Source organism: Cryobacterium shii (assembly GCF_004402595.1).
GTDB classification, from domain to species: domain Bacteria; phylum Actinomycetota; class Actinomycetes; order Actinomycetales; family Microbacteriaceae; genus Cryobacterium; species Cryobacterium shii.
The window spans coordinates 1-54,583 of record NZ_SOFY01000056.1; the positions used below are offsets into that span (position 1 = coordinate 1).

General features: G+C 66.4%; 61 protein-coding genes and 2 pseudogenes (1 of these 63 cut by a window edge). 41 read left to right on the forward strand and 22 right to left on the reverse strand.

Annotated elements, in window-relative coordinates; translation table 11 throughout:
• Together E3O49_RS16570 and E3O49_RS10090 are read left to right on the forward strand one after the other, a co-directional pair.
• Positions 1-187, forward strand: a pseudogene (locus tag E3O49_RS16570) (hypothetical protein); the annotation flags it as partial.
• 9 nt (positions 188-196) lie between these two features.
• Positions 197-1,006: a lysophospholipid acyltransferase family protein gene (locus E3O49_RS10090; protein WP_134365868.1), complete on the forward strand. Its 810-nt coding sequence runs from the start codon at positions 197-199 to the stop codon at positions 1,004-1,006.
• Here the strand turns inward: E3O49_RS10090 and E3O49_RS10095 are convergent.
• Complete coding sequence (locus tag E3O49_RS10095; protein ID WP_134365867.1) at positions 1,003-1,584, reverse strand: flavin reductase family protein; 582 nt, start codon at positions 1,582-1,584, stop codon at positions 1,003-1,005. The two genes, E3O49_RS10090 and E3O49_RS10095, sit on opposite strands and share 4 nt — an antisense overlap.
• Before the next feature lie 72 nt (positions 1,585-1,656).
• Between E3O49_RS10095 and hisD the strand changes: the two genes are divergently transcribed.
• From hisD to E3O49_RS10110, 3 genes are read left to right on the forward strand one after another with little or no spacing between them, the layout of a single operon-like run.
• The gene (gene hisD / locus E3O49_RS10100; RefSeq protein ID WP_134402644.1) at positions 1,657-2,982 is read left to right on the forward strand and encodes a histidinol dehydrogenase; all 1,326 of its coding nucleotides are present in this window, start codon (positions 1,657-1,659) and stop codon (positions 2,980-2,982) included.
• A 12-nt stretch (positions 2,983-2,994) separates the two neighbouring features.
• Positions 2,995-3,489: a transcriptional regulator NrdR gene (nrdR, locus tag E3O49_RS10105; RefSeq protein WP_134365865.1), complete on the forward strand. Its 495-nt coding sequence runs from the start codon at positions 2,995-2,997 to the stop codon at positions 3,487-3,489.
• Positions 3,490-3,522: 33 nt separating this feature from the next.
• On the forward strand, positions 3,523-4,554 hold the full coding sequence (locus tag E3O49_RS10110; protein ID WP_134365864.1) for a quinone-dependent dihydroorotate dehydrogenase: 1,032 nt from the start codon (positions 3,523-3,525) through the stop codon (positions 4,552-4,554).
• A 41-nt stretch (positions 4,555-4,595) separates the two neighbouring features.
• Here the strand turns inward: E3O49_RS10110 and E3O49_RS10115 are convergent, their stop codons facing one another.
• A complete protein-coding gene (locus E3O49_RS10115; RefSeq protein WP_134451541.1) occupies positions 4,596-5,648 on the reverse strand; it encodes an App1 family protein in 1,053 nt (350 codons plus the stop codon).
• 233 nt (positions 5,649-5,881) lie between these two features.
• Between E3O49_RS10115 and E3O49_RS10120 the strand changes: the two genes are divergently transcribed.
• The 5 genes from E3O49_RS10120 to E3O49_RS10140 are packed head-to-tail and all read left to right on the forward strand — an operon-like array spanning position 5,882 to position 9,781.
• Positions 5,882-6,535, forward strand: coding sequence for a TetR/AcrR family transcriptional regulator (locus tag E3O49_RS10120; RefSeq protein WP_134365863.1), 654 nt, complete (start codon positions 5,882-5,884; stop codon positions 6,533-6,535).
• Between the two features lie 12 nt (positions 6,536-6,547).
• Entirely contained in the window at positions 6,548-7,435 is an 888-nt protein-coding gene (locus E3O49_RS10125) for an ABC transporter ATP-binding protein (RefSeq protein ID WP_134365862.1), read from the forward strand.
• Complete coding sequence (locus tag E3O49_RS10130; RefSeq protein WP_134365861.1) at positions 7,432-8,118, forward strand: ABC transporter permease; 687 nt, start codon at positions 7,432-7,434, stop codon at positions 8,116-8,118. The genes E3O49_RS10125 and E3O49_RS10130 overlap by 4 nt, the downstream gene beginning before the upstream one ends.
• Positions 8,115-8,855 carry an ABC transporter permease gene (locus tag E3O49_RS10135; RefSeq protein WP_134365860.1) on the forward strand — a complete coding sequence of 247 codons (741 nt, stop codon included), beginning with the start codon at positions 8,115-8,117 and terminating at the stop codon, positions 8,853-8,855. Before E3O49_RS10130 ends, E3O49_RS10135 begins: the two co-directional genes overlap by 4 nt.
• A complete protein-coding gene (locus E3O49_RS10140; protein ID WP_134402643.1) occupies positions 8,855-9,781 on the forward strand; it encodes an ABC transporter substrate-binding protein in 927 nt (308 codons plus the stop codon). The genes E3O49_RS10135 and E3O49_RS10140 overlap by 1 nt, the downstream gene beginning before the upstream one ends.
• A 145-nt stretch (positions 9,782-9,926) precedes the next feature.
• On the opposite strand, the gene E3O49_RS10145 is transcribed toward E3O49_RS10140, so the two are convergent.
• Entirely contained in the window at positions 9,927-10,865 is a 939-nt protein-coding gene (locus E3O49_RS10145; protein WP_134451447.1) for a M56 family metallopeptidase, read from the reverse strand.
• Between the two features lie 100 nt (positions 10,866-10,965).
• Positions 10,966-11,328: pseudogene (locus E3O49_RS10150) on the reverse strand (BlaI/MecI/CopY family transcriptional regulator); the annotation flags it as partial.
• Positions 11,329-11,425: 97 nt separating this feature from the next.
• Here E3O49_RS10150 and E3O49_RS10155 point away from each other — a divergent pair.
• The 4 genes from E3O49_RS10155 (at position 11,426) to cydC (ending at position 17,473) form a co-directional block, all read left to right on the forward strand.
• Positions 11,426-12,838 carry a cytochrome ubiquinol oxidase subunit I gene (locus tag E3O49_RS10155; protein ID WP_134365856.1) on the forward strand — a complete coding sequence of 471 codons (1,413 nt, stop codon included), beginning with the start codon at positions 11,426-11,428 and terminating at the stop codon, positions 12,836-12,838.
• A 9-nt stretch (positions 12,839-12,847) separates the two neighbouring features.
• Positions 12,848-13,864, forward strand: a complete 1,017-nt coding sequence (gene cydB, locus E3O49_RS10160) for a cytochrome d ubiquinol oxidase subunit II (protein ID WP_134365855.1) — start codon at positions 12,848-12,850, stop codon at positions 13,862-13,864.
• Between the two features lie 53 nt (positions 13,865-13,917).
• Positions 13,918-15,585, forward strand: a complete 1,668-nt coding sequence (gene cydD / locus E3O49_RS10165; protein WP_134411229.1) for a thiol reductant ABC exporter subunit CydD — start codon at positions 13,918-13,920, stop codon at positions 15,583-15,585.
• A 97-nt stretch (positions 15,586-15,682) separates the two neighbouring features.
• The gene (gene cydC, locus E3O49_RS10170; protein ID WP_134451451.1) at positions 15,683-17,473 is read left to right on the forward strand and encodes a thiol reductant ABC exporter subunit CydC; all 1,791 of its coding nucleotides are present in this window, start codon (positions 15,683-15,685) and stop codon (positions 17,471-17,473) included.
• Positions 17,474-17,513: 40 nt separating this feature from the next.
• Here cydC and E3O49_RS10175 read toward each other — a convergent pair whose 3' ends face one another.
• A complete protein-coding gene (locus E3O49_RS10175; RefSeq protein WP_134365852.1) occupies positions 17,514-18,182 on the reverse strand; it encodes a DedA family protein in 669 nt (222 codons plus the stop codon).
• Between the two features lie 91 nt (positions 18,183-18,273).
• On the opposite strand from E3O49_RS10175, the gene E3O49_RS10180 reads away from it, so the two are divergent.
• The 7 genes from E3O49_RS10180 (at position 18,274) to E3O49_RS10215 (ending at position 28,048) form a co-directional block, all read left to right on the forward strand.
• Positions 18,274-19,737: an anthranilate synthase component I family protein gene (locus tag E3O49_RS10180; RefSeq protein ID WP_134365851.1), complete on the forward strand. Its 1,464-nt coding sequence runs from the start codon at positions 18,274-18,276 to the stop codon at positions 19,735-19,737.
• A gap of 77 nt (positions 19,738-19,814) precedes the next feature.
• On the forward strand, positions 19,815-22,397 hold the full coding sequence (gene leuS, locus E3O49_RS10185) for a leucine--tRNA ligase (protein ID WP_134365850.1): 2,583 nt from the start codon (positions 19,815-19,817) through the stop codon (positions 22,395-22,397).
• Positions 22,398-22,489: 92 nt separating this feature from the next.
• Positions 22,490-23,260 carry a helix-hairpin-helix domain-containing protein gene (locus E3O49_RS10190; protein ID WP_134365849.1) on the forward strand — a complete coding sequence of 257 codons (771 nt, stop codon included), beginning with the start codon at positions 22,490-22,492 and terminating at the stop codon, positions 23,258-23,260.
• 342 nt (positions 23,261-23,602) lie between these two features.
• Entirely contained in the window at positions 23,603-23,959 is a 357-nt protein-coding gene (locus tag E3O49_RS10200) for a VOC family protein (RefSeq protein WP_134451453.1), read from the forward strand.
• Between the two features lie 183 nt (positions 23,960-24,142).
• Positions 24,143-26,509 (forward strand): ATP-binding cassette domain-containing protein, encoded by a 2,367-nt coding sequence (locus E3O49_RS10205; protein ID WP_134365847.1) that lies wholly within the window; start codon positions 24,143-24,145, stop codon positions 26,507-26,509.
• 58 nt (positions 26,510-26,567) lie between these two features.
• Positions 26,568-27,446 carry an endonuclease/exonuclease/phosphatase family protein gene (locus tag E3O49_RS10210; RefSeq protein WP_134365846.1) on the forward strand — a complete coding sequence of 293 codons (879 nt, stop codon included), beginning with the start codon at positions 26,568-26,570 and terminating at the stop codon, positions 27,444-27,446.
• Entirely contained in the window at positions 27,443-28,048 is a 606-nt protein-coding gene (locus E3O49_RS10215) for a DUF2238 domain-containing protein (RefSeq protein ID WP_134365845.1), read from the forward strand. Before E3O49_RS10210 ends, E3O49_RS10215 begins: the two co-directional genes overlap by 4 nt.
• A 10-nt stretch (positions 28,049-28,058) precedes the next feature.
• Here the strand turns inward: E3O49_RS10215 and E3O49_RS10220 are convergent, their stop codons facing one another.
• A complete protein-coding gene (locus tag E3O49_RS10220; protein WP_134365844.1) occupies positions 28,059-28,628 on the reverse strand; it encodes a hypothetical protein in 570 nt (189 codons plus the stop codon).
• Between the two features lie 249 nt (positions 28,629-28,877).
• Between E3O49_RS10220 and E3O49_RS10225 the strand changes: the two genes are divergently transcribed.
• Together E3O49_RS10225 and E3O49_RS10230 are read left to right on the forward strand one after the other, a co-directional pair.
• A complete protein-coding gene (locus E3O49_RS10225) occupies positions 28,878-29,684 on the forward strand; it encodes a hypothetical protein (protein ID WP_134451455.1) in 807 nt (268 codons plus the stop codon).
• A gap of 83 nt (positions 29,685-29,767) precedes the next feature.
• A complete protein-coding gene (locus tag E3O49_RS10230; RefSeq protein ID WP_134451457.1) occupies positions 29,768-31,198 on the forward strand; it encodes a hypothetical protein in 1,431 nt (476 codons plus the stop codon).
• A gap of 10 nt (positions 31,199-31,208) precedes the next feature.
• On the opposite strand, the gene E3O49_RS16575 is transcribed toward E3O49_RS10230, so the two are convergent.
• The 5 genes from E3O49_RS16575 to E3O49_RS10240 all read right to left on the reverse strand — a co-directional run bounded on the left by E3O49_RS16575 (position 31,209) and on the right by E3O49_RS10240 (position 33,576).
• Positions 31,209-31,373, reverse strand: a complete 165-nt coding sequence (locus E3O49_RS16575; protein WP_160141079.1) for a hypothetical protein — start codon at positions 31,371-31,373, stop codon at positions 31,209-31,211.
• A gap of 25 nt (positions 31,374-31,398) precedes the next feature.
• On the reverse strand, positions 31,399-31,935 hold the full coding sequence (locus E3O49_RS10235; RefSeq protein ID WP_160141080.1) for a DUF1643 domain-containing protein: 537 nt from the start codon (positions 31,933-31,935) through the stop codon (positions 31,399-31,401).
• Entirely contained in the window at positions 31,932-32,060 is a 129-nt protein-coding gene (locus tag E3O49_RS17130; protein WP_244285286.1) for a helix-turn-helix domain-containing protein, read from the reverse strand. The genes E3O49_RS10235 and E3O49_RS17130 overlap by 4 nt, the downstream gene beginning before the upstream one ends.
• A gap of 50 nt (positions 32,061-32,110) precedes the next feature.
• A complete protein-coding gene (locus tag E3O49_RS16695; RefSeq protein WP_174235699.1) occupies positions 32,111-32,287 on the reverse strand; it encodes a hypothetical protein in 177 nt (58 codons plus the stop codon).
• Positions 32,288-33,276: 989 nt separating this feature from the next.
• Complete coding sequence (locus tag E3O49_RS10240) at positions 33,277-33,576, reverse strand: hypothetical protein (RefSeq protein ID WP_134451461.1); 300 nt, start codon at positions 33,574-33,576, stop codon at positions 33,277-33,279.
• 300 nt (positions 33,577-33,876) lie between these two features.
• Here E3O49_RS10240 and E3O49_RS10245 point away from each other — a divergent pair, with 300 nt between their 5' ends.
• Positions 33,877-34,695, forward strand: a complete 819-nt coding sequence (locus E3O49_RS10245) for a hypothetical protein (RefSeq protein WP_134451463.1) — start codon at positions 33,877-33,879, stop codon at positions 34,693-34,695.
• Positions 34,696-34,856: 161 nt separating this feature from the next.
• On the opposite strand, the gene E3O49_RS10250 is transcribed toward E3O49_RS10245, so the two are convergent.
• Positions 34,857-35,861, reverse strand: coding sequence for a coiled-coil domain-containing protein (locus tag E3O49_RS10250; protein WP_134451465.1), 1,005 nt, complete (start codon positions 35,859-35,861; stop codon positions 34,857-34,859).
• A gap of 361 nt (positions 35,862-36,222) precedes the next feature.
• Here E3O49_RS10250 and E3O49_RS10255 point away from each other — a divergent pair, with 361 nt between their 5' ends.
• Complete coding sequence (locus tag E3O49_RS10255; RefSeq protein ID WP_134451467.1) at positions 36,223-36,918, forward strand: SOS response-associated peptidase; 696 nt, start codon at positions 36,223-36,225, stop codon at positions 36,916-36,918.
• A 53-nt stretch (positions 36,919-36,971) separates the two neighbouring features.
• On the opposite strand, the gene E3O49_RS10260 is transcribed toward E3O49_RS10255, so the two are convergent.
• Positions 36,972-37,760: a hypothetical protein gene (locus E3O49_RS10260; RefSeq protein ID WP_134451469.1), complete on the reverse strand. Its 789-nt coding sequence runs from the start codon at positions 37,758-37,760 to the stop codon at positions 36,972-36,974.
• Positions 37,761-38,117: 357 nt separating this feature from the next.
• Between E3O49_RS10260 and E3O49_RS10265 the strand changes: the two genes are divergently transcribed.
• On the forward strand, positions 38,118-38,411 hold the full coding sequence (locus tag E3O49_RS10265) for a DUF4177 domain-containing protein (protein ID WP_244285290.1): 294 nt from the start codon (positions 38,118-38,120) through the stop codon (positions 38,409-38,411).
• On the opposite strand, the gene E3O49_RS19030 is transcribed toward E3O49_RS10265, so the two are convergent.
• Both E3O49_RS19030 and E3O49_RS10275 read right to left on the reverse strand, forming a co-directional pair.
• On the reverse strand, positions 38,306-38,914 hold the full coding sequence (locus E3O49_RS19030) for a GNAT family N-acetyltransferase (RefSeq protein ID WP_134451471.1): 609 nt from the start codon (positions 38,912-38,914) through the stop codon (positions 38,306-38,308). The two genes, E3O49_RS10265 and E3O49_RS19030, sit on opposite strands and share 106 nt — an antisense overlap.
• Positions 38,915-39,033: 119 nt before the next feature.
• Positions 39,034-40,443: a CoA transferase gene (locus E3O49_RS10275; RefSeq protein WP_134451473.1), complete on the reverse strand. Its 1,410-nt coding sequence runs from the start codon at positions 40,441-40,443 to the stop codon at positions 39,034-39,036.
• A gap of 257 nt (positions 40,444-40,700) precedes the next feature.
• Between E3O49_RS10275 and E3O49_RS10280 the strand changes: the two genes are divergently transcribed.
• Positions 40,701-41,243, forward strand: a complete 543-nt coding sequence (locus E3O49_RS10280; protein WP_134451475.1) for a GNAT family N-acetyltransferase — start codon at positions 40,701-40,703, stop codon at positions 41,241-41,243.
• 52 nt (positions 41,244-41,295) lie between these two features.
• Here E3O49_RS10280 and E3O49_RS10285 read toward each other — a convergent pair whose 3' ends face one another.
• Positions 41,296-41,700 carry a hypothetical protein gene (locus tag E3O49_RS10285; RefSeq protein ID WP_134451477.1) on the reverse strand — a complete coding sequence of 135 codons (405 nt, stop codon included), beginning with the start codon at positions 41,698-41,700 and terminating at the stop codon, positions 41,296-41,298.
• A 531-nt stretch (positions 41,701-42,231) separates the two neighbouring features.
• On the opposite strand from E3O49_RS10285, the gene E3O49_RS10290 reads away from it, so the two are divergent.
• Together E3O49_RS10290 and E3O49_RS10295 are read left to right on the forward strand one after the other, a co-directional pair.
• The gene (locus E3O49_RS10290) at positions 42,232-42,762 is read left to right on the forward strand and encodes a hypothetical protein (protein ID WP_134451479.1); all 531 of its coding nucleotides are present in this window, start codon (positions 42,232-42,234) and stop codon (positions 42,760-42,762) included.
• Positions 42,763-42,919: 157 nt separating this feature from the next.
• The gene (locus E3O49_RS10295; protein ID WP_134451481.1) at positions 42,920-43,357 is read left to right on the forward strand and encodes an ASCH domain-containing protein; all 438 of its coding nucleotides are present in this window, start codon (positions 42,920-42,922) and stop codon (positions 43,355-43,357) included.
• Positions 43,358-43,391: 34 nt separating this feature from the next.
• Here E3O49_RS10295 and E3O49_RS10300 read toward each other — a convergent pair whose 3' ends face one another.
• Positions 43,392-43,928: a GNAT family N-acetyltransferase gene (locus E3O49_RS10300; protein ID WP_134343391.1), complete on the reverse strand. Its 537-nt coding sequence runs from the start codon at positions 43,926-43,928 to the stop codon at positions 43,392-43,394.
• A 96-nt stretch (positions 43,929-44,024) separates the two neighbouring features.
• Between E3O49_RS10300 and E3O49_RS10305 the strand changes: the two genes are divergently transcribed.
• The 7 genes from E3O49_RS10305 (at position 44,025) to E3O49_RS10335 (ending at position 47,927) form a co-directional block, all read left to right on the forward strand.
• Entirely contained in the window at positions 44,025-44,681 is a 657-nt protein-coding gene (locus E3O49_RS10305; protein ID WP_134343392.1) for a CatA-like O-acetyltransferase, read from the forward strand.
• A gap of 512 nt (positions 44,682-45,193) precedes the next feature.
• Positions 45,194-45,346, forward strand: coding sequence for a hypothetical protein (locus tag E3O49_RS10310; protein WP_160141081.1), 153 nt, complete (start codon positions 45,194-45,196; stop codon positions 45,344-45,346).
• Positions 45,318-45,677 carry a transcriptional regulator gene (locus E3O49_RS10315; protein ID WP_134451485.1) on the forward strand — a complete coding sequence of 120 codons (360 nt, stop codon included), beginning with the start codon at positions 45,318-45,320 and terminating at the stop codon, positions 45,675-45,677. The genes E3O49_RS10310 and E3O49_RS10315 overlap by 29 nt, the downstream gene beginning before the upstream one ends.
• Before the next feature lie 80 nt (positions 45,678-45,757).
• The gene (locus E3O49_RS10320) at positions 45,758-46,228 is read left to right on the forward strand and encodes a hypothetical protein (RefSeq protein WP_134451486.1); all 471 of its coding nucleotides are present in this window, start codon (positions 45,758-45,760) and stop codon (positions 46,226-46,228) included.
• Positions 46,218-46,547, forward strand: coding sequence for a transcriptional regulator (locus tag E3O49_RS10325; protein ID WP_134451488.1), 330 nt, complete (start codon positions 46,218-46,220; stop codon positions 46,545-46,547). The genes E3O49_RS10320 and E3O49_RS10325 overlap by 11 nt, the downstream gene beginning before the upstream one ends.
• Positions 46,548-46,844: 297 nt before the next feature.
• A complete protein-coding gene (locus E3O49_RS10330) occupies positions 46,845-47,399 on the forward strand; it encodes a phosphotransferase (protein ID WP_198417481.1) in 555 nt (184 codons plus the stop codon).
• 66 nt (positions 47,400-47,465) lie between these two features.
• Entirely contained in the window at positions 47,466-47,927 is a 462-nt protein-coding gene (locus E3O49_RS10335) for a P-loop nucleotide/nucleoside kinase family protein (protein WP_198417482.1), read from the forward strand.
• Between the two features lie 36 nt (positions 47,928-47,963).
• On the opposite strand, the gene E3O49_RS10340 is transcribed toward E3O49_RS10335, so the two are convergent.
• A complete protein-coding gene (locus E3O49_RS10340) occupies positions 47,964-48,725 on the reverse strand; it encodes a tyrosine-protein phosphatase (protein WP_134451492.1) in 762 nt (253 codons plus the stop codon).
• 85 nt (positions 48,726-48,810) lie between these two features.
• Between E3O49_RS10340 and E3O49_RS10345 the strand changes: the two genes are divergently transcribed.
• From E3O49_RS10345 to E3O49_RS10355, 3 genes are all read left to right on the forward strand, one after another.
• Entirely contained in the window at positions 48,811-49,398 is a 588-nt protein-coding gene (locus E3O49_RS10345) for a helix-turn-helix domain-containing protein (RefSeq protein ID WP_134451493.1), read from the forward strand.
• 12 nt (positions 49,399-49,410) lie between these two features.
• Positions 49,411-50,694 (forward strand): MFS transporter, encoded by a 1,284-nt coding sequence (locus E3O49_RS10350; protein WP_198417483.1) that lies wholly within the window; start codon positions 49,411-49,413, stop codon positions 50,692-50,694.
• A 198-nt stretch (positions 50,695-50,892) separates the two neighbouring features.
• On the forward strand, positions 50,893-51,363 hold the full coding sequence (locus E3O49_RS10355) for a GNAT family N-acetyltransferase (RefSeq protein WP_134451495.1): 471 nt from the start codon (positions 50,893-50,895) through the stop codon (positions 51,361-51,363).
• Between the two features lie 89 nt (positions 51,364-51,452).
• Here the strand turns inward: E3O49_RS10355 and E3O49_RS10360 are convergent, their stop codons facing one another.
• Positions 51,453-51,689, reverse strand: coding sequence for a helix-turn-helix domain-containing protein (locus E3O49_RS10360; RefSeq protein WP_134451497.1), 237 nt, complete (start codon positions 51,687-51,689; stop codon positions 51,453-51,455).
• 5 nt (positions 51,690-51,694) lie between these two features.
• A complete protein-coding gene (locus E3O49_RS10365) occupies positions 51,695-52,327 on the reverse strand; it encodes a hypothetical protein (protein WP_134451499.1) in 633 nt (210 codons plus the stop codon).
• A gap of 206 nt (positions 52,328-52,533) precedes the next feature.
• Between E3O49_RS10365 and E3O49_RS10370 the strand changes: the two genes are divergently transcribed.
• The gene (locus E3O49_RS10370; protein ID WP_244285288.1) at positions 52,534-53,538 is read left to right on the forward strand and encodes a hypothetical protein; all 1,005 of its coding nucleotides are present in this window, start codon (positions 52,534-52,536) and stop codon (positions 53,536-53,538) included.
• Entirely contained in the window at positions 53,535-53,855 is a 321-nt protein-coding gene (locus E3O49_RS10375) for a PadR family transcriptional regulator (protein ID WP_134451500.1), read from the forward strand. Before E3O49_RS10370 ends, E3O49_RS10375 begins: the two co-directional genes overlap by 4 nt.
• A gap of 30 nt (positions 53,856-53,885) precedes the next feature.
• On the opposite strand, the gene E3O49_RS10380 is transcribed toward E3O49_RS10375, so the two are convergent.
• Positions 53,886-54,488: a class I SAM-dependent methyltransferase gene (locus tag E3O49_RS10380; RefSeq protein ID WP_134451502.1), complete on the reverse strand. Its 603-nt coding sequence runs from the start codon at positions 54,486-54,488 to the stop codon at positions 53,886-53,888.
• 85 nt (positions 54,489-54,573) lie between these two features.
• Positions 54,574-54,583 carry the final stretch of a GNAT family N-acetyltransferase gene (locus E3O49_RS10385; protein WP_134451504.1) on the reverse strand. Its footprint extends 512 nt past the window's final position, so 10 of the gene's 522 nt are visible here — the last part of the coding sequence; its start codon lies off the right edge, out of view; its stop codon occupies positions 54,574-54,576.

The window sequence follows — 54,583 nt, forward strand, 5'->3', positions numbered from 1 at the left end:
GGGCTGGTTCGATCACCGGATGCTCGACAGCACCGGGTGGCAGATCCGGATGGTCCGGGGCTCGCCCGAGGTGATGGCACCACCCTGGCTGGAGAGCGGACCGCGGAAGTGGCGCAAGACCACGAAATCGCGAATCCAGATGGCCGACGCCATCGAACATAAGAACATCACCCGCGACGACCAGTAGCCTTGGATCATGACACGGCGCGAGAGTGAACCCCTGTACACGACGGCGATCACGGCCGGCCGGGCCGTTTTCGGCCTGCTGCGCCTGAAGCCGTCCGTCACGGGCCTGAAGAACCTGCCGGACACCGGGGGAGCCGTGCTGGCGATCACCCACTTCGGCTACATGGACTTCGCCCTGGTCGAGTGGATGCTGTGGCACAAGAACCGGCGTCACATCCGTTTCATGGCCAAAAAGGGCGCGTTCGACCAGAAGCTCGTCGGGGTGCTGCTACGCGGAATGCGGCACATCTCGGTCGATATGAAGGCGGGCGCGGAAGCCTACGGCCAGGCCGTGAAGGCGCTGAAGGAGGGAGAACTGCTCGGAGTGTTTCCGGAGGGCGGCGTGAACGCGTCCTTCACCGTGCGGGAACTCAAGAGCGGCGCCGTCCGGATGGCCGCCGAGGCCGGAGTCCCGATCATCCCGATCGCCGTCTGGGGCGGCCACCGCCTGCTCACCAAGAATCACAAGCCATCGCTGCGCGAGGCATCCGGCGTTCCGGTCAGCTTCGCCGTCGGTGAGGCGTTCACGGTCGCCGAATTATCGGCGGCTGCGGGGGAGGACGCCCAATCGTTGACGCAGGCGCTCCACGGCACCCTCCAGGGTCTCGTCGACGGACTGCAGGCCGCCTACCCGGTCGACGGTGCGGGGCAATGGTGGCAGCCGCGGCACCTCGGGGGCACCGCGCCCACGCCCGAGGTGGCCGCCGTGGCCGAGGCCGAACGCCGCCGCCTGAGGGACGCGAAGGCCCAGGCCGGGTCGAGTAAGACCAGTCGGGGCTAGACCCGTCGGGGCTGGACATCGGCCCCCGGCACGCGGTAGGTGCGCTCGTGATAGAGCAGGGCCTGGTCGTTCTCGCCCATGCCGCCGGACTCGATCTTCACGACCACCACGGCGCTGTTGTGCACCAGGACGCGCTCGATGATCCGGCCCACCATCCATGAGGTGACGTCCTTCAGCACGGGCAGGCCGTGCGGTCCGGGTTGCCAGTGGTCGCCGTCGAAGCGTTTGTCGGCCGGACCGGACATCACCTCGGCGACGCCGCGGTTGCGCGCCCCGAGAATGTGGATGACGACCCGGTCGCTCTCGGCGATCGCAGGCCAGGTGCTGGCCGACCGGGCCATGTTGAAGGTGGCCAGGGGCGGGACCGACGAGAGGGAGGCCAGTGATGTGGCCGTGAACCCCACCGGGGTGCCGTCGGGCCGCAACGCGGTGACCACGGCGACGCCGGCGGCGTGACGCCGGAAGGCGTGCTTGAACGCGGCCAGGTCCAGCGGCGCATTGGGGTCCTCGGCCAGGGGAACGGCGGCTGGCACGGCGGCTGGTGCGGCGGCGTTCTGGGGCGTTTTGGTGTCGTTCATCTCAGTGACTCAATCTCCTCGGCGTTCAGACTATTCCCGGTGGGCGGGAGTTGATCGCTAGGCTGGAAGGCGATGATCCAGACTATTGACCTCAGAGGGACCCGGCCCACTCCGGCGGAATTGCTTGCGGCCGTCCCGCGCGCGCTCACCGACGTGACCGCGGCAAGCGATATCGCAGCCGAACTGATCGACGATGTACGGGCCAGGGGCGAGGATGCCCTCCTCGGCCAGGCGGAACGTCTCGACCGGGTGCGACCGGCCCACGTGCGGGTCCCCGCCTCCCACGTCGCCGAGGCGCTGGCCGGGCTGGAGCCCGCCGTGCGCACGGCCATCGAGGAGACCATCCGCCGGGTGCGCATCGCCAGCGCGGCCCAGGTCCCGCCGACCGTGACCACCACCATTGCCGACGGCGCCACCATCGTGCAGCGCTGGCAGCCGGTCAACCGGGTCGGCCTGTATGTGCCGGGCGGCAAGGCCGTCTACCCGTCCAGCGTCGTGATGAACGTGGTGCCCGCCCAGATCGCCGGCGTGTCCTCGATCGCGCTGGCCTCACCGCCGCAGAGCCACTTCGACGGCCGCGTGCACCCCACCATCCTCGCGGTCGCCGGTTTGCTCGGCATCGACGAGATCTACGCCATGGGCGGAGCCGGCGCCATCGGCGCATTCGCCTACGGCGTTCCCGGCCTCGGGCTCGACCCGGTGCAGCTCGTCACCGGACCCGGCAACGTGTACGTGGCCGCCGCGAAGCGCCTCGTCCGCGGGGTGACCGGCATCGATTCCGAGGCCGGCCCCACCGACATCCTCGTCATTGCGGATGCCTCCGCCGACCCGCGACTCGTCGCGGCAGACCTGGTCAGCCAGGCCGAGCACGACGAACTGGCCGCAGCCATGCTCGTCACCGACTCGGCCGTGCTCGCGGACGCCGTCGCCGAGCACCTCGTCGGGCTGATGGAGACCACCACCCACAGTGCCCGCGTCACCGCGTCGCTGAACGGGCGGCAGTCCGGGATCGTGCTCGTGGACGACGTGGCCGCGGCGGCCGCGTTCAGCAACGCCTTCGGACCGGAACACCTCGAGATCCAGACCCGGGACCCGGAAGCCGTCCTCGCCCTGATCGAGAACGCCGGCGCCATCTTCCTCGGCCCGCACTCCCCGGTCAGCCTCGGCGACTACGCGGCCGGCTCGAACCACGTGCTGCCCACGGGCGGGCAGGCCCGGTTCTCCTCCGGGCTCGGCGCCTACACCTTCCTCCGCCCGCAGCAGGTGGTCACGTACACCCGGGAGGCCCTGCGTGAGGTCGCCGGGCACATCGCGGCCCTGTCCGCCGCCGAGGCACTGCCGGCCCACGGGGACGCCGTCACCGCGCGTTTCGCCACCGCGCAATTCGGCACCGAGTAGGCTGGCAGCACAATGTTCTGCCCGTTCTGTCGCCACCCCGACTCCCGAGTCATCGACTCGCGCACGAGCGACGACGGACTCTCGATCCGCAGGCGCCGGCAGTGCCCGGAGTGCGGCCGCCGGTTCAGCACCACCGAGACGGCCAGCCTGAACATCGTCAAGCGCAGCGGGGTGGTCGAACCGTTCAGCCGGGACAAGATCGTCGCCGGCGTGCGCAAGGCCTGCCAGGGCCGCCCGGTGACCGATTCCGACCTGGCCATGCTGGCCCAGCGGGTCGAGGAGACCATCCGTCAGACGGGCTCGTCGCAGGTCGACGCGAACGACGTCGGCCTGGCGATCCTGCTCCCGCTGCGCGAACTCGACGAGGTGGCCTACCTGCGCTTCGCCAGCGTCTACCAGGCCTTCGACTCGCTCGAGGATTTCGAGGCCGCCATCTCCCAGCTCCGCATCGAGCACGGCGTCACCGCCGCAGCCCCGGCGGCCGCTGCCGGCCCGACCGAGCCCTAGAACCGAACCGCAGAACCGAACCTTAGAGGTCCCGTGTACCCGCTCGTCTTCTCGCTCTTCTTTGCCCGGCTCGACCCCGAACGCGCGCACCACCTGGCCTTCTCGGTGATCCGGGCCGTGCCCGCGCTGGGCTTCGGCCGCCTCGTGCACCGCTTCACCCGGCCCCGGACGGACCTCGGCGTCGACACCCTCGGGCTGCATTTCGCGTCGCCGTTCGGCCTCGCCGCCGGATTCGACAAAGACGGAAAGGCCGTCATCGGGCTCGGTCAGCTCGGCTTCGGCCATGTGGAGGTCGGCACGATCACGGCCGTCCCGCAGCCCGGAAACCCGACGCCGCGACTGTTCCGCCTGATCCCCGACCGTGCGGTGATCAACCGGATGGGGTTCAACAACGACGGCGCCCGCGCGGCCCGCGTACGCCTGTCCCGGGTGCGCGCCGTGCGTGGACGCCCGGTCCTCGGCATCAACATCGGCAAGAGCCGGGTCACGCCGGTGGAGGACGCCACGGCCGACTACCTGGCCAGTGCCGCCCTGCTGGCGCCCCTGGCCGACTACCTCGTGGTCAACGTCAGTTCGCCCAACACTCCCGGCCTGCGCGGTCTGCAGGAACTCGACCAGCTCGCCCCGCTGCTGCGCGCGGTCAAAGCCGAGGCCGGTGCCACCCCGCTGCTGGTCAAGATCGCCCCCGACCTCAGCGACGACGAGGTCACCCGCATCGCCGAACTGTCCGTGTCGCTCGGCCTCGACGGCATCATCGCCACCAACACCACGCTGTCCCGGGACGGGCTGAAAACGGATGCGGCCGTCGTCCTGGCCGCCGGCGCCGGCGGCCTCTCCGGCGCGCCGCTGCACGCCCGGTCCCTGGCCGTGCTCCGCCTGATCCGGGCGTCGGTGCCGGCCAGCCTCTGCGTGATCTCCGTCGGGGGCGTGGAAACGGCCGAACAGGTCGCCGAACGGCTCGCTGCCGGGGCCACCCTCGTGCAGGGGTACACCGGTTTCCTCTACCGCGGGCCGCTCTGGGCGCGCCAGATCAACCGGGGGCTGGATCGTATCCTGGCGGCCTGACGTCCGTTCCGAGGCCATCCAGGGTCCACGGGCGGGACCGGCTAGAGCAGGCCGCGCTCCGCGAGCTGGCGAGCCAGGCTCGCGCCGTCCGGGCCGTAGACCCAGCGCGGGTCGTGCGGCTCCTCCACGGTGTCTGTGACGACTTTGGCAGCCTTGGCCGGGCGTCCGGCCAGTACGGCCTCACCCGGCGACAGCTGGCGGATCGCGACCGTCTCCACGCTGCCGGGGAAGTCCCGCTGGAACTCGCCGTAGATGGCCTCATCGTGCTGGCCGTCGTCGCCGATCAGAATCCAGCGGATCTCCGGGAACTCCTGGGCCAGGCGCCGCAGATTCGCCCGCTTGTGATCCTGACCGCTGCGGAACCAGCGGTCGTGGGTCGGGCCCCAGTCGGTGAGGAGGAGCGCCCCGGAGGGGTACAGGTTGCGAGACAGGAATCGGGTCAGCGTCGGAGCGACGTTCCAGGCGCCGGTCGAGAGGTAGATCATCGGGGCGCCCTCCGCGGTGGCGGCCAGCCGGTCCAGCAGAACCGCCATGCCCGGGGTCGGAACGCGGGCATGCTCGTCGAGCACGAAGGTGTTCCAGGCGGCGAGCATCGGCCGGGGGAGGGTGGTGACCATGACCGTGTCGTCGATATCGGAGATGATGCCGTGGCTCACGGAGGGCGCAACGATGAAGATGGGGGCGTCGACCGGCTGGAACGCGTCATCCGTGTGCAGCTGGGCCACGTGCCAGCCGGGCGTGAGCTTCACCTGGACGACCGTGTCGACCACGCCGCCGCGGTCGGCGCGCACGCGATGGGTGCTGCCGTTGATCTCGATGGTCACGGTCACGTCGTTGACCGGCACGCTGGTGAAACTGCGCCAGCCACGAATGCCCGCGTCCCGCCGCTCGGCCCGCCAACGATGGTGAACCGTTCTGGCCGGCTTCTCCGGCTTTTCCGGCTTGGCCAGGAGCACGCGGCAGAGGATGCGCACCCACTCGGTCGAGCCGTAGCCGGCATAGGGGATGACGGTCGGCAGGTAGCCGCGTTTGCGGGCCGAGCGTTCCCGCTTGAAATGCAGCCAATCCTCGACGCGGGCCGCGCGATGCATCATCTTCGCGGGTGCGCCCGTGGGCAGGATTCGAGGAGACGTCGACACAGTCCCTAGTCTCGCACGCGCCGGCCGCGGTCAAACCCGCGCCCGCGGCGGAAACCGCATCGGCAGCGCGCGGCGGCATCCGTGGAAAAAACGCGGGTTTCTCACATTCACCGGCGGGGCGCGCCGTTCCTGGCATCCGGAGCGTGTTTTGCACCGTAGGCTGATGACTTATCTTTCAAGGAGGACAAGTGTCACTCAGTGACCTTTTCGGTGGGGATCCTTTCGTACCGGGCCAGACGGTTCGGACCGAGCCAATTCAGCAGCGCAGCACGGCACGCCTGTCCGGCCTGCTCGACGCCGCTGCCGTCGTCGTCGACGAGGTGGGCTTCGACCGCATCACCACGGCGATGGTGGCCGAGCGCGCCGGGGCGTCGATCGGTACCGTGTACCGCTACTACCCCGACCGGGTGGCCGTGCTGCAGGCGCTGCGGGAGCGAGCGGTGCAGCGGTACCGGCAGCGGGTGGCGGATGAGCTCAAGCAGAGCTCCCCGCAGACCTGGTGGGACGCCGTCGACTGCTCCATCACGGCCTTCGTCGACCTGTATCGTTCCGAGCCGGGTTTTCGCATCATGCACTTCTCGGACCGTGAACTGTCCCCGATCACCGCCGATCTCGACTCCGGATTCTTCGCCCGGCAGCTGGCCGTGGTCCTCGCGGAGGAGTTCGGCCTCGCTGGCGGCGCCGAGCTGACTTTCCGCCTCGAAGTTGCGGTCGAGATGGCCGATTCGATCCTGTCCCGCGCGTTCCGGGCGAACCCCCAGGGCGACGAGCGTTTCATCGCGGAATGCCGACGTGTCATGCAGGATTACCTCCTCGGCTACTACGGGCCGGGCACCGCCTAGAAAGCGACTTCCATGATCGAGTTCCGCTCGGTGAGCAAACAGTTCCCGGACGGCACCCTGGCCGTTGAGGACTTCAGCCTGACCCTCCCGTCACACCAGACGACGGTGCTGGTCGGGTCGTCGGGTTCCGGCAAGACCACCCTGTTGCGCATGATCAACCGGATGGTCGACCCGTCGTCCGGCGCGATCGAGATCGACGGCGTCGGCATCCACACCCTCGAGCCCGTGCAGCTCCGCCGCCGCATCGGCTATGTGATGCAGAATTCCGGCCTGCTGCCGCACCGCACCGTGATCGACAATGTGGCCACCGTGCCCCTCCTGCGCGGGACGCCGAAGAAGAATGCCAGGCAGGACGCCCTGGCCCTGCTCGACACCGTCGGCCTGGACCGCTCCCTCGCGGACCGGTACCCGAGCCAGCTGTCCGGCGGACAGCAGCAGAGGGTGGGCGTCGCCCGTGGACTCGCGGTCAACCCCAACATCCTGCTGATGGACGAGCCTTTCGGGGCCGTCGACCCGATCGTTCGGGCGGAGCTGCAGCAGGAACTGATCCGGCTGCAGAGCGAGCTCGGAAAGACCGTCGTTTTCGTCACGCACGACATCGAGGAGGCGTTTCTCCTGGGCGACCAGGTCGTGATCCTGCGCGAGGGCGGCCGGATCGCGCAGATTGGCTCGCCGGCCGAGATCCTGGCCAACCCGGCCGACGATTTCGTGGCCAGCTTCGTCGGAGCCGACCGCGGCAAGCGCGCCCTGCATCTGGAGCGCCGGGGCGACGGTGACGTCCTCGTTGACAGCGAGGGGCGTCTGGCCGGAGTACTAGTGCCCGGCGGCCGGCCCCACGAGACAAAGGCCGGCCCGTTCCCGGGGCCGGGTGCTCCGGCGCAGGGTGGGGAGCCGCAGTGACCTGGATCTGGTCGAATCTGGACCTCATCTGGGATCGCACCCTCGATCACCTCGTCCTCAGCGTGCCGCCGATCGTCTTCAGCTTCCTGATCGCGCTGCCGCTCGGCTGGCTCGCGAACCGGTACCGGCTCAGCCGGGGCGTCATCCTGACCGTCAGCGGGCTACTCTACGCCATCCCGTCCCTGCCGCTCTTCTTCGTGCTCCCGGCCATCGTGGGCACCAGCCTCCGATCGCCCCTGAACCTGGTCATCGCCCTGACCCTCTACGGCGTGGCGCTGATGGTGCGCGTGGTGGCCGACGGCCTGGCATCCGTGGACGCGGACGTGCGCCAGTCGGCCGTCGCGCTCGGCTACTCCGGCTGGAGCATCTTCTGGCAGGTGGAACTGCCGCTCTCCGGCCCCGTTCTCCTCGCCGGCCTCCGGGTCGTGGCGGTCAGCACGGTCAGCCTCGCCACGGTGGGGGCTGTGATCGGCGCCCAGAGCCTCGGCAGTCTCTTCACGGATGGCTTCCAGCGCGGCATCGAGGCCGAAATCATCGCCGGCATTGTGGCGACCGTGCTGGTCGCGCTCCTGCTCGACGGGGCGCTCGTCGTTCTCGGCCGGGTCGCCCTGCCGTGGACGCGCCCGGCCGGCTCGAACGGGGCCGCCGCGCGCGAGGCCCGGATCGTCGAGGTCACCACATGAACCTCTTTGTCGACGCACTGAACTGGATCCTCGACCCGGCCAACTACACCGGGCCGGGCGGCATCTCCGTGCGCCTGGTCGAGCACCTCGGCTTCACCGTCGTGGCGCTGCTGATGGCCTCCGCCATCGCCATCCCGTGCGGGTTCGTCATCGGCCACACCGGCCGTGGCCGCGGCCTGGCCGTGGCCACGTCCGGCGGGCTCAGGGCCATCCCGACCCTCGGGCTGCTCACCCTGGTGGCGCTCTGGATCGGGATCGGGCTCGGCGCCCCGTACGTGGCGCTCACCGTGCTGGCGATCCCGCCGATCCTCGCGGGCGCCTACACGGGCTTCGAAGCGATCGACCGGGCCGTCATCGACTCCGCGCGGTCCGTGGGCATGTCCGAGGCCCAGATCGTGCGCACGGTCGAGATCCCGCTGGGCCTGCCGCTGCTGATCGCCGGGTTGCGGTCCGCCACCCTCCAGGTCGTCGCCACAGCGACCCTGGCCGCGTATGTGGCGGATTTCGGACTCGGCCGGTTCCTGTTCGCCGGCCTCAAGACGAGAGACTATGGGGAGATGCTCGGCGGATCCATCCTCGTCATCCTGCTCGCTTTCGCGCTCGAGGGAATATTCACCGTTGTGCAGAGACTTGTCGTCCCTAGAGGTGTTGCGTCCGGACGCCTCCCAGTCGACCGGGCCAGGTCAGCCAGACCCAGCCCGGGGATGGAACCCGCCATCACGGAAGGAAACCACTAATGTTCACAGTGAATAAAGGCCGGCTCGCGGCAGTCGCCGCGGTCGCGGTTGGGGCCGTCGTAGCCCTTGCAGGGTGTGCGTCCGGTGACCCGCTGGACTCCGGAAGTTCCGGCTCCGGTGATTCCGGGACCCTGGTCGTCGGTTCCCAGGACTACTACTCCAACGAAATCGTCGCCGAAATCTATGCCCAGGCGCTCGAGGCGAACGGCGTGACGGTCGACCGCCAGTTCAAAATCGGCCAGCGCGAGGTCTACCTGCCCGAGATCAAGGGCGGGGCCATCGACGTCTTCCCCGAATACACCGGAAGCCTGCTGCAGGCTCTCGACTCGAAGGCCGCCGGCGGCACCGCCGCCGAGACCTACGCCGAACTGCAGGATGCGCTACCGAAGGGCCTGAGCGTGCTGGACATGGCGGCCGCGACGGACCAGAACTCCTGGACCGTGACGCAGGCCTTCGCCGACAAGTACAAGCTGACGGACATCGCGTCGCTCAAGAACGTGACCGAGCCGATCACGGTGGGCGGCAACTCCGAGCTGGAGACCCGGCCCTACGGGCCGACGGCGCTCAAGGAGAAGTACGGCATCGAGACCGCCGGGTTCAAGCCGGTCGAGGATGGCGGCGGCCCGCTCACCGTCAAGGCCCTGGTCGACAACGACATCCAGCTGGCTAACATCTACACGGCCAGCCCCAACATCAAGTCGGACAACCTCGTGGCCCTGCAAGACCCCGACGGGCTGTTCTTCCCGGACAACGTCGTGCCCGTCGTGTCCAAGAAGGTCGACGACAGGGCCGCCGCGGTGCTGAACAAGGTCAGTGCCGCCCTGAGCGCCGAAGACCTGGTCAGCCTCAACTCCGAGAGCGTGAACGACCAGCTCTCGGCCGAGAAGATCGCGGCCGCCTGGCTCAAGCAGGCGAACCTCTTCTAGGCATCCCTCACCAATTCGACGGAGATTCTGCGCCCACGGGCCGGTTTTCGGCCCAAAACGGTCCGGAAGCCGAGAATCTCCGTCGAATTGGTTCGCGCGGCGGTCAGGCAGCGACGCTCAGGCAGCGACGCTCAGGCAGCGACGCTCAGGCAGCGAAGAGGAGGAGCGTCGGCAGCACCAGGAGCGACGCCGAACACGTCACTGCGGCCACGACGACGGGGAGCGGCAGGGCCGGCGGAGGCGTGAGCAGCCGGCGCACCCGCGGGGTGACGAGGTCGAACGGATGGTCGGGGCCGCCGCCCGGGACGACGTCCCCGCCCAGCGGGTCCACCTGGTGCGCCGACCCGACCAGCGCGATGGCGGTCGCCAGCGTGCGGTCGGGCACCACGCGCCTGGCCCGGTCGTCGGCGAGCATCTCCACCAGCAGGGCGACCGCGTTCTCGGCGCGATTGGCGATGGGAAACCACGGCAGGGAGCTGTGCCAGGACTTGAACGCGAGCAGCACGAGATGGTGCTGCTGCAACAGGTGGGCGCGCTCATGCTCGATCACCCCGCGCAACTGGTCCTCGTCGAGCAGCCGGAGCAGGCCCATCGACAGGACGGTCGCCGACCGGGCCGCGCCGGGCAGGCAGTAGGCCACGGGCGCGTCATGGTCGATGACGTGCATCCCCGGTCTGTCCGGCACCGGATGGCTGAGCAGACCGATCAGATGATGGTGCCGCCGGTGCTGCCGTTCCGCGCGAAAGAAGGTCGCCGCGAGGTTCAGCAGCAGGTGACCGCCGAGGATCAGGGCCCCGCACAGCATCAGCACCGACGTGAGCGTCGTGCCGGCCGGAAGGGTACCGGCCCCGAGATGCCCGGCCAGCGAACGGATGCCGCCCGGCAGGTCGCTGCCGAAGGGGAGGAGCCCGAAGGCGAGGAGCGAGCCGATCATGGACAGGCCGCCGGCCAGGGCGATGGACTGCCACAGCGTCAGGGCGAGAACGGGGGAGCGCGCCGGCCAGCGCGCACCGGCCAGGAGGATCGGGATCGGGCCGGCGAGGGCGACGGCCACGACCATCAGTCCTATCGCGGTGACGAGCATGCGGCTCCCGGCTGCACGCGACTCACTCGCGGCTGAGGGTGGTGCTGGTGCTGGTGCTCGTGCTGCTGGTGTTCGTCGCCGGGGTGTTCGTCCTGATGGTGCCGAGGAGGTGCCGCAGCGCCTCGGCCTCCGCGGGGCTGACGTTGCCGATGAACCGGGCCAGGGCCGCCTGGCGGTCGGGAGCCGACCCGAGCACCTCGTGCATCAACTCGGCGGTGTGTTCGGCCCGGGTCGTGACCGCCCGGTACCGGTGCGGGCGCGCGTCCCGGTCGCGGGTCACGAAGCCCTTCGTTTCCAGCCGGGACAGCACGGTCAGCACCGTCGTGGTGGCCAGGGGCTTCTTGCTGGCCGCCACGGCCGCCGGGGTGAGCAGCCGGTCGCGCAGGTCCGTGGCGGGCAGGGACTCCCCGGAGTCCCAGAGCACATCCATCAGCAGTCTCTCGAGCACGCCCAAATTCCCCATAAGGGGGAGTGTAACAAGGATGAATACCGCAGTTCTACGGCGGGTAGAAGGGTAATGTCTTCTACGTATTGTAGAAACCGAAGTCGCTGGAGGGCGCATGAACGAGTGGCTGGATCCCTTACTCCTGTCGAGATGGCAGTTCGGTCTGACCACCGTCTACCATTTCCTGTTCGTCCCGCTGACGATCGGCCTCGCGCTGACCGTGGCGATCTTCCAGTCCGCCTGGGTGCGCACGGACAAGGCCAAGTACCTGCAGCTCACCCACTTCTTCGGCAAGATCTTCCTGATCAACTTCGCCATGGGCGTCGTCACCGGAATCGTGCAGGAATTCCAGTTCGGGATGAACTGGTCCGATTACTCCCGCTTCGTCGGTGACGTCTTCGGCGCCCCGCTCGCGTTCGAGGGGATCACCGCGTTCTTCCTTGAAGCCACCTTCATCGGGCTGTGGATCTTCGGCTGGGACAAGCTGCCGCGCGGCCTTCACCTGGCGACGATCTGGCTGACCGTCGCCGGCAGCATCGCCTCCGCCTACTTCATCCTGGCCGCGAACGCGTTCATGCAGAACCCGATCGCCTTCCGCATCAACGAGACGCGCGGGCGAGCGGAGCTGACGGATATCGGCGAGTTGCTGACGAATCCGATCGCCCTGGCCTCGTTCCCGCACACGATCTTCGCCTGCTTCATGGTGTCATCCGGCCTCGTCATCTCGGTGGCCGCCTGGCACCTGGCCCGCAAGCAGAACGAGGACACCATGCGTCCCGCTCTCAAATTCGGGATGTGGATGATGGTCATCTCCGGCGCGCTGACGACCTTCTTCGGCGACTCGCTGAGCCTGGCGATGACCGCGGCGCAGCCCATGAAGATGGCGGCCGCCGAGGCCATGTACAAGACGGCGACCGGGGCCAACGCCTCCTTCTCCATCTTCACCCTCGGCACCCCGGACGGTGTCAGCGAGCTGTTCTCCGTGCGCATCCCCTACCTCCTGTCATTCCTGTCGACGCACACCCTGGACGGCACCGTCGAGGGCATCGACAACCTGCAGGCGCAGTACGTGACCCTGTACGGCCCGGGCGATTACACGCCCACGATCTGGATCACCTACTGGGCGTTCCGCTGGATGATCGGTCTCGGCATCGCGCACATCCTGGTCGCCGTCGTCGGGCTCTGGCTGACCCGCAACGGGCGCACCCCGAAGGCCGCGTGGATCTGGAAGGTCGCCATCTGGAGCTTCCCGTTCTCGCTGCTCGCCATGAGCGTCGGCTGGGTCTTCACCGAGATGGGCCGCCAGCCCTGGCTCGTGTTCGGGCTGCTGCGCACCCAGGACGGGGTGTCGCCCAATGTCAGCGGTCTCGAGATCCTGATCTCGCTGGTCGCGTTCACACTGATCTACGGCATCCTCGCCGTCGTCGAATTCAAACTGATCCTCCAGGCTGTGAAGAAGGGACCCGCCCCCGCGCCGGTTCCCGACCCGGTTTCGGGCCAGGTCAAGCCACAGGTCACGGTGTACTAGGAGCTCATGATGGAACTCAACATTCTCTGGTTCTGGATCATCGCCGCGATGTTCATCGGCTACTTCGTGCTCGACGGCTTCGACTTCGGCGTCGGGATGTCCCTGCCCTTCCTCGGCAAGGACGACCTCGACCGTCGCGTCATCATCAACACCATCGGCCCGGTCTGGGACCTGAACGAAACCTGGGTCATCGTCGCCGGGGCCTCGCTCTTCGCGGCATTCCCGGAATGGTACGCGACGATGTTCAGCGGGTTCTACCTGGCCCTGCTCGTGATCCTGCTCGCGCTGATCGTGCGCGGCGTGTCGTTCGAATACCGCCACCAGCGGCCCGAATCCGTATGGAAGGCGCGCTTCGACCTCATGATCGTCGTGGGGTCCGCGGTCCCCGCCCTGCTCTGGGGCGTGGCCTTCGCCAACGTCGTCCAGGGCGTGCAGCTGGATGCCGGGCACAACTACATCGGCACCTTCTTCGACCTGCTGAACCCGTACGCCCTGCTCGGCGGGCTGACCACGCTCCTGCTCTTCTTCACCCACGGCGTGGTGTTCATCTCCCTGAAGACGGAGGGCGACATCCGTCAGCGGGCCCAGAAGCTGGCCGTGAAGGCCGGCCTCGTGACGATCCTGGTCGCCGCGTCCTTCCTGCTCTGGACCACGCTGGTCTTCGGCAGCGTCGCGACGGCCGTCTTCGCGGGCGTCGCGGCGGCCGCGCTGATCGCGTCGTTCCTCGCAAATCTGCGCGGGTCGGAGGGCTGGGCGTTCACGCTGATGGCGGCGACGATCGCCTTCGCCGTGCTGACGCTCTTCGCCTCCCTGTTCCCCGACGTGATGCCGGCGAGCAACGACGCGGCCAACAGCCTGACCATCGACAACGCCTCGTCGACGCCGTACACACTCCAGGTGATGAGCTGGACGGCCCTGTTCGCGATGCCGGTCATCCTGCTCTACCAGGGCTGGACCTACTGGGTGCTGCGCAAGCGGGTCAGCCGGAAGACCGTGACGGCGGCGGTAGACTCCGCCGTCCACTGAGTCCGCCCTTCGCTGAGTCCGCCGCACATTGAATCCGCCGTAAACTGAAACGGATGCGCCCTCTCGATCCCCGGCTTCTCCGCTACGCGACCGCCGCCCGGTGGTTCCTGGCAGCCGGAGCCGTGCTCGGGCTGGCGCAGACCGTCACGGTGATCGCGTTCTCCTGGCTGCTCAGCCAGAGCATCACGCTCGCGGTGGCCGGCGCGCAGAGGAGCGAACTGGCCGGCACGATCGGCGCCCTCGCCGGCGTCGTCGTCGTGCGCGCGGTGCTGGTCTGGCTGCTCGAGGTCGCCGCCACCCGCGGGGCGGCCTCGGTCAAGAGCCAGCTGCGGCGCCAGGTGCTCGACCGGCTCGCCGAACGGGGCCCCGACTGGCTGGCCGGCCGGCAGAGCGCGAGCGTGGCCACCCTGGTGACGCAGGGCCTTGACGCGCTGGACAACTACTTCGCCCGTTACCTGCCCCAGCTGCTGCTCGCCGGCATCGCCACGCCCCTGCTGATCCTGGTCATGCTCTGGCAGGACCTGCCCAGCGGGATCACCGTGATCGTGGTGCTGCCGTTCATCCCGGTCTTCATGATTCTGATCGGCCAGGCCACCCTGGCCGTACAGCGTCAGCAATGGGACTCCCTGCACCGACTGTCCACCGGGTTCCTCGACCTGGTCGGGGGCCTCGGCACACTGAAGATCTACGGCCGGCAGGCCCGCCAGTTCGAGCGGGTGCGCACCATCACCGACGACTACCGCACGCGCACCATGAAGGTGCTGCGGGTCTCCTTCCTCAGCGGCTTCGTGCTGGAACTGGCGGCCAGCCTGTCGGTGGCCCTCGTCGCCGTGTCGATCGGCCTGCGTCTGGTGGATGGCAGCCTCTCCCTCGGGGTCGGGCTCTTCGTGCTGCTGCTGGCCCCGGAGGCGTTCCTGCCCGTGCGCCAGGTCGGCGCCCAGTTCCACGCCGCGGCCGACGGGCTCGCGGCCTCCGAAGAGGTCTTCGCCCTCCTCGACGAGGGCCGGCCGGACTCCGCGCCGGTCCCGGCCCCGGTCTCCGCGTCCGTCCCGGTCCCGTCGCCGAGCCCGGTGCTGCCGAAGCCGGGCGGCCCGCTCCGGTTCGAACAGGTCACGATCCGGCGGGGCACGGATGCCACGGTGTCCGATTTCAGCGCCGTCTTCCGCCCGGGGCAGCTGGCCGTGGTCGTCGGCCCGAGCGGAGCCGGAAAATCCACCCTGGTGGCGGCCCTGCAGGGTTTCGTCCCGTTCGAGGGCCGCATCAGCCTCGGCGACCGCGCCCTGACTCCGGGCACCGGCCGGCCCCAGCTGGCCTGGGCCGGGCAGCGACCCGGACTCTTCCAGGGAACGATCGCCGACAATCTTGCCCTCGGCGACGCATCCGTCGACCCGGCCGCGGTGACGACCGCACTGGCCTGGGCCGGGGCGGCCGACCTGGCCCCGGACACGCTGCTCGGCGTCGCCGGGGCGGGGCTGTCCGGCGGGCAGTCCCAGCGGGTCGCCGCGGCGCGGGCGATCTACCGTGCCCGCACCCACGGCTGCTCCATCGTGGTGCTCGACGAACCCAGTTCGGCCCTCGACGCCGCGGCGGAGACGCTACTCGCCGCAGGGCTGCGCCGACTGGCCGACGAGGGGCGGATCGTGATCGTGGTCAGCCACCGCCCCGCCCTGCGCGCCGCCGCCGACCAGATCGTGCAGCTGAGTGAGGTGGCCCATTTCTGAGCAAACCGTGCCCGAAGACACCGTGCCGGAAGACACCGTGCCGGAAAACACCGTGCCGGAAAACACAGTGCCGGAAAACACCGTGCCGGAAAACACCGTGCCTGAAAAACCCGCGCCGGAGACCTGTGGGTCTGGGAACGCGGACCCGTCGGCGGTGCGGACGGTGCTCCGGCTCGCCCAGCCGCGCGCGCGCCGGTTCGCCCCCGGCCTGGCCGCCGGCGTGGCGAGCGCGATCTTCGCGGTGGCCCTGCTGGCCTCCTCAGCCTGGCTGATCACCCGCGCCGCCGAACAGCCGCCGATCATGTTCCTCTCGATGGCCGTCGTCGGCGTGCGGGCCTTCGCCCTGGGCCGGTCCGCCTTCCGGTACCTGCAACGGCTGGCCAGCCACGACGCCGCCTTCCGCCAGCTCGCCGACCTGCGCCTGGGCGTGTTCGCCCGGCTCGTGCCCCTCGCCCCGGCCGGGCTCTCGAACACCGGCCGCGGGGACCTGCTCACCCGCCTCGTCCGCGACGTCGACGACCTGCAGGACCTGCCGTTGCGGGTCGTGCAGCCGCTCGCGACCGCCGGCATCCTCGCGGCCCTGAGCGTGTTCGGGGTCTGGCTGGTGCTCCCGGCGGCCGCCCTGACGCTGGCCCTGGCCCTCCTCCTCGCCGGCGTCGTCGCGACGCTTGCCTCCAGCGCCCTGTCCGCCCGGTCGGAGCGGGAACTCGCCCCCCTGCGTGGAGCCCTCGCGGGCGAGGTGCTCGAGGTCGTCGAGAACCTCGACGTGCTCACCGCCTTCGGCGCCCTCCCCGGGCGGCTGGACACCCTGGCGGCGGCCGACGACCGGTTGCGCCGGGCCTCCCTGCGTTGCTCACTGGGCGTGGGCGTGCAGGGCGCCGTGCTGTCCCTGTTCGCGGGCGCCGCGACCGTCGGGGCCCTGTGGGTCGGCATCCCGGAGCTCCTCAACTCCGGGCCCGACGGTGCGGGCCTGGTCACCGGGGCCGGCGCACTGACCGGGCCGGGCTTCGCCGTCGTCGTCCTCGTGCCGATGGCGGTCTTCGAGGTGTTCGGCCTGATCCCCCTGGCGCTCGGCGTGTGGCGGCAGGTGCGCTCCAGCGCCCGCCGGGTGACCTCGGCCGTCCCGGCGGAGGTCCCGCCGGAGATCCCGCTCGATGCCTCGCTCGATGCGCTGCTGGACACCCCGCTCGACACCCCACCCGGCGTCGGCGTCACCGTGGGCGCGCGGCCGGTCCTCGAACTGGCCGGCCTGGGCGCGAGCTGGCCCGGCACGGATGCCCCGGCGCTCACCGACGTCACCCTGCGCCTGGCGCCCGGCGACCGGGTGCACCTCTTCGGCCCGAGCGGCGCCGGAAAGAGCACCCTCACCCTGGTCCTGGTGCGCTTCCTCGACTACACGGGCTCCTACCGGCTCGACGGCGTCGAGGCGCGCACGCTGCCCCAGGACGCGGTGCGGGCGCGCGTCGGACTGTGCGAGCAGCGCCCCTGGCTCTTCGACGACAGCATCCGTCAGAACCTGCTCTTCGCCCGCGACACCGCCACCGACGACGACCTTCTGGCCGTTCTCGGCCGGGTGGGCCTGGGCGCCTGGACCCGTCAGCGCGGCGGCCTCGACGCTCGGGTGGGGGAGCAGGGCGCCCTGGTCTCGGGCGGCCAGGCCCAGCGGATCGCGCTGGCCCGCGCACTGCTCGCGGATTTCCCGGTGCTCATCGTCGACGAACCGACCGCGAACGTCGACGAAGCCCAGGGCGAGCAGCTGGTCCGCGACATCCTGGAGACGGCCGCCGAAGACGGACGCGCCGTGCTGCTGATCTCGCACACCCCGGTGCCCGACGAGCTGATCACCGCGCGCGTCACCGTGCCCGGCCCGGCACGCCCGCGGCGATAGACGCGACGCTCGCGACAGCAGGCACCCGGAACCGGTCCAGTTACTCCTCGTGCAGGGTCGCCGGCCCGTCCGGCTGCTCCATGTGCCGGGCCTCCCGACGGTTCAACCACTTCTTGATCAGGAGCACGAGCAGCACGAAGGCCGCGATCGCGGCCACGAAGAGGTATCCGGCGAAGTGGAGCCGGTCGGCGAGCTCCCGGTAACCGTCGGCGGCGGCCCACCCGACCGAGACGTAGGCCAGCGACCACAGCACACAGGCCGGCACGGTCCACGCCATGAACGTGCGGTAGCGCATCGGGCTCATCCCCACGGTCAGCGGGATCAGGGAGTGCAGCACCGGCAGGAACCGGGACAGGAACACGGCGATCCCGCCGCGACGGGCCAGGTAGATCTCCGCCCGGGCCCAGTTGCGCTCGCCCAGACGGCGTCCGAGCCGGCTCAACCGGATCCACGGGCCGAAGTGCCGCCCCAGCGCGAACCCGATGCTCTCGCCGACCAGGGCGCCGACGATCACGGTGACGACCAGTCCCACGAACTCGACCGTGTTCCCCACCGCCGTGCTCGCGACGATCACGATGGAATCGCCCGGAACCACGAGTCCGACCAGCACGGATGTCTCCAGCACCATGCCGAGACCGGCCAGCAGGGTGCGCACGACCGGGTCGACACTGGCGACGGTGTCGAGGATCGAGCTGAGGATGTCGTTCACCCGGCCCAGCCTAGGCCGGATGCCGGATCCCGGAACCCGGCCCGGACCGGCCTGGCACGACGGCCGGGAACCGGGCACCTAGGCTGAGACCGTGACCGGGTCGATTCTTCGCGTTCCCCTGCCCGAGTGGCGGGATCCGGCGAGCGTTTTCCATGCCCTGTACCGCGACAGTCCCTACGCATTCTGGCTGGATGGCGGGGAGAGCTCCCGCACCGGACACAGCTATCTCGGTGCCGCCTCGCCCGCATCCCGCTTCGTGACGGCCTCGGTGCCGAATGCCACCGTGACGGTGGCCACCGCCGGGTGCACGGCGACGCCCGCGGAGATCCGGCCGAGCACCGTGTTCGAGTTCCTCCAGGAGGACCTCGCCCCGGCGCAGGACGATGGCGCCGACGACGGTGCCGGCGAGGACGACGACGCAGGCTTCCGGCTCGGCTGGGTGGGCTGGCTCGGCTACGAACTCGGTGCCCAGACCGTCGGCACGCCGGCGCACGATTCGCGCTATCCGGACGCCGCCCTGCTCGAGGTGCACCGCATGCTCGTGTTCGATCACGCTGCGGGCACCGTCACGGCGGTGGCCCGCCAGTGCCCCGGCGAACCAGTCGGCGCCGCCCGGGCATGGGCGGAACGGATGCCACGCACCCTCGCCGACCTGCCTGCCGGGGCATCCGTGGCCCCTGAACCGCTCCCGGGCGGGGCGGTGGCCCGCTGGCGGCACGACGACGACCGCTACGCGGAACTCGTGCACCGGTGCCAGACCTCGATCCGGGCGGGGGACGCCTATCAGCTCTGCCTCACCAATGAGATCCTGGTCGACGTCCGCCCCGACCCGGTGCGGGCCTACCTGCTGCTCCGCGCCGGCAGCCCCAGCCACCACGGCGGGCTCCTGCGCTTCGGCGACACCGCCCTGCTCAGCGCCTCGCCGGAACAGTTCCTCGCCGTGACCCCCGGCGGGCGGGTCACGACCAAACCGATCAAGGGCACCCGGCCCCGCTCCAGTCGGCCCGCGGAGGACCGGGCGCTCCGGGCGGAGCTCGAGGCCAGCGTCAAGGAACGCGCCGAGAACCTGATGATCGTCGACCTGATGCGCAACGATCTCGGCCGGATCGCCGAGGTCGGGTCGGTCAGCGTGCCGAGCCTGCTGGCGGTGGAGAGCTACGCCCATGTGCACCAGCTGGTCAGCACCGTCGAGGCGCGCCTCGCGCCCGGGGTCAGCGTCGTGGACGCCGTGGCCTCCTGCTTCCCCGCCGGATCCATGACGGGCGCACCCAAGATCAGCGCGATGACCCTCCTCGACGCCCTCGAGGACGGCCCGCGCGGCATCTATGCCGGCGCCTTCGGCTACCTCGGGCGGGACGGATCCGTGGACCTGGCCATGGTCATCCGCAGCATCGTGCTCGGCCCCACCGGGGCGTCCATCGGCACCGGCGGCGGCATCACGGCCCTGTCCGACGCCGGCGAGGAGATCGAGGAAACCCGGATCAAGGCGGCGGCGCTCCTGGCCGTCCTCGGCACCCGCCCGTCCGGGCCAGCAACGGGCCAGGGCCAGGTTTAGTAACCTAGACGTTGGACGACGCCTCCGGGCGGCCCTGTGCCTGCTGGCGCAATCCCCACTGCAACGAAGAGAGTCACGTGGCACACGAGTACGACCACACCCGCACCGGCCAGGGAAGCGACGAAGAAGTCTACGATTTCGCCGCCATCCAGGCGAAGTGGCAGCCGATCTGGGAGGAACTCGAGCCCTTCCGCACCAACGACCCGGGCGACACCCGCCCGCGCAAGTACGTTCTCGACATGTTCCCGTACCCGTCCGGCGACCTGCACATGGGGCACGCCGAGGTCTACGCGCTCGGCGACATCGTCGCTCGCTACTGGCGCCAGCAGGGCTTCAACGTGCTGCACCCCATCGGCTGGGACTCGTTCGGCCTGCCCGCCGAGAACGCGGCGATCAAGCGCGGCATCGACCCGCGCGGCTGGACCTACGACAACATCGCGCAGCAGAAGAAGAGCATGAAGCTCTACGCGGCATCCTTCGACTGGTCCCGTGAACTGCACACCAGCGACCCCGAGTACTACAAATGGAACCAGTGGCTGTTCCTGCAGCTGTACAAGAAGGGCCTCGCCTACCGCAAGGACAGCTGGGTCAACTGGGACCCGGTAGACCAGACCGTCCTCGCCAACGAGCAGGTCCTGGCCGACGGCACCTCCGAACGCAGCGGCGCCGTGGTGGTGAAGAAGAAGCTCACCCAGTGGTACTTCAAGATCACCGACTACGCCGACCGGCTGCTCGACGACCTGAACCAGCTCGAGGGCACCTGGCCGGCCAAGGTCCTGAACATGCAGCGCAACTGGATCGGCCGCTCCATCGGCGCCGACGTCGACTTCGTGATCGAGGGCCGTGAGGAGCGCGTCAGCGTGTTCACGACCCGCCCGGACACCCTCTTCGGGGCGACCTTCATGGTGGTCGCCCCCGACGCCGACCTCGCCGCCGAGCTGGTCGCGGATGCCTCGCCGGCCGTCCGGGAACGGTTCCAGGAATACCTGGTGCAGGTCCAGAACAGCACCGAGATCGAACGCCAGGCCACCGACCGGGAGAAGACCGGAGTCTTCCTCGAGCGGTACGCGATCAACCCCGCCAACGGCGAACGCCTGCCGATCTGGGCCGCCGACTACGTGCTCGCCGACTACGGCCACGGCGCCGTGATGGCGGTGCCGGCCCACGACCAGCGCGACCTCGACTTCGCCCGCAAATTCGACCTGCCCGTGATCGTCGTGGTCGACACCAGCGCCCCCGCCACCGGCATGATCCCCGTGATCACGCAGGGGATGCTCGACGGCACCGAAGAGCTCCCCGCCCTCGACCCGGCCGCCACGGGCGTCGCCCTGGCCGGTGAGGGCCGCCTGATCAATTCCGGGTCCCTGAACGGTCTCAGCAAGAACAACGCGATCAAGCGCATGATCGAGCAGCTGACCGCCGACGGGACCGGCCGCGCGGCCAAGAACTACCGCCTGCGGGACTGGCTCATCTCCCGTCAGCGCTACTGGGGCACCCCGATCCCGATCATCCACGGCGAGGACGGCACCGAGATCCCGGTTCCGGAGGACCAGCTGCCCGTGCTGCTGCCGCCGACCGACGGCCTCGACCTCAAGCCCAAGGGCACCTCTCCGCTCGGCGGCGCGACGGACTGGGTGAATGTGCCCAACCCGATCGACGGCACGCCGGCCCGCCGCGACGCGGACACCATGGACACGTTCGTGGACAGCTCCTGGTACTTCCTCCGCTTCCTCAACCCCACCGACGACACGAAAGCGTTCGACCCGAAGGAAGCCGACAAGTGGGCTCCGGTCGACCAGTACGTCGGCGGCGTCGAGCACGCCATCCTGCACCTGCTCTACGCCCGGTTCATGACCAAGGTGCTGTTCGACCTCGGCTACGTCACGTTCACCGAACCGTTCACCGCTCTCCTGAACCAGGGGATGGTCATCCTCGATGGCGCCAAGATGTCCAAGAGCAAGGGCAACCTGGTGTACTTCACGGAGGAGGTCGACCAGTTCGGCGTCGACGCCGTGCGCCTCACCATGGCCTTCGCCGGCCCGCCGGAAGACGACATCGACTGGGCGGATGTCTCGCCGGTCGGCTCGGCCAAGTTCCTGGCCCGCGCCTGGCGCGTCGCCCGGGACGTGACCAGCACACCCGACGTCGAGTGGAAGTCGGGTGATGCGGCACTCCGCCGGGTCACGCACCGTTTCCTGGCCGACGCGCCCGGCCTGGTCGAGTCGTTCAAGTTCAACGTCGTCGTCGCCCGCCTGATGGAACTGGTCAACGCCACCCGCAAGGTGATCGACACGGGCGCGGGCCCCGCGGATGGCGCGGTGCGCGAAGCCGCGGAGGTCACCGCCATGGCGTTGAACCTGTTCGCCCCCTACGCGGCCGAAGACATGTGGCAGCACCTGGGCTACGACCCCTGTGTCGCCCTGGTGCAGTGGCGCAAGGCGGACCCCACCTTGCTCGTCGAGGAATCGGTGACGGCGGTCGTCCAGGTGGACGGCAAGGTTCGCGATCGGATCGAGGTGTCGCCCAAGATCTCGGGCGAGGACCTAGAACGCCTGGCCCGCGCGTCCGCCGAGGTCATCCGGCGGATCGGCGACCGGGAGGTGCAGCACGTGATCGTGCGGGAGCCGCGGCTGGTGAGCATCGTCACCCGCAGAAATTAGCCTCGCCTCCACAGGGCCGCGTCCAGGGCGCGGGAGCACAGTTCGGCGCTGGCCGCCCGGGGGAGTACCCCCGGGCGGCCTAGCCTGCCGGGATGGCTCATGATCCGGTCGTATCCGCGCTCGATCGCCTGGCCCCGGCCGCGCATGCGCGCGCGGCCCCCCGGCTCCGCATCGGGGTGGGCGCCGCCGTCGTGCTGTTGATCGCCGCGCTGGCGACGGCCGTGGTCGTCTCGGCCGTGGGCCAGCAGTCCGGACACCAGGTGGTGGCCGCGGCCGGCGCCGCCGGCGGCACGGCTCCGGGCACACTGCCGTCTGCAACTCAGGCGCCGGGAACTGTTCCCTCGGGCGCTGTTCCCTCGGGCGCCCAGCCGTTGGGCGCCACGCCCTCGACCGCGGGGGCCACCACCGCGGGCGCCGTCCTCTTCGTGCACGTCCTCGGCGCGGTGCAGCGTCCCGGCCTCTACGAGCTGTCCGTCGGGGCCCGGGTGATGGATGCCGTGGCCGCCGCCGGCGGCCTCACCGAGACTGCCGATCCCGCGGGCGCGAATCTCGCCCGCCGAGTTGCCGACGGCGAACAGCTCTACCTGCCCCAACTCGGCGAGACGCCGCCGCGGTCGCCCGCCGGCGGGGCGGCCGGGGGCGGGGCCGGCGGGGGCACCGGCGCCGCCACGGTTCCCGTCAACCTGAACACGGCGACCCTGGCCGAACTCGACACCCTGCCCCGGATCGGGCCGGCGATGGCGCAGCGCATCCTCGACTACCGGGATGCCAACGGCCCGTTCGCCAGCGTCGACGACCTGCGCAATGTCACCGGCATCGGCGACAAGACCTTCGAGGGCCTGGCCGCCCTGATCACGGTCTGATCCTCCCCCTCCCCTCCCCCCCCNCCCCCCCCCCCCCCCCCCCCCCCCCGTCCCCGTCCCCGTCCCGAGCGTCCCCGTCCCCCGTCGTTGAACCAATTCGACGGAGATATTCATCTAAAAATGTCTATCCGGCCTGTTTCGGGCACTTTCGGGCAAAATCTCCGTCGAATTGGTTCGGGCACCCCGCGGGAGCAACCGCTCGGAACCGCGGATCCGCGCCCCGCGTCGACCGTTCCGCGAGGACTCATTTGCCTAGCGGGAGTCACCGGGCCGCGGCTACAGTGATCGCCGTGGACATCTCCACGACCAGATGACCGCGCCACACCGACGTCAGGAGGCACCATGACCACCTCTTCCACCCAGGGGATCAAGACCGTGCTGCATCCCGTTTCCGACCTGGCGCGGGCCAAGGCGGTGTACGCCGCCCTGCTCGGCGTCGAACCGCAGACCGACGGGCCCTACTACGTCGGGTTCGAGGCGGAGGGGCAGCAGATCGGGCTGGTCCCGGGCGGGGGACCGCAGGGCCTGACCTCACCCGTCGCCTACTGGCACGTGCCCGACATCGAGGTGAAGCTGGCCGAGGTGACCAAAGCGGGCGCCACCGTCACAGAACCCGCGCACGACGTGGGCGCCGGCCGCCTGGTAGCCGCGTTCTCCGACCCCGACGGCAACGTGCTCGGGCTCATCCAGGACCATTGATCCAGGACCACTGACAGCCGGCGGATACCCAGATCACCGGATCAGGGGCGGCAACCGTTGTCGCGCCCGCGCCGATACGGGAGAATCGGGTGAACCGCTGGTAGCCGGCCAGATTGCCCGGCAGAACCGCCCGGTAGCAAAGCGCCCGGCAGGTGACCCTCCGGCAGAACACAGGGAGAACCGATGAGCGCCGCCGACAGCCACGATGTCATCCGCGTGCAGGGCGCACGCGTGAACAACCTCAAGGACGTCAGCGTCGAGATCCCGAAGCGCCGCCTGACGGTGTTCACCGGCGTCTCCGGCTCGGGCAAGAGCTCGCTGGTGTTCGGCACGATCGCCGCGGAGTCGCAGCGCTTGATCAACGAGACCTACAGCGCCTTCGTGCAGGGGTTCATGCCGACCCTGGCGCGGCCCGATGTCGACGTGCTCGACGGGCTGACCACGGCGATCATCGTCGACCAGGAGCGGATGGGCGCCAACCCCCGTTCCACCGTCGGCACCGCCACCGACGCCAACGCGATGCTGCGAATCGCCTTCAGCCGGATCGGGCAACCCCACATCGGCTCACCCCAGGCGTTCTCCTTCAATGTGGCCTCCATCAGCGGAGCGGGTGCCGTCTCCATCGAACGCGGCGGGCAGACCGTCAAGGAACAGCGCAGCTTCAGCATCACCGGCGGGATGTGTCCGCGCTGCGAGGGCATGGGCAAGGTGAGCGACATCGACCTGACGGCGCTCTACGACGACGCCAGGTCCCTGAACGAGGGCGCGCTCACGATCCCCGGCTACTCGATGGAGGGCTGGTACGGGCGAATTTTCCGCGGCTGCGGCTGGTTCGACCCCGACAAGCCGATCCGCAACTACACGAAAAAGGAGCTGAACGACCTGCTCCATAAGGAGTCGACCAAGATCAAGGTCGACGGGATCAACCTGACCTACCTGGGCCTGATCCCGCAGATGCGGAAGTCATTCCTGTCCAAGGACGTCGACGCGTTGCAGCCGCACATTCGCGCCTTCGTCGACCGGGCGGTCACCTTCGCGACCTGCCCCGAGTGCGGCGGCACCCGGCTCAACGAGGGCGCTCGATCCTCGAAGATCCAGGGCCTGAACATCGCCGACACCGCCGTGATGCAGATCAGCGACCTCGTCGACTGGGTCCGGGGCATCGACGAGCCGTCCGTGGCTCCGTTGCTCGGAGCACTGCAGCGCATCCTCGAGTCGTTCGTGGAGATCGGTCTGGGCTACCTTTCGTTGGATCGCCCGACGGGCACCTTGTCCGGCGGCGAGTCCCAGCGGGTCAAGATGATCCGGCACCTCGGTTCCTCACTGACGGATGTCACCTACGTCTTCGACGAGCCCACGATCGGTTTGCATCCCCATGACATCCAGCGAATGAACGACCTGCTGCGGCGCCTGCGTGACAAGGGCAACACCGTGCTCGTCGTGGAGCACAAGCCGGAGATGATCGCGATCGCTGACCACGTGGTCGACCTCGGCCCAGGCGCGGGAGCCGCGGGCGGTACCGTCTGCTTCGAAGGCACCCTCGAGGGGCTGCGGGCCAGCGACACCCTCACCGGGCGCCATCTCGACGACCGCGCCACCCTCAAGGAGACGGTGCGCACGCCCACCGGCGCGCTGGAGATCCGCGGCGCGACGGCGCACAACCTGCGGGACGTCGACGTCGACGTCCCGCTCGGGGTGCTGGTCGTCGTCACCGGCGTCGCCGGATCGGGCAAGAGCTCGCTCGTGCACGGTTCGATCCCCGCCGGTTCGATCCCCGCCGGCAAAGGAGTGGTGTCCATCGACCAGGGCGCGATCCGCGGCTCCCGCCGGAGCAACCCGGCGACCTACACCGGGCTGCTCGACCCGATCCGCAAGGCCTTCGCGAAAGCCAACGGCGTGAAGGCGGCGCTGTTCAGCGCCAACTCCGAAGGGGCCTGCCCCACCTGCAACGGCGCCGGAGTGATCTACACCGACCTGGGCGTGATGGCCGGCGTCGCCACCACCTGCGAGGAGTGTGAGGGGAAGCGGTTTCTGGCCTCGGTGCTGGAATACCACCTCGGCGGCCGCGACATCAGCGAGGTGCTCGCAATGTCTGTGGCCGAGGCCGAGGAATTCTTCGGCGCCGGCGAGGCCCGCACACCGGCCGCGCACGCCATCCTGAACCGGCTCGCCGAGGTCGGGCTCGGCTATCTGACCATCGGCCAGCCGCTCCCCACCCTGTCCGGCGGTGAACGGCAGCGGCTCAAGCTCGCCACCCACATGGCGGAGAAGGGCGGCGTCTACGTGCTCGACGAGCCGACCGCCGGGCTGCACCTCGCTGACGTCGAACGGCTGCTCCGCCTCCTCGACCGGCTCGTCGACTCGGGCAAGTCGGTCATCGTCGTCGAGCACCACCAGGCGGTGATGGCGCACGCCGACTGGATCATCGACCTCGGCCCCGGCGCCGGGCACGACGGCGGCCGGATCGTCTTCGAGGGCACACCCGCCGAGCTCGTCGGCGCCCGCTCCACCCTCACCGGGCAGCACCTCGCGGCCTACGTTCGCAGCTGAGACGAGACGCCCACGCACCGGGTTCTGGATTGCGCGTGGCGAGCGTACTCTGGGTCCGATGACGGATGTTTCGCTCATCGGTCCGGTGACCGCCCCCGACCTGCACGTGATGACTTACAACATCCGTCGACGCATGCCCCGGATGCAGCCGGGCAGTCCCGACCGGTGGGTGACACGGAAGCCTCTGCTACGACGTATCCTGCGCGCCGAGCAGCCCACGCTCCTCGGCGTGCAGGAAGCCCTGGCCGATCAGGTCGAATTCGTCGCGGATTCCCTCGGAGAGGACTACGGCTGGGTCGGCCGCGGCCGCAATGCCGCCGGAGCTGACGAGCACTGCGCGGTGTTCTACGACTCGCGGCGGCTGGAACTGACGGGTTGGCGGCAACAGGCCCTGTCCGCGACTCCGGAGACGCCGGGCTCCCGGTCGTGGGGAAACCTGGTGCGGCGCATCGTCGTGTCGGCCGAATTCACCGATACGGCGACCGGAGCACGGTTGCTCGCCTTCAACACCCATCTCGACTTCCTCTCCTGGCGCTCGAGACTGGAGTCGGCGAAGTACATCCTGGACCTCGTGCGGTCCGCGCGCGCCGCGGAGCCCGGCGCCGCGATCGTGCTGACCGGCGACTTCAACGCCGACGAGGGCTCGGCCGTGTACCGCAGGCTGATAGCCGACGGGGCGCTCCTGGACTCCTGGGAGGTCGCAGTCGAGCGGCTGACGCCGCAGTGGGGGACCTTTTCGAACTACCGACGCCGTCGCCCCGGCGGCAAGCGCATCGACCTCATCCTGGTGGGGCACGGAGTCGACGTGCTCAGTGTGGGCATCAACGCGGCCCGGTTCGACGGCCGGGCGGCATCCGACCATGAACCCGTGCAGGCCGTTGTGCGGTGCGGGGGCCGCTCGGCCGGGACATCCGAACCCTTTGAGGTGCTGCCATGATCCGTTCACTCCTGCGCACACCGTCGGGAGCGGCCGAGACGGTCGCCGACGGGCTGCGGGTGCTGGCCCTGATCGGCATCGTTATCGCAGCCCTCGGCTGGGGCACGATCGCGGGGCTGAGCCTCGCGGTCGTGTTCGTCGGAATGTTCTTTCCCCGGGTGATCGGCGTCCGGCCGAGCGTCGACATCGCCTTCGGCACGGTGGTTCTCATCGCCGTGTGGAGCAGCGTGCTACAGATCTACATCTCGACTCGGTGGTGGGACCTCCCGGTTCACCTTGTCACCAACGGGCTCAGCGCCGCACTGTGCTACCTCCTGTTCGTGAGGTTGGGAGTCCTGGCCGACACCGGGACGCTGCGGCGACCGACGATTTCGGCCATCGTGATGACCACCGCACTGGGGCTGTCGCTCGGAGTGCTGTGGGAGGTCTTCGAGTGGTTCGGGCACACGTTCATCGACAGTGAGATCTTCGTCGGCTACGTCGATACCATTGGGGACCTGGTCTGGGGCGGCATCGGCGCCCTGCTCGCGGGGTGCTGCATGCCGTTCCTGACCGGTCGATCCGCCGACCTGGACCGTTCGCCCAGGTCGGTGCGCGGCTGAGCCGTCAGGGCTATATCCCCCCGGCACCGATCGCGCGTCGCAGATCTTCGGCCAGCCGCGCGATATCGGCATCCGGCACCGCGCGCAGCCAGTTGCCGCGGCTCCTCATCGGGGTGACCGGCAGCACCAAGGTTCGCTCGGATGAGGCCACCTCGACCTCGATGGTGGCCATGATGCGCATCCCGATCTGCACGGATCCGACAGTGAAGCTCCGAACCAGGTTCGAGGGGAAGGCCGCCGCAGGGCTCCCGGTGGCACGGCCCGACAGGAATTGCACGCTCTGGTCGTCGACGACAAGGGTCGCGTATCTGGTCGGATTCACCCGCGACGGTGCGAGCCCCAGGGCGGTCGTCAGCGCCGACAGCTCCTGAGCCAGGAGCGGTGCCACGAGGACCGGGACGATCCAAGCCGAAGGAAACGCTCGTTGTGCTCGATCGATCCGGCGCGCATTCGAGACACCGAAGTAGAGCAGCAAAGCACCGACCATCCCACCGGCGATGACCAGGGCCAGGACGATCGGCCCGCTGCCGCCGTTGTCGTACGAACGGATGCCGCGGATCGCCAACAACACGACGGCCACGACCGCAACGGCGATTCTCAGCCAAAAACCCGGGCCCCGCAGTCTCTTTCCGTCCGTCTGCTCCGCGGATTCCGCAATCGAACTCTCATCGTGAATTGGCATAAGCCCCCCCAGTCTCATCGGCTGGGCCCAGCGTAGTCGGTGGATCGTGAGCCAACCACCGGACCTCCACAGCCGTGGACCTGGGTAAACGGGCCACAGATGCAGTGGGCCCTGGGGTGACGGCGCCGCCGCACCTAACCTCCACAGATGGAGTCCACGACAGGGATCGACCTGCGCCTGGTCGTGCCGGCGGCGACGGCGTGGCTGGCCGCCGGCGTCCTCGTGGGAGCACCCGGCGGCGTTCCCGCTTCTGCCGCCGTTGGGCTCTGGTTGGGGGCGGGCCTGTTCGTCGTGGCCGCGGTGTTCGACCGACGTGCCCGGTGGCGTCCACTCTGGGCCACCGTCGGGGTGAGCCTCGCGGTCTCCGCCCTGGTCGCTTCGGTCGTATTGGTCTCGGGGCCGGCCCGGCTGCCGGCGGACGTGCGTGCCGCGGCGAGTCGTCATGCGAACGCCTCTGCGCTCATCACGGTGTGGTCCGTGCCGGTGGAGACCGCGTCTCCGGGCGGATTCGGCACCGGGGGAACGGGAGCCCGGGTCAGATTCCGCGGCACGGTCACCGAGCTGACCGAGGGCAAGCGCTCGTCGCGAGTCTCCGTGCCCGTGCTGGTCTTCGCCGAGTCCTCCGGCCGGGGAACCGCGAGCCTGCAGATCGGCTCGGTCGTGCGTTTGGACGGATCCCTTCGGGCCACGGACCCGGGGGATTCCGCTGCGGCGCTGTTCTTCGGTCGGAGCCGGGCAGAGTCCGTGGCGGCACCCCCATGGTGGTTGGCCTGGGCGAACGCACTCAGAACCCGTTTCGTCGAGGCGGCCCGGGAATTGCCGGGCGACGGGGGTGACTTGCTGCCCGGACTCGCGATCGGTGACACCAGCCAGGTGAGCGCGGATCTGGACCTATCGATGAAGGCGAGTTCGCTCAGTCACCTCACCGCGGTGTCCGGAGTGAAAATTGGTTAGTAAGGTGGGTGTCAGAGCATTACAGCTCTTGAGATATTTCGGGCAGTATCGTGCCGCTGGTCGCTGCCGTCGAGAATGAAACCATGTCTCGATCAATCCCATTGAACCCGCGTCAGCTGGAGATCCTGGCGTGGGTGCGCAACGGTGCTCCAGAAGATACCTACGACGACTACCGCCCTCGCATCATCGCCCGTGCCCTCCACAACAGGGGACTGGTGACGGTCTCCGGCCACGGTAAGAGCTGGAGCGTGTCCCTGACCGATGACGGGGCCTTCTATCTCGACAACGGCGAGTACGCACTTGAGCCAGATCAGCCGGGGCCGGCGTCATCGTCACAGGCGCCCCAGTTTGCTGCCCAGCAAAAGCCCAGGCCCGCCTCGAGGCCACGTGTGCCAAAGGCGCCGCGCGTGGGTCCGACCGACGCGATGATGGCGGCTCTCGCAGCAGCGGAGGGCCATCGGATCGAAATCGAGTACGACGAGTACGGGCGTTACGAGAACCTTGCGCGGACCGCCGAGCGCTTCAAGAAGATCCCCGAGGGCATGCGGGTCACAGTTGGCCACGACTACCGCACACGCGCGGCCCACGTCACCCTGCACCCATTGCCCGAGTGGCGCACGCGAGTGCTCGCGCCGATCCCAGTGCCCGGTGCGCTCCGCGGAGCGTCCGACGTGGTGAACGTGCTGCAGACGCGCGAGGACTTCGAGATCCGATCGAGCGAGAAGAGCCGAGCGCTTCGCCTCGCGCAGGCGCTCGTCTCTGAGGCTGAGCGCCGCGAGTACAAGGTCGCTGCCACCAAGGCGCGTAGGAAGAACCAGTGGGGCTACTTCGACCGCAACGACGATGACCCTGGGCACTTCAAGCTCGTGCTCGGCATCGACGAGTACAGGCTCAGCATCTTCCAGATCACCGAGAAGCGCGAGCACGTAGCTACCAAGAGCGAGCTCGCTCGGGCTGGCCGAGGCTATGCGCTGCCGAAGTGGGACGTCGCCCCGACGGGGAAGCTCGGCATCCGCATCGATAACTCCGGAGCCAGCTTCTGGGGCGGCTCGTGGACCGACCGCGACGACCGCCCCCTCGAAGCCGTGCTCGCCCAGATCATGCAGGAGCTGGAGCTCCGGCACGACGCCGCGGTCGACCGCCGTCTCGAGGAGGAGCGTCAGCGCATCGAGCGCAAGCGCCAGTGGGAGATCGCCCGCGAGAAAGCTGTCCAGGAACTGACCGACAGCCACCGCGCCGAGCTGCTCGCAGGCCAAGTAGACAAGTGGCGAGAGGTTGCTGCCATCCGCGCCTACGCGGGGGAGTTGGAGCAGAGAGCCCTTGCCGAGGTGGACGACGATAACCGCACAGCAACGCTCGAGTGGGTGCAATGGGCACGGGACTACGCGGACCGCATCGACCCGCTCCAGCGACCGGTTCGTGTGCCTTCACTGCCCGAGCCGACCTACGCGGCACTGCAGCCGTTCATGGGCTCATGGAGCGCCTACGGCCCGGAGTCGGCCTCGCGATGGTAATCACCGCTGGCTACCGTTCGCCCTCGAACGGGTCGATGACAGAGTGCACGCCACGCTCCGCGCACACGAACGTGACCCTGAGCCCCTCGTCCGCCTCGAACGGCTCGGGTAAGCAGTCCCGCCGACACTGCGTACATGTGCCGTACTCCCCGTCGGGGTCCGGCTCGAACGTCATGACGTCTTCTTTTCTTCGAGGTAGTTCAGGTCAAGTAGCGCTTCGGACCGAGCATCGGTAGCGGCCCTGTCCTCGGTGTCGGGTGTCGTGGATCGCCGCCAGCAGTGGGCTCGTCGAACGAGAACAGCCTCACCCCGAGCCTGGCGAGCGTGTCCAGAACGTCGCGCTTGCCACGACGCAGTGAGGCGTGTTTCAGCCCGCCCCATGCCCCGAGCACTTCGGTCGCGCCGTGTTGCGTGAGTACCCGCTCGATCGCGGCGCAGTTCGCAGATGAGAGCGCGGGGTCGAACTCCGAGAGCATTGATGGGTCCGTTGAGCGCTCGGGGTAGAGGTTCACCATCAGCCACCCGCCGTAGCCGTGCTCGACGCTCGCGCGGATAAGCCGGTTCACGGTCTTATCGGCCTGGCCGTGGTCTGCGTGTGAGGGGTTCATGCAGACCGCGATCAGCGGGGGAGCGTTCGGCGACGCTCGGCTCGTGTTGCCGAGGACGAAGCGATGGGCCACCTCCTCGGGATCGGGCTGCCAGATTGTCGGCTCATGACCGACCGGGTACGCAATCACGATGCGAGCGCCTCCGCCTTCGCAGTCTCTTCGGTGAGCACGGTGTGCACTGTGCCGACCGACACATCGAGTACCCGGGCGATGACCCAGATGGACTCGCCCTTCTCTCGCCAAGCGAGGATCACCGCGCGGGACCAACGAACGTGGAGGAGCAATTGTGCCCGTCAGCGTCCAACTAGCCTTCCCTGGTCGCTGGCGTGAACCCTGGCATAAGCAATGAACTCTCGAATGAGGCGCCGCCATCGCCGTAAACGAGAGTCTCCGTCTCCCAGTCGATCAAGACGTCGTCGACGCCCTTTGACCGCAAGACGAAGTCGTAGTTCTTCAGCGCGATCCGTGTCTCTTCTTCCATGACCCCATTATGGCGCCAGGTGATCTCAAGGTCGGCTTCCAGGTTTGGCCAGTCGGACCACGGTGCTCGCTCGCGGCTGACGACCTCCCGGGTTATGCATCCGGCAGAACATTGATGACTTCTCCGCACTCGTCGCAGATGTACCCATGCGCCGAGAACGCATCGAAACGTCTGAGCGCGTGGGTGGGATCGTTTGGGCATTCTTGGGTTGTCTTCATCATGGAGGCTAGTTTTCGCTCCAGCGTCCAGATAATCAGTCGGCACGCCGTGTTCTATAACGAGAACGAAGCGAATGTCCTAACGAGGACTCCTTAGCGCAGTGTGTGCGCTTACACGGATCGCCGCGACCCCTGCCATGGTCAGTGATCGCGATGCAGCGGAGGCGAAAGCTGCGTCAGCGGGGGAAATCTTCGTCCGTCGGTGTTGGCCACATCTCGGGATGTTTATGTTTGGGAATCAGCGCTTCGCCTAGCTAGGACATCGCCTCTCTCATCTCCTGCCAGTCTCCGTTGGCGACGACGACCCGTTCGATCGCAGCGCAGTTCGCTGCCGAAAGTGCGTGGTCGAAGAGCGACAGATCTCTCGTCGACGTCGCTCGCTCCGGATACAAGTTGAGCATGATCCACCCCGAATAGACTTGATCAACGCTCAGCTTGGCTGATCCGCTTGCCAGTCTTGTCCGAAGCGTGCTCGTCCGCATAAGTGGGGTTCATCCCGATGGCGACGAGCGGGGGATCGGTCAGCGAAGCATGAGTCGTGCATCCCAGCCCGAATCTGTATGTCATCGCACTGGGGTTGGGGTCCCAGAACGTGGGCGTCTGTCCCGGGGAATAGTCAGTCATGGCTCGTAGTCCCCCACTAACGCTCGCCCTCGAACGGAGCCAGGACGCCGGGTATGTGCCGTGCTCAGCGCAGGCGAATGCGAAATTACTTAGGCCGGGACCCAGTGCCCGGGAATGGCCGATGACGACGTGATCGCCGGCTCGAGGTCATCGGATATGGCCGCGTGGTGGATACTGAGGCGTCAGTACCTCGTTGACATACCGCTCCTTCGCTGCGACCGCCTCGTGAGCGTAGCTCATCGGTTCACGGCCCTGCCCCACCATGCGGAACCCTGTGACCTGGCCAGCTTCATCGGAATCCAGCACGAGGGCGAAGCCGTGCAGGTGGAATGCCTCTCGGTTGATCCAGTAGAGCAGGCCAGAGTCGATCAGGTACTCGAGGGGCTGACTCTCCTCGGAGAACCGGATGCCCGAGATGATCTGCGCGATGCTCGGTTTCTCTGTCATGGCGCCCAGCGTAGCGAAGTGGCTCAGCAGTCCTGCTGCAACGTATACCAATAACGGAAGGAGACTGCGAGCGTTTCACCCGCTGCAGTGCATCAGCGATTCAATCTTTGATGCGCATTCTGGATTGGCCTTGCTCATCACCCAGTTCTGCTGATGCAAGTGATCCAAATCTGTTTCGTGTCCTCCGCGCGATCAGGATTTTGACGGTTCAACATCTGGGCAATCTCGGTAATCGAGGTCGTTCACTGAGCCGGGTGCAGGTGGCAAGCTGGCTTCCATGGCAATTGATGCAGAAGTAACGTGAGCCGCGACAGCGGTGCCACCCGCTTGGTCCGAATGGCCGCACAGGTTCCGGGGTCAGTCTTCGGGGCAGCCTTGGGTTTAACCTTTGCGGGCCCCACCGGCGCGATACTGGGCGCGGTGAGCGGCACGGTCTTGTCACAAGTAGGTGCTGACATTGCAGACAGGACGTTGTCTCCTCGCCAAGAGCTTCGTGTCGGGGCGGTATTCCTTTCAGCCGCATCGGCGATCACTGTCAAACAACTCGAGGGCCACACCCTTCGCGATGACGGCTTCTTTGACGGGACGGACTCCAACGGAGCTGAATTTGTGGAAGGGGTAATGCTCGCCGCCATGGATGCGTACGAGGAACGGAAAGTGCCCTATCTGGGTAACCTCATTGCCAACGTCTCATTCGCCGAACACATCGACGCCCCGTCGGCGCATGCGGCATTGCGGCGAGCGGACGACCTCTCGTGGCTTGAATTGAGGATCCTCGGCATCTTCGATGATGGCGAAAGCTATCCAATGCCGGCTCGTCCCATCCCGAAGTCTTCCGACTGGCCAACTTGGACCGTAGCCAAGGCCTTACAAGAGTTGATCAATCCGCCGAAATCACTCCTGAAGAACGCGCGATCAACAGGTTCGCGCGGCCAGATGGGGTACGACTTGAATCTGGACGCGATCAGCATGCAATCTGGAGGCACGTTAATTTGCGGACTGATGGAGCTCGGTTCGATCCCGAAGTCCGACCGTAGCCCTATCTTCGAGATGCTCAGTAGGGACCAAGAGCCCGAAGAGCACGAGGCAGCTGAGTTCGGCAGCGCTCAACGAGCCTGACTTGAGGGAGAACTTCCGGCTGGCCACGAAAGCCCGATACGGGTGCGCTCCGTGACCAGGCTGTACACCAGAGGGTTCCGTCGAGCGGCTGCAGGGGAGAATGGCTCGGTGATCTGTGGTCGTTCCGTGCGTGGCGCTCGTGCTCCCGCGCTGGTGCGTCTTCAGCGCTTTCCAGTGCGCAACTGTTCCAGCTCGGCACGCAGCAGGGCGATTTGCTGCTCGTAGGCGGCGCGCACGTCGGTGACGCGCTGCTCGACGTAGGAACGCTCCCTCGCAGCCTCGGCTACGGCGCCGTCACGTTCGGTGCAGACCGTTGCCAGGCGCCCGGTGAGCACGAGCGCTTCGGCCCGCGCGCTTTCGCGTTCGGTCCGGACCTGGTCAAGCTGGCCGCGGGTGCTCACAGCCTCTGCCTCGGCGCGTTCGGCGCGCGCCGCGGCGGCGTCCGCCCGTACGGCAGCGTCCCGCGCGGTCGCCAGGGCCTCGTCCTTGGCCGCTGCGGTCGTTGTGAGGGTCTCCTGGGCCTCGAGGAGCTGCGCGGTCGTGGCTGTGTTCTCGTCGCTCAGCGCGGCTACCCGCTCGGTCAGGGCGGCGATCTCTGCGGAGGCCCGCACTGCGTCCTCACTCGCCTTGACCAGATCCTTCTCCAGGGTGGCAGCGCGTTGCTCGAGCGCCTCGAGGGCGGCGCTGAGGTCGTCGACCTGGGCGGCGGACTCCTCAGCGGCCGCATCGGCCTCGGCGCGATCGACTTCGGCCTCACGCATAGCGGTCTCGGCCCGGTTGGCGCGGGCGACCGCGGACGCGACCTGCTCGGCTGCGCCAGCAGTCACGGCCTCGATCTGCACCGCGGCGGCGTCGGGGTCCGCGATCGTCTGCAGGTCGTCGACGAGGAGTACGAGCTGCTGCTGCAGGTGCTCGACCAGGTCAGTGACCTGGGCCGTCCGCAAGCTGGCGCGCTGACGGGCGGCATCGATGGGGAACTTCTCGTCCTCGACCGTGCGCTCGACCCGACCGGCTTCAGCGCGGCGTGCTCGCCATGCGGCGGCCCGGTTGTGAGCGGGGTCGGTGCAATAGCCGGGAGGCCGACCAACGCTAGGTGCGGCGTCCACGGGCTCGTCGCAGCCGGGGAAACTGCAGGTGCGCACGTCGGTGGCTTCGGGGATGCTCATGTCTATAACGTATCGAAAAGAACGCAATACGTAAACGAAATACGGAAAACGAATCACGAAATGGCCCGTCACGATGGCAGCGGAAGCGGCTTCGGCCAGGTGCCGCGCCCTGCTGGCGCATCTCGAGGCCAAGCAAGGGGCACGCGTAGTGTGTCCGACATGGACGACGACCTGGGTGTGCCGAACTGCGAACGATGCTTGGTGCCCATGGTGATCGAGGGCACCGATGAAGGCCCGTACTGGTGCTGCCCCGAGTGCCGCATCGTTCGCCTCGCCTGACGACCCTCTCCCTGATGGTGTTCAGAAGATGACGGGACGATCCCGTTGCTGACCAGGTCGGTGGAGAGCTAGTTTCAACTGCATGTGCGGCAGATACGTGGTCCCCAATACGACAGACGAGTTGCTGAGCCTCTTTGACGCCACCGGCGCCAACGCCGCCGACTGGAAGCCCTCGTACAGTGTCGCCCCCACGGACCCGGCACCCATCGTGCGCGAATGGATCCATGACGAAACAGTGCAGCGGGATCTGGACCTGGCGTCGTGGGGATTGAAGCCAGGTTGGGCGAAGCCGGGTGGCCCGGCACCCATCAACGCTCGCCTGGAATCGGTGGCCAGTAACGGCATGTTCCGCAGCGCGTTCGCAAGCCAACGGTGCCTGGTGCCTATGGCCGGCTACTACGAGTGGAAGCAGATGGAAGACGGCAAGCAGCCCTACTTCCTCCACGGAGATGGCGATGTGCTGGCTGCGGCCGGCCTCTACGCGGCTCGTCAGGACGATGACGTGTGGAAGATCTCCTTCACGATCATCACGCGCGCAGCTCGAGACGCGTCCGGTGAGATCCACGACCGCATGCCCGTGTTCTTGACCCCGGACGCGTGGGAGCAGTGGCTGAGCCCGGAGAAGATCAGCGACAAGGAAGAGGCGCTCTCAATGTTGGACCGCAGCTCCGTTGCGGTCGCCAAGACCGTGACGGCGTATCCGGTGGCCCGGGTGGTGAACAACGTCCGCACCCTTTACAGCGAGGACCCGCGACTGATCGAACCGATTCGCTCGTAGTGCCACAGCCGACGGGGAATCCATCGTTGCGGACCACCAGGGGATCCTGGCCTTCAGCCGACAGAGGCGTCGTGGGTCCGAAGGCCGGCAAGGAATTCGCGTCGCTGGAGCAGTTGTTCAATCGAGTGCAGTGCCTTGAGAACGAAATACAACGCCATCTGGTCGGAATTCGTCAGTCGCAAGACGACGTTGTCGTCGTCGCCCGACGGAAGCTCTTCACGCTCCAGAACTCCCATGCTCGCCCACGACCGGCCGTGAGCGAAGCCAGACGCAAGACGCCACTCAAACTCAGCCGCCTCGCGGCCAGCTTCCTTCAGCTCTTTGAAGACGGACGTGATCGTGAAGTTGCTGATCGCCGAGCTCGCCGAGATACCCCTGCCTTCAGCGATGCCGCCCAGACGTTCAAGTTTCCCGGCGAGGTCTCCGGCGCTGAAATGTGCTGTAGCCCGGTGTTGATCGCGGGCATCCTGTGCATACCAGCGCAAACTCCGACTGATGCGTTCATTACGACTAGCGGGCGAGATCACCCACAACCCCGTTACCGCGTTCTCAATTGCGCTGCGCGCAAGTGTGGCCGGCGCTGACGTGTGTAGCAGCCGGGCGTCCCAAACAAGGGCCTTCAAAGCATGAAGGTGGTCAATCGCGGAGGAAAGGCACGCGTTGGCGACGTACGTCACCGAATATGGAGCCGCTCCTCGATCGTCACCTGTGAAGGCACTGCCAGTGGCGACCGGGAAAGGCTCCGATTCTCCAATCCGGGTGGCCAGAACATCGATGAGCGGGGCTATCTCTCGCCACTTCGAATGAAGAACCTCGTCGGGGATTCGGGCTAATTGCTCCATTACGCGACAGTAGCGCGCTCACCGAAGTTTCAGCGACGAAGGAGATCCGCGACATCCGCTCCGGCTGCGACTCCGCGCGGCTGGGGGGACAAGATCGAGACTTTCACCTACACGGCAGAACCGTCCGTGCTGCTTCAGCCGGTGCGGATGGGTTAGGTCTCGACGCCTGAGACAATCGGTGCCGCCAGCGATACCGGCTGATACGTTGTAGCGCACGTCCAGGCGCGTCGCGACCTGACGGACTGAAACGAGGCAATGGTGACGAACGCAGCAGCAGGTTGGTACGACGACGGTTCGGGTCACCAGCGACGGTGGGACGGCGAGCAGTGGACGAATGTCTGGCAAGAGGAGGCGCCGGTGAACAGTCCCGCCGCGCTCATCGACCACATCAAGTCGGAGTCCGTCGCGATAGGTCGACCACGCCCAGCGCAAAACGGGCAGAGCTACGTCGTGTTGCAGGTGGTGCTGAAGGAGAAACTATTCGGTACCGGATCTGGCAACCTCACCGAGCTAGAACAGTCCATCAACGCGCAAGCCGCCCTCGGCTATCGACTGCACACCATCACGACGTCAGCCTCAGGCAGTAAGGGCCTCGGGGGCGGCGACCGCATCCAGGCCACGCTGGTCTTCGAGCGACTGGGGATCAGCTGACGTCTATCGGCACCCGATCGGACCTCAGGCACCCACTGACCGCCCGTGAGCCGGAGCCTTCGAGCGCTACGGGCGGCGCAGGAGAAAGTGTGTTGCTGTCTCTCCGAAGGGCTGAATCCTTCGCGCTCATAGAGTCGCTTCGCGTCTCGGTTCACCCGGTGGACCTGCAGCAAAGTACCCTGCCCTTGGCTCGCCGCCTGATCAGCGACAAGTCCAAGCGCCGCTGATCCGACGCCCAGGTTTTGCGCGGCGGGAGCCACCTCGATCAGTTCCAGCCAAGTGTCTTGATCCCTGGTGCCGAGATACACAGCGCCAACGCTCCTGCCGTCGGCTTCTAGGATCTGGATGTCGTGTTCGCTGACCAGCGACGCAAAGAATCCGATCTGTTGTTCATGATCCCAGGGCCCGTAAGCCTGTTCGACGAGGGCGCGATGCGCGCTCTCGTGGAGATCGAAAAGCCAGGAGTGATCGGCGGAGGTGGCCTGCCGCATGGTGATCTTCATACGGAATGCTTGCACAGCGGCGCTATCCGCCGCGATAGGCGCACAGCGACGCAAAAGGAACCCTCAGCGGGCGACTTTCGCCATGCTGCACCTGCCGATGGCGCATCTTCCGCTGGGGCTTATCGCTCGCCGCTGGCGGATCGTGGCTCGGCCCATTCCGGCTGGTCTGCTCCCCATGGGCGGCCGATCCACCTATAGCCTTTCGTGCCGCCGTTGATGCTGATCGCGGGTGCGGCACAGGTGACGGTTCCTTCCGGCGTTTCCGCGTTCACGGTTTGGATCTCGTATCGGCCGGCTTCGGTCGGCGGGGAATGAGGCCGGGCGAGTAGCTCCTGAGCGACCCGGGCCAGTGAAATGTCCACGGTCCACCCGCGCCCGTCGAGGTGCCGATGTCGAAGTGCTGACATGATCCCGGCGGCAAGTAGGTAACCGGCGGAGTGATCCAGAGCTTGGGCTGGCAAAGCACCTGGTCTGCCGGTGCCGTCAGCGTGGATCTGGGCGATGCCGCTAGCCGCTTGGACGATACTGTCGAATCCACGACGCTCGGCCCAAGGTCCGCTTTGCCCCCACGCGCTCACCCGGCCGATAACGAGCCCCGGATGACGGTTGTGGAGTTCGACCGGCGAGAGGCCGAACCGGTCGAGGCTGTTCGGCCTGTAGCCCGTGACAATAACGTCGGCATCCGTCAGTAGCTGTTCGAGACAGTCTCGATCCCGTTTGCGGCGGAGGTCAAGGAGCGCGGAACGCTTCCCTTGCCCGGTATCGAGGTACTGCCAGGGGAGTTCCGGCATGCCAGGGCTGTCGATGCGCAGGACATCTGCCCCGAAGAACGCGAGACTGCGAGTGGCCACCGGCCCGGCTATGACCCGGGTCAAATCGAGCACCCGAACCCCCTCCAGCGGCGCGTGACTGTCGGCCGACCCCAGGCTATGGAGGCCGAAGTCTCCTGCCTGCTGCTTCAAGCTGATGAAGGGATCTGCTTCCAGGGTTTGGGCCTGAGGATGTCCTCTCCAACTGCTCGGGCTGCGAACCGCGCTGATGACCGCATTCGACTCTGCGGCGTCATCCTCCAAATCATGGGCGCTGCGGCGCAAAATCGCGTGAGCGACAGTCTCGGCGGTGGCGGAACCGTCCAATCTCAGCAATGAGCGCAAAGCCGCTTCGTGGTGGGGGTAGTTGGCGTGAGTGCGAACCCAGCCGTCGCTCGAGGCAAAGAATCCGGACAGGGGAGCCCACGCCGGCGCAGGGTTCCCGTTCCACCGGAATAGTTGGTCGCTCCGGTAGGCCCCGGCAACAAGTTGCGGCGCAATGCTCACCTGCGGAACATCGCTCGCCTTCGGATCCCGCACTCCCGTGCGGACAAGGTACAGCAGCGAGGCCATGAGCTTGGTCGCCGCGATGCTGTCCGCGGCAAGATCCCCGACAGGCAATGGCGACGAGAGCGGCACCGGCCCGGACGAACGAACACGATCGGCTAGCTCCGGGAGCTCCGCGGAATCGGAGAGAAATTTACTGAGGAAGGTGCCCATCGGTTGCCTCCCACGCCGTCGACCGTTCACACCTGGGCGTGAAACCAGGCGATCATCGGTGGCCCCCACTTTATCCCCACGACACAGATTTCAATTGATGTCCTGAGGGGCAGAGCAATCGCGGAACGGAATCAAAATGGGCGAGAACCGGCGCTTCTTGCCATGCCAGGCGAGGAACCCCGTACGGGCGATGACGCGCAGGTGGCGCAGCTCGGGGGAGTGGTCAGCGGGGAGGTGCTGACGGTTAGCATCGATGGATGTCCTACTCCGTTGAGCTTTCAGACGATGCCACTCTTCGACTGCTCACCGAGCGAGACATTGGACCAGTTCTCGATGCCTATAAGCGAAACCGCGAACATCTTGCTCCATGGGATCCGGCCCGTGCGGATTCCTTCTTCACCACCACCGAACAGACTCGGATCCTGACGGGCCAGATTGGACAGCTGGAAGCCGGAGCCGGCTACCCGCTTGTCATCGTGAACGGTGCGACTGTCATAGGCCGAGTCACGCTCTCCGGAATTGTTCGTGGGCCCTTCCAGAGCGCGAGCATCGGGTACTGGGTCGACAAGGAACACACCGGACAGGGCCTCGCCTCCGCGGCCCTGCGAAGCGTTGTCCAGCACTGCCTTGAGGATCTCGGTCTGCACCGGATCGAAGCAGGCACGCTGCTGCACAACCTTGGATCCCAGAAGGTACTGAGCAAGGCTGGATTCGCGCCCATCGGTATTGCCGAGAAGTATCTCAAAATTGCCGGAACATGGCAGGACCATTTGCTCTTCCAACGCATCCTGAGTCAGTAATGCACCCCGTACCTCTGGAACCACCAGTGACCAAGGTCAACAGAGATTGCAATCAGCCTTTTCCAGACCCACAGAGTTCATTGAGGCGAGCCATCGCCTCCCGCATGGCATCTACGGCTTCGATATCTGAGTCACTAACATCAAGGTCCCCGCCCACAAGGCGTCGGGCAACAATCTTGGCTGATTCAGCCCTCGTTCTGAGCTCAGCGAATTGCGAAGCAGCCAGGGCGTCCACACTCTTGAGACCTGTTGTGACTCGGTTTGCGACGGCAATGTAGCGATCGAGGCCTTTCTCCACGGACAGAAAGTACTTGCTCGTAAACTCGACGTCTCCGTTGGGATATACCGCCGCCGCATCTTTGTACTGGGAACACGCGTCGGCAAGTGAGACTTCGGAAGTCGGTGAGGCTCCACCGCACCCAGACAGCATCAGTGCCGTGGCGACTGCTATCAGCACCCGTTGTACCCTCATGTTCCTGAAGATATCGGAAGGCCCACACGCAGGATAGGGTGTGGCTGCCTTGAACTGACGCGGAGAGGCGTAGACCGTTTCGCGGTGATGCCATATTTTCGAGCCAGAGCCGCCTTCGAGATCCCGGCTGCGGCCTTCTCTCGGATTTCGGCGGCCTGATCTAGCCGGCGTTCGACCGCGCCCCAGCTCTGGGCAAAGGTGATCCCCTTGCGTTCATGTTCGCGGATCGACACTGGAGTTCATTGGAAACCGTTTGAAGACCACAACGATCCTCCCCTAACGAGACGAATTCCTGCGCCACAGCGCGGACGGCGGGCGTTGCGCCTTCTGTTTCAGAAGTGAACCCGATGCGGGCAGGTCTGGTGCTGCCCAAGCTCACAAGAAAGAGAGCCCCTCACAAGCGCATGGCCGTGCGGACAAGCTCCGCAACGACCGACTCGCAGCCGATGGAGGGCTTCATCCTCACCGTCAACCAGGTATGTCATCTCAAACCCGGTGAGAAGGCGTCCCGTAGTCTTGACCGACGACACTCGGGTAGCGGGGGATGCAATGCAGCGAGTTCTTGATATCCGCATCACCAGTTGGTACTTCAAGCTCCTGTACGTCGTCGGAGCATGGCTAATCGGATTCCTAGCCCCAGGCCTCCTCACTGCACTGAACGCACCCGCGTTGGTCGGCAGCTTGCTAAGTACGGCGATCACTCTGGGAAGCGTCATCGTCGGTGCGAGGTTGTTCCGTGGCCGTGGGGAGCCGGTCGCTCCCCGGCGGCCTTGGTGGAAGATGACGGCCAGGCCGCTGCTCAGCCGCGTGCTCGGCATCATCTTCGTGCTGTTTCTGGCGTCAACATTGTTCCTCGTCGTTACCGCGACTCTCGGGGTCGGCCGGTCAGTAGAGTCACTGGGGCGCATGACAATCCTCGACACGACAATCAGCGTCGTTCTCGCGGCAGTGCTGGCGTTCCTGTATCTGAATTCCGCTTTTCGCTTGGCGAAGATGCCTGCCCCAGTCCGAGAACCTAAGTTCAAACCGCGGCTGAAACTCAAATAGATAGGGTGGCATCAAGAATCGCCCGTGACCGATTAGCTGGATGTCTACAGACGGCAGATTCGGCGCGAATTTGCCGTGGTTCCGAAGTCTTGGGGGAGAGGCGCTTGGGAACGCCCTACGGCACAGAGTCGCGAGCCTCGGCACCTAAAATCACCTCATGACTAACCACGGCGAATTCCAGATTGCTGAGTTCGGTTTCGCGGGCCCACTTCGGGAGCGGCTGATCGCCGCAATCCTGGCCGGCACGAAGACCTCCACAAGTTCGACCCTCGTGGAGTACTCGATTGAGGACGAACAGTTGCCGACCATCGGGAACAAGCAGACGGTCGTGGATTCCAACGAGGCCGCGGTAGCGATCATCCAGACGGTTGCGGTCGAGATTGTCCGGCTTGCTGACGTCGGCCTCGAGCATGTCCGCGACGAGGGCGAAGGATTCGACTCCGTAGCCGCCTGGCGCCGCGGTCACGAAGCCTTCTGGCACAGCACGGAGATGCGGGCCTTCCTCAACAGCCCAACCTTCACAGTCGATGACGACACGCTCGTCGTGCTGGAGCGGTTCCAATTGATTGAGGCGCTCGGCCAAACAAACCGATAGCCCTCAAACCGGCAGCCCGACGCCGTGCGGGCGATTACTCGTGAACGTTGGCTTCTGGTGCGCTGAGTTTGCTCACGGTTCGGATCAGCGCCACGCGCGGCCAGGCTTCGAGCCCTCGCGCAGCTTCTGAATTCATTCGAGCGCTCATCGCCGGGCCCCATTCACGTGGCAAGAAAGCACGGAAGCCGAGGCGCTCGTAGTATGGCGCGTTCCACGGAACGTCTCGGAATGTGGTCAGCGTCACGGCGGGGAGTTCGCGTTCCCGTGCCCACGAGTCAGCCACGGCAATCAGTTGCGCTCCGATGCCCTGACGCGCGTGCTCCGGGTGGACCGTGACCTGCTCAATATGGGCAGCTCCGTCAACCTGCTCGAGGAGCACGTAGGCGACGATCACATCGTCGACCAGCCATACAAACGCTCCATGGTTCGTGACGAAGTGCTGGAAATCCTGCCTGCTGATCGGTTGATCATCGGCGATTATCGCCATGTTGATGTTGCGGAACATTTCGCCAGCAGCTCGCTCGATCTCGGTGATCCGGAAGTGGTCCTCGAGACTGGAAAGACGTCGCACCGTTCGATCCTCCCACTCCAGCTCAGGACCTACCCGTAGGTCGAACGTTCACTGGGCTGACCGATGGGGAGGGGGGCCAGCCTTAGGCTCGTGGGCATGACAGAAGCGCGCGCGATCGATCTGGACAAGTGGCCTCGGCGGGAGCACTTCGAGCACTACCTCACGCGCGTCGAGTGCACTTACGCCATCACGGTGGAACTCGACGTCACGGAGATGGTGGCGGCGCTCCGCGTCGTTCCGTGGAAAAGTTATATCGCGCAGATCTGGGCCATTGCCTCAGTAGTGAATCGTCACGTCGAGTTTCGGATGACCCTCACTGGCGAGAAGGTCCCGGCGACCTGGGATGTTGTGCACCCTGCGTTCACCGTTTTCAACCCCGAGCGAGAGACGTTTGCCAACGTCTGGTCTCCCTTCCACGCTGACTTCTCGACCTTCCACCAGCAGGCGGTCGACGTCTTGGCTAGATACCGTAATGCCACGTCGTTTCAGCCGCAGCCGGATATGCCCGCAAATGTGTTTGACATATCGAGCATCCCGTGGACGTCATTCACTGGGTTCAGTTTGCAGATACGCGACGGCTGGAAGCATCTCTTGCCTATATTCACCCTGGGTCGGTACCGGGAGACTGGGGGGCGAACCGTGATGCCTGTCGCCATTCAGGTGCACCATGCGGCGGCTGACGGTTTCCATACGGCTCGCCTTGTTCAAGAATTGCAAGCGCTCTTTTCCGACCCGTCGTGGCTCTCCAAATAACGAACCCTCAGCGGGCGATTATCAGTGAACGTCGACTTATGCTGTGCCGAGTTTCCTCGCGGGTCGGTTCATCGTCACAGGGAAGCTACAGGCGGACGTTCGCAGGCAGCAGTTGCTCTTCCGACTGCCAAGTCCTCCCATAGCCGGTGCCCCCTCGCTTGTTGCTTAACTTGTGGTTAAGTGAAATGCTCAACTGCATGGAAAGTAATTCGATCGAGCACGAGACTCCGGCTGTGGCGCAAGCCTCCCTTGACGCAATAGTTGCCGATCGGCAGAAGCTGGCTAGCCGAACTCAAGCTCCTGCTTGGTACTACCCGGTGCTCGGGCTCGTGACTGCTGCGATCGTTGGCTCCCCGGCCATCAATAGTCCGGTTTGGAGAGCCACTGTCATCGCTGGCGCTTGCGCCGTGATCGTGTTCCTGGAAGTCGCGCACAGGAAGAGCACAGGACTTTCCACGAACCGTATCCCTGGCCCCCGAAGCTTGCTCGTCCTGATCGGTATCGGAGTTCTGGTGCTGGTCATGCTCTTCGTCTCCGCCCTGCTCACTGTCGCTGGACAGCACGCGTGGATCGTGGCCACGGCCACCTTCGGCTTCCTCACGATGTTTCCAAGCGGCCTGTTCTACGACCGGATCTATGGCGCGGAGCTCCGACGTGGGCTCTGACGCGCACTTCGACGAGTCAATCCATGCGCCGACTCGGCTGCGGCTGTGCGCCATGCTCCGGCCCGTCGACTCCGCTGAATTCGCCACCCTGACCTCTGCCCTCGGAGTCAGCGAAGCGAACCTCTCCAAAACCATCCGGAATCTCGTGGAGCTCGGCTACATCACCACCTCCAAACACTCATCACCTGACCGGAGTGACTTCCGCCGGCGGACGAATGTGTCTCTCACCAGTCGTGGGCGACAGGCTTTTGATCAGCACCTCGCGGCACTCCAAGAAATCGCCAACTCGGCACGCTCTGCCCAGACCCCCATCGCGCCGACGGGCGGGTAACGGATTCAGTCGAGGACCCTTGGCACTGTCTAGCCCAAGTCACTTGCAGTTGCGGAAAATGACTTGATAGACTTACCGTTATGGAAAACAACTTGACGCCGAAAGGGCCAGATGACGCCCGAGTCGTATCCGGGCTCCTTGAGGAACTCCAAGCTGACCGGGCCCGTCTTGTTGAGAGGGTCCGGGCCCCGAAATGGCTCGCACCTGGATTCGGACTCATCGCAGCCAGCTACGTGATGACACCCGCGTTCCCCGGTGAAGGCGCCGGGGACTTCGTACTGAGCACGGCTCTTGTTGCCGGAATTCTGTTGGTGGCCCTGTCGTACCGGGTCACAGGCATCAAATTCACGCGGTTTGGGGTGCAGGCGTGGGCGGCATTCGCCGCCGCAGTGGTGGGCACGCTCGCCCTCTTCAGCGTCTCCCTGGGGCTCGCCGCCACAGGCTTGATCTGGTGGATTGCGGTTCCGGCAGTCGTGGCCTTTGTATGGGTCTTCTGGCTCGCGAGCCTGATCTTCTCGTCGATGCGAGAGCGTCTTCGCCATGTCCGCTGATGGTATTTTCAACGAGATCATTCATGCACCCCTGCGATTGCGGATATGCGGACTCCTCCGCTCGGTCGATGAGCTGGACTTCGCCGTACTCCGCGACACGCTCGGCGTCAGCGACGCCACGCTCTCGAAGCAATCGAAGGCACTCATTGACGCCGGCTTCGTCAGCGTCACCAAGAAGACGTCAGCATCGCGCGACGACTCCCGCCGCATCACCTGGCTTCGCCTCACCGCAACAGGTAGAAGCGCGTTCGACGACCACGTTCGTGCGTTGAGGAAGATTGCAGTTGGCTTCGAGCACCTCGACAACGCGAACTCTTGATCCTGAGGCGCCCTGCTGAAGGCTTTAGACCTCTGATCCTTTGCGGAACCCCCTGCGGGACTGGGATGCATGCAGCGTCATGCGAAGCTTGGCGACGTGAGTGAAAAGCTGGATGGCGGATTCGATGGCGGCGCGCTTCTAATAGATGGAACCGTGCGCCGGGTTCCTGGCCCGTGGACCCCGGCCGTGAACGCCCTCTTGCAACATTTGGCCGACAAAGGGTTTATCGGGGCACCGCGCCCGCTTGGGACCGACGCACAGGGTCGGACTGTCGTTAGCTTTCTCGAGGGTAGGACCGTGGGTAACGTCCGCCCGTGGCCGCAGTGGACGCACAGCGAAGAGGCGCTCCTGGACGTCGGCGACTGGCTCAGGCGCTACCACTCGGCGGTCGCCGACTTCGTCCCGCCCGCAGGCTCGATGTGGCGCGAGGGCCAAGTCTGGGAGCCTGGCCTGATCATCGGTCACAACGACGCGGCGCCCTACAACTCAGTCTGGGATGAAGACGGACTGGTGGGTTTTGTGGACTGGGACATGGCCGGCCCGACCACGTACGCCGGGGACCTTGCCTGGGTCGCATTCTCCTGGGTGCCGCTCCACGCTCGACAGCTCGTGCTGGAGGAAGGATTCACTGCCTTCGGCGAGCGTCGGGCACGCCTCGAGTCCTTCCTTCGGGCCTACAAGTGGGATGGTACTGCCAACGATGTTCTGGAGCTCATCCGTCAACGAGTACAGAGGCAACTCGACATCATCCGCTCAGTGGCGGCTGATGGCGATGTGACATACCAGCGGATGCTCGCCCACGGAGTCGACCGGAATCTCGAAGCCGCGTTGGGCGATCTCAGCACTGTTTGACACCTCGTCACAAATCCAGGCTCATTAAGGAAATCCTGATGGGTTGGGCGGAATAGGATCGTCGGCATGACCCGTGTTGTCTTCATGTGTGGCCCAGCCGGTTCAGGCAAGTCCACGGTTGCACGCGAGCTTGAGTCTGGCGGCATGGCGCGGCTGTCCTTCGACGAGGAAGCCTGGCTGCGGGGTATTCAATCCCAACCCTTGGCCGAGAAAGTCCGGCTCGAGATTGAAAGCCACCTGCGCCAGAGACTTCTCGACCTTGTGATGAAACAGACCGATGTGGTGCTGGACTACTCCTTCTGTTCCCGACGCATGCGCGAGGACTACCGCGCCATCCTCCGGCCGCTGGGAGTCGAGCCGGAGACGATCTATCTGGCGACTCCGCGAAAGGTGGCCTTGGCTCGTGTCCGCGCGCGGGCGGGGCAGGAGCCGAATGACGTCCAACTGCCCGATGATCTGGCGGCCGCTTACTTCGATCACTTTGAGGTTCCCACCCCTGATGAGGGCCCCTTGACCGTGGTCGCATAGGCTCGGCGCTTCACCCGGGATGCCATTGGGGAACCCTCAGTGCGTCATTTTGGGTACCCGGTTACACGTTGCTTCGCCAACTCGTGCCGCAGCCCTGTTGGCTTCGTTGAGCCCCGGGGATTCGAGGAGCGCGACCAAGTCGAGGCCGAGAAGTGCGGAGCGAAATGCTCCCTCTGTTGTCGTGCCGTAGGTCTGACACAGCGCCTCAATCTCGGGTTCGGCGTTGTTCCGATTCGATGTTGCCGCTCGAAGATCGGCCAGTCTGACTGTTTCAAGATAATCGTCGACGATGGCGTCCGGTTCCGTGTCAATGGCAGCGAGGAGCAGCATCGCGATGAGTCCGGATCTATCTCGTCCGCCCATGCAATGAAAGAGAACGCCGCCTTCTGGCGCGCTGGCCAACGCGGACAGGACAGCGACGCTACGCTCGGGCATCGCCTCAAGATGCGGCAAGAAGTACAGGGCCGTGCCGCTGAGCCCATTGCTCCAGAAGTCCTTCCAGAAAACGGCATCATCGAGGCCGTCCAGATCGACTGGGAGAGTAGTCAGCCACTCGGTCCACGGCTGGGTGTCCCGCGCCCGTTCTCCTGCCTGGCGGAGGTCGACGATGGTGCGGATGCCGGCTTCATGCACTTGGCCCCACCCCGCCGGGGTAACCCAGTCAACATTCTCGGAACGGAAGAAAACGTTTCTGGGAGTCAGTGCTCCATTTTGACGGGGGAGGCCACCGAGATCGCGTGCGTTCACCAAACCTTCGACCCGAAGAGCCCGGCCCTCATGTTCCGCCTCGTTGACCATGGGCTCAGCTTAGGAGCGAAAGGACGCTCGAGTTATCGCGCAATAGTCATTGCGCAATAACTGTTGTTCTTATAGGGTCAGCAGTATGACCCCCCGCGACTCCTCACGCACCACGCTCAGCTCGGCCGCCTCCATGCGGGTCCTCGCGCATCCGACCCGGCTGCGTCTGCTCGGCCTGCTGCGCGAACGCGGCCCGTTGACCGCTGCCCAGCTTGGCGACGTCGTCGATGAGGCTCCCGGTACCATCAGCTACCACCTCGGCAAGCTTGCCTCCATTGCCCTGATCGAGCCCGCCGAGGCCCAGAGCACTGACCACCGCGAACGCTGGTGGAAGGCCACGACCCTGCTGACCAGCTGGGAGCCCGCCGATCTGCTCGACGACCCCGACAAACTCGCGGCGTCATCCGTTCTGCAGAAGTCGATTGCCCAGGCCTACGCCGCCCGGTTCACCGACTACATCGACGCGACGCCTGCCCTGCCCCGCGAGTGGGTCGCGGCGGGCGCGAGCGGGGACCGCAGCCTGCGTCTAACGGTCGAAGAACTGGGCACCATGCGTACCGAGCTCGAAGCCTTGGTCACCCGGTGGGTCGACGCGAGCGCCGCTCACGACCCGGCGACGGCCGATGGCGCCGAGCCTGTGGTGCTGGTCTACCAGGCCTATCGCCGCCCCTGAGTCAGACCGCCGATGAGAAAGAAGATGGGGGAGGCGCTGCCTCGCGACCGCCGCGCAGCCGGTGCCCTCTCGGCCCTGCTGGCTGCGCACGCGATCTCGCAAACGGGCAACGTGATCACGGCCTTCGCCATCCCCTTCTATGTCCTCGGTCTCGGCGGGTCGGGCGTCGAGGTGGGAATAGCGGCATTCTTCGCTACCGCCCCGGTTGTGGTCGGCGGGGCGCTCGGCGGGGTTGTCGTGGACCGGGTTGGTCACCGCAGAGCGGCGATCGTTGCGGACCTCGTGAGTGGTGCCACCGTGCTGGCCATGCCGGTACTGGCGCTGTCCGTCGGGCTGCCATTCTGGGCCCTGCTCATCCTGGTATTCGCGGGTGGTCTGCTCGACACCCCCGGGCAGACTGCGCGGCGCGTCATGCTGCCCGGGTTGACCGTAAGGGCCGGCGTGCGGATCGAGCAGAGTGTCGGGCTGTTGGATGGCTCTGAGCGCTTCGCCAAGCTGATCGGCGCCTCGATCACCGGCCTGCTCGTCGCGCTCCTGGGGCCGATCGCAGCCCTCTTCGTCAACGCGGCAACGTTCGCGGTCTCAGCACTGCTGACCTGGACGTTCGTGGCAGCCGTCCCTGCCACCGTCAGGCTGAGCGGCGACAGCGTTGACACTCCCCGTACCTCCTATTGGGCCGACCTGGCCGAAGGCTTCCGCTTCGTCATCCACGACCCGCTGATGCGGTTGGTCGTCGGCCTCGTCCTGGTCACGAATCTGCTCGACGCCGCCCGCGGCGCGACCCTGATGCCCCTCTACGCGAATGATCGTCTGGGAGGCGCGGCCGCTCTCGGCCTGCTGGTGGCGGTCATGGGCGGATGCGCCCTAGTGGGCAACGTGGCCTTCGGCTTCGTCGCTCACCGGGTGCCCCGCCGTGTGACCCTGGCGGTTTGCTTCGCCCTGGCCGGCGGCCCGTCGAGCGCTGCCTTCGCCGTCGGTGCACCGCTTCCCGTGCTAGTCGCAATGACCGCGCTCTCCGGCCTGGCGGCTGGGGCGATCAACCCGATACTCGGCACGGTGGAACTCGAACGCGTTCCCGAACACATGCGCGGCCGGGTGTTCGGCCTGATCAACGCCGGTGCGTGGGCGGGTGTGCCGTTCGGCGCCCTGCTCGGCGGCATCGCCGCCGACACGATCGGCCTGTCGCTCGCCTTCGGAATCGTCGCAGTCGTCTACACGCTCGTCACACTAAGCCCACTGGCCGGAGGAGCCTGGCGGGAAATGGAGCGGCGTCCGGTCGTGATGGCCGCGAACTGAATGCCCCGAACGCTCGCCCATCCACGCTGACAACCTGAGCCCCGATAGTTCGGCGCTTCCACCAACCGGAAGCGGAACGCTAAGAGTGACAGATCTAGGCCAGGGCCTTATCGAATAGTTCATGCCCTCCGGCCCGTCCCCGCTCTGCGCTGGAATCCGTCGGTGAAACCCGACGGCTCGGCCTGGAAGAATTGAGAGGTGACCTTAACCCTTCAGCGAATCCTCGCCAGCGATTTCCCGACGTGGATTGAGCAAAGCTGCGCGGAGTACGTCGGTGATTTATTTGTCCAGGGTCGATCACACGACGAAGCTCGGCGCATAGCGGTCGAGAGCATGGCTCGTTCGTTTCCGGAGGGTACTCAGAGCCCCGGCAATGAGGTCTTTCACGTTATGAACGAGGTTGGTACGGCAGTGGGATATCTGTGGATCGGGCAGGATGTCACCACCGATCCGGGGGCGTGGTGGGTCTGGGACGTTTTCATCAACGCTGACCAGCGGGGCCAGGGTCATGGGAGAACAACGATGCTGCTCGGCGAGGAATATGCCCGCTTGCACGGTGCGCGCTCTCTCGGCCTCAGCGTCTTCGGATTCAACATCGGCGCAAGGGGACTTTACGATTCCCTCGGTTACGAGACAACCTCGGTGAAGATGCTCAAGAAGCTCGACTGAGCCTTTTCTTCGCTATCGCTGGTTGGCGTCACCGCAGGGCGGCGCCGAGATGGACACCCGTAAGTGGAACCCCCTCCGGGCCATTTTGCCTAGCTATCAGCCTGGTCGGGAACTTTCACGAGCAGTTGGCCGACCTCGCAGTCGAGCGCGACGCAGATCGCTTGAAGCGTGGAGAAGCGAATTGCGCGTGCACGATCATTTTTCAGGACCGACAGGTTCACGATACTTAGCCCGACCAGTTCACTCAGCCGGGTGAGCGTCATCTGGCGCTCCTCCAACAGTTCGTCAAGCCGGCAATGGATGCTACTGGATAACTCGTCCGCCATCCCGGCTAGACCAATCCTTCTGTCTCGCGCTGCAGGCTGGCGCCGGCGCGGAAGACGCTGGCGATGATGCCCAGGGTCAGACCGACAAAGACGGGCGTCCAATCGAACGCAGGCGCACCTAACCAGCCGGCCAGAAAGGGCGTGTCAGACAGCAGCTCCCATCGGGCCTGGCTCGTGCCGAAATTAACGAGCAGTTGATTCGCGCTCCCAATGATGGCGATAGTCAGGGCGGAAATCGTCATTCCTGAAATGACGGGCCCGGCGAAGGGCTGTCCGCTGCGAACATTTCGGGCGAGCACCATGATGGCCAGGGCCACGACTCCCTGCGCAAGAGGGGTGAGCGCCCTCGGCGCGTAGTAGAGCAGCGAAGTGCTGAGGCTGAGATCCTGGGCGGTGAACTCGACCTCGGTGAAATGCGCATCGGGCGACCGCGGATTGGCGTCAAGGGTTGAAAGCTGTGTCGCCGGGCTGGCGCCAACCGGCAGGGCGATGGCTGAACCGCCGCCGGCCAGTCCCGAGCTGAGCACAGCAAAAAGCATGAAAGCGGCGAAAACGAAGGCGCCCGTCGCGTAGATACCTGCCGCGACCTGCACGGCTACCAGGGTTCGTGCTTGTCGATTTGAAGTCGATGTCTGCATAGTGCCCCCATGGCTACTTAACGATTGTCGATAATCTAGCCGAGACTGCCTTGGACTGCCAAGACCCGAGAAAGCAATCCGCACTCGGAACCCTTTCCGGGGCAGACTTTTTCTCGTGCGTCGTCAGAACACCGCCGCGGTTGCAGAGCGGGTCCGGATGTGGTTCTATCTAGATACATTTTCGACCTAGATAGAGGATGAGAATCATGGCGGATACAAAGACGTGGCCGACGAGGGACCAGAAGTGGGTGGCGCGCTACCGGGCATCGATGGCAACCAAGTGCGTATCGGTGACCGCTCGCGAGGAACGGGAGCAGGAGTTGCTCCATGCGGTCCGCGAAGCCGGACTGTCTGCGGCCGAGATCTTCGGCGACGCTCACACACTCGCGGAGGAGGATGCCGCCGAGCTCGCGACTGTGGATGAGGCGGTGCGGACATCCAAAGGCGGTGGGCTGCGGCCGGCACTCCGGGAAGTGGGCGGCACTCTGGTGGGGATGGGCGGTGTCTCGATCGTGCTCATGGTCTTACGCGGCGGCTGGTCCGTTGACCTCAACATCGCGCACATCATGGTCGCGGCAAGCGTGGTTGTCGCTTTCGTAGGCTGGGTCGTCTCTCGAGCATTTTTCTCCGCCGGGCGTTCGGTCGCGGTGGCTGGAACGCTCGTCACGGCCGGAGCTGTCGCCCTTGCGGGCATTGCCTCGGCCGCAACATTGGGACCCGGCCACATTGTGGCCAGCGATGTGCCCGTTCTCCCCTTGGGTCTTGCACTGCTCGCCCCGGGCGTCGTCACACTCGGAGTCTCGATCCGGATGCCGCAGCAGACCCTTCGCGAGAGCTGGGACGACACCGAATGGCTGTCACGCTTCCGGGGTGGCCTTCGGGCTCGGCTCGTGCCCGCGGCTACTGCCCGGGGCCACGTCGCGGAGATCAAGCAGTCGTTGGGAGCCGGGGGCGCGTCGGCCTACGCGGAATACGGTCACCCGCTGGGACTGGCTCGCGAGCTTGCCGAGGCGGATCGGACTGCGCGTGCACGACGCTGGTGGGTGTCCACCCTCGCTGGCACAGTCACGCCGCTCGTTATCGCCACACTGATCTTCACGATGCAGAGCTGGGGAGTTCTGACAATCCCGGTCGTGATCTTTCTCCTGCTTAGTGCCCTCGTCACCCCGGGAGTCGGCTGGGCCGATCGACCGTGGGCGAAGGAACAGTGAGTACCGACGCATGGCAGCGGGCATCACTGCCGATGCTCATCCTCAGCGTGCTCACGGTCGCGCCATGCCACGGGTACGGCATATCTCAGTCCCTCGTTTCAGCAGGACTCCAGCCGATCAAGGGCGCTCAGCTATACCCCGCGCTCGTGCGTCTCGAGAATGAGGGAGCAATCGTCGCCCAGTGGGAACAAAGCGAGTCGGGTCCCGCGCGCAAGGTCTACGAACTGACCGCCACTGGGCGTGCGCAACGGGAGGCATTGCATTCCCAGTGGTGTGCGTTCATCAAAGCGGCCGAAGCCGTCGGCCACGCCGAATGAGCCGCGATCTACCAACCCTCACCGGGCAAGCTAATTGCGGCGGCGGGCGATAATCGCCGCATGCGGCCGCTGGCCAGGATCGGCTCTTGTGTGCGTTTCGACTATGTCGAAGCCAGCAGCAGCCAGCTCATCATGCATCACCCAAACCGGCCAGTAGTAGGCCGTGACGATTGCATGATCGAACGCTTCGATCTGTTCACCTTCGAAGAATCCGAGAAGCAGTGTTCCGTCAGGCCGGATGCAGCGGGCGAACTCGTTGAGGACCGCCGGCACATCATGGGGCGGGGTGTGGATGATCGAGTACCAAGAGAGCACCGCGGCGAGTGTGCCGTCGACGGCTGGTAGAGCTTCGAGCGTTGCCACTCGAAATGGAACCTCAGGGAATCGGGCAGAGGCGCTTTCGATGAACTCATTCACCATGTCAATACCGTCGACGGCCACACCGTGATCGTGCAGAAGCTTTGTCCAATGGCCGGGGCCGCATCCGGCGTCGATCATTGGGCCGCCGATATGGCGAGCCCAGACAGAGATCAGTTTCTGATCTTCTGGCGGCATCGCAGTGAGCGTTCCGAGTGCTTCCGTGTACTCGCCAGCTCTTGCCCCGTATGCGCGTCGCACTGAATCAGTCAACATGCAACCAACCTATCTGTGGGGACTGTCTGAGACCGATGGGCCCTCGATCTCGGTGCGAAACGAATCGTCTCTCCCCGGGAAACGGTTATCGGGGT

Excerpts from the sequence above, each read along its gene's own strand:
- E3O49_RS10335 (WP_198417482.1), top strand. The coding sequence starts at position 47,466 with ATGACCCGTGTTGTCTTCATGTGTGGCCCAGCCGGTTCAGGCAAGTCC.
- cydB (WP_134365855.1), top strand. The coding sequence starts at position 12,848 with ATGGAACTCAACATTCTCTGGTTCTGGATCATCGCCGCGATGTTCATC.
- E3O49_RS10380 (WP_134451502.1), bottom strand. The coding sequence starts at position 54,488 with ATGTTGACTGATTCAGTGCGACGCGCATACGGGGCAAGAGCTGGCGAG.
- E3O49_RS19030 (WP_134451471.1), bottom strand. The coding sequence starts at position 38,914 with ATGAAGATCACCATGCGGCAGGCCACCTCCGCCGATCACTCCTGGCTT.
- nrdR (WP_134365865.1), top strand. The coding sequence starts at position 2,995 with ATGTTCTGCCCGTTCTGTCGCCACCCCGACTCCCGAGTCATCGACTCG.
- E3O49_RS10260 (WP_134451469.1), bottom strand. The coding sequence starts at position 37,760 with ATGGAGCAATTAGCCCGAATCCCCGACGAGGTTCTTCATTCGAAGTGG.
- E3O49_RS16695 (WP_174235699.1), bottom strand. The coding sequence starts at position 32,287 with ATGGAAGAAGAGACACGGATCGCGCTGAAGAACTACGACTTCGTCTTG.
- E3O49_RS16575 (WP_160141079.1), bottom strand. The coding sequence starts at position 31,373 with ATGACGTTCGAGCCGGACCCCGACGGGGAGTACGGCACATGTACGCAG.
- E3O49_RS10210 (WP_134365846.1), top strand. The coding sequence starts at position 26,568 with ATGACGGATGTTTCGCTCATCGGTCCGGTGACCGCCCCCGACCTGCAC.
- E3O49_RS10320 (WP_134451486.1), top strand. The coding sequence starts at position 45,758 with ATGGAAAACAACTTGACGCCGAAAGGGCCAGATGACGCCCGAGTCGTA.
- E3O49_RS10340 (WP_134451492.1), bottom strand. The coding sequence starts at position 48,725 with ATGGTCAACGAGGCGGAACATGAGGGCCGGGCTCTTCGGGTCGAAGGT.
- E3O49_RS10095 (WP_134365867.1), bottom strand. The coding sequence starts at position 1,584 with ATGAACGACACCAAAACGCCCCAGAACGCCGCCGCACCAGCCGCCGTG.
- E3O49_RS10305 (WP_134343392.1), top strand. The coding sequence starts at position 44,025 with ATGACAGAAGCGCGCGCGATCGATCTGGACAAGTGGCCTCGGCGGGAG.
- E3O49_RS10275 (WP_134451473.1), bottom strand. The coding sequence starts at position 40,443 with ATGGGCACCTTCCTCAGTAAATTTCTCTCCGATTCCGCGGAGCTCCCG.
- E3O49_RS10230 (WP_134451457.1), top strand. The coding sequence starts at position 29,768 with ATGTCTCGATCAATCCCATTGAACCCGCGTCAGCTGGAGATCCTGGCG.
- E3O49_RS10365 (WP_134451499.1), bottom strand. The coding sequence starts at position 52,327 with ATGCAGACATCGACTTCAAATCGACAAGCACGAACCCTGGTAGCCGTG.
- E3O49_RS10295 (WP_134451481.1), top strand. The coding sequence starts at position 42,920 with ATGACTAACCACGGCGAATTCCAGATTGCTGAGTTCGGTTTCGCGGGC.
- E3O49_RS10250 (WP_134451465.1), bottom strand. The coding sequence starts at position 35,861 with ATGAGCATCCCCGAAGCCACCGACGTGCGCACCTGCAGTTTCCCCGGC.
- E3O49_RS10360 (WP_134451497.1), bottom strand. The coding sequence starts at position 51,689 with ATGGCGGACGAGTTATCCAGTAGCATCCATTGCCGGCTTGACGAACTG.
- E3O49_RS10205 (WP_134365847.1), top strand. The coding sequence starts at position 24,143 with ATGAGCGCCGCCGACAGCCACGATGTCATCCGCGTGCAGGGCGCACGC.
- E3O49_RS10280 (WP_134451475.1), top strand. The coding sequence starts at position 40,701 with ATGTCCTACTCCGTTGAGCTTTCAGACGATGCCACTCTTCGACTGCTC.
- E3O49_RS10215 (WP_134365845.1), top strand. The coding sequence starts at position 27,443 with ATGATCCGTTCACTCCTGCGCACACCGTCGGGAGCGGCCGAGACGGTC.
- E3O49_RS10190 (WP_134365849.1), top strand. The coding sequence starts at position 22,490 with ATGGCTCATGATCCGGTCGTATCCGCGCTCGATCGCCTGGCCCCGGCC.
- E3O49_RS10140 (WP_134402643.1), top strand. The coding sequence starts at position 8,855 with ATGTTCACAGTGAATAAAGGCCGGCTCGCGGCAGTCGCCGCGGTCGCG.
- E3O49_RS10255 (WP_134451467.1), top strand. The coding sequence starts at position 36,223 with ATGTGCGGCAGATACGTGGTCCCCAATACGACAGACGAGTTGCTGAGC.
- E3O49_RS10370 (WP_244285288.1), top strand. The coding sequence starts at position 52,534 with ATGGCGGATACAAAGACGTGGCCGACGAGGGACCAGAAGTGGGTGGCG.
- E3O49_RS10200 (WP_134451453.1), top strand. The coding sequence starts at position 23,603 with ATGACCACCTCTTCCACCCAGGGGATCAAGACCGTGCTGCATCCCGTT.
- E3O49_RS10240 (WP_134451461.1), bottom strand. The coding sequence starts at position 33,576 with ATGACAGAGAAACCGAGCATCGCGCAGATCATCTCGGGCATCCGGTTC.
- E3O49_RS10350 (WP_198417483.1), top strand. The coding sequence starts at position 49,411 with ATGAGAAAGAAGATGGGGGAGGCGCTGCCTCGCGACCGCCGCGCAGCC.
- E3O49_RS10145 (WP_134451447.1), bottom strand. The coding sequence starts at position 10,865 with ATGCTCGTCACCGCGATAGGACTGATGGTCGTGGCCGTCGCCCTCGCC.
- E3O49_RS10345 (WP_134451493.1), top strand. The coding sequence starts at position 48,811 with ATGACCCCCCGCGACTCCTCACGCACCACGCTCAGCTCGGCCGCCTCC.
- E3O49_RS10225 (WP_134451455.1), top strand. The coding sequence starts at position 28,878 with ATGGAGTCCACGACAGGGATCGACCTGCGCCTGGTCGTGCCGGCGGCG.
- E3O49_RS10125 (WP_134365862.1), top strand. The coding sequence starts at position 6,548 with ATGATCGAGTTCCGCTCGGTGAGCAAACAGTTCCCGGACGGCACCCTG.
- E3O49_RS10135 (WP_134365860.1), top strand. The coding sequence starts at position 8,115 with ATGAACCTCTTTGTCGACGCACTGAACTGGATCCTCGACCCGGCCAAC.
- cydD (WP_134411229.1), top strand. The coding sequence starts at position 13,918 with ATGCGCCCTCTCGATCCCCGGCTTCTCCGCTACGCGACCGCCGCCCGG.
- hisD (WP_134402644.1), top strand. The coding sequence starts at position 1,657 with ATGATCCAGACTATTGACCTCAGAGGGACCCGGCCCACTCCGGCGGAA.
- E3O49_RS10090 (WP_134365868.1), top strand. The coding sequence starts at position 197 with ATGACACGGCGCGAGAGTGAACCCCTGTACACGACGGCGATCACGGCC.
- E3O49_RS10315 (WP_134451485.1), top strand. The coding sequence starts at position 45,318 with ATGGCGCGGAGCTCCGACGTGGGCTCTGACGCGCACTTCGACGAGTCA.
- E3O49_RS10115 (WP_134451541.1), bottom strand. The coding sequence starts at position 5,648 with ATGATGCATCGCGCGGCCCGCGTCGAGGATTGGCTGCATTTCAAGCGG.
- E3O49_RS10155 (WP_134365856.1), top strand. The coding sequence starts at position 11,426 with ATGAACGAGTGGCTGGATCCCTTACTCCTGTCGAGATGGCAGTTCGGT.
- E3O49_RS10325 (WP_134451488.1), top strand. The coding sequence starts at position 46,218 with ATGTCCGCTGATGGTATTTTCAACGAGATCATTCATGCACCCCTGCGA.